Below are 57671 nucleotides of genomic sequence, written 5' to 3'. Positions count from 1 at the left end.
TGCCACACCACCCAAGCCCGAAAAGCCGCCGCAGCCTATCCGCCTGGACATCGACAGCCTGACCATCAACAACGCCCGCGTCGAATACAACGACGAGCAGACCGGCAAGCAGTTCAGCGCCGAAAGCATCCAGTTGAGTGCCGGCGCCGTGCATGAAGGCGCAAGCATTCCGGTGAAACTCACCGCATTCTTCGGCACCAACCAGCCGCTGATGCGCGTCAAGACCGAGGTCAACGGCAACCTGCGCATTCAGCGCGCCCTCAAGCGCTATCAGTTCGAAGACATGAAAGTCACTGGTGAAGCCACCGGCGAGCCGCTGCAAGGCAAGACCGTGACCTTTTCGACCCAAGGCCAATTGCTGCTGGACCAGTCTGCCAACATTGCCGAATGGACCAACATGAAGCTGTCGCTGAACCAGCTGCGCGCCCTGGGCGAGCTGAAGGTCAACGACCTGGACAAGACCCCGCAACTCAGCGGCGCCCTGTCGATTGCCCAGTTTGACCTGGCCAAGTTCCTCGACAGCGTCGGCAACCCGCTGCCACCGATGGCCGCAGGCAGCCTGAGCAAGGTCGAACTGGTCAGCCGCCTCAAGGGCACGCCCACCAGCCTGGCGTTTGAAGACATCAACCTGAAACTCGACGAGAGCACCTTCACCGGTCGCGTGGCCGTGGATGATTTCGCCAAGCAGTCGCTGCGGGTACAGCTCAAGGCCGACACGTTCAATGCCGACAACTACCTGCCAGCCAAATCCGACGCTGCCAAAGGTGCAACGGCCGCACGCCAGGCTGAAGTGCAAAGCAGCGAAGCCGGCGCCATGGCGGCCGGTGGCACCACACCACTGCCGGACGCCCCGACCAAGGGCGCGTGGAGCACCGACAAACTGCTGCCGTTGACCCGCCTGCGCACCCTGGACGTGAATGCCGACCTGTCCTTCGGCCAACTGACCCTGAGCAAGCTGCCGATCCAGAACGCCGCGCTGAAAGCCTCCGGCCTCGATGGCCAGCTCAAGCTCGACACCTTGAGCGGCGGTCTCTACAACGGCACCTTCCAGGCCAACGGCAACCTTGACGTGCGCCAGGACATCCCGGTGCTGGCGCTGCAAACCCGCATCAAGCAAGTACCGATCGAACGCATCCTGCAAGCCCAGGGGCAGAACCCGCCGGTGAAGGGCCAGCTCACCCTCGACAGCAACCTCAATGGCCGTGGCAATAGCCAGAAGGCCCTGATCGACAGCCTCAACGGCACTGCCAGCTTCGCGATCAACAACGGTGTGCTGCTCAACGCCAACCTTGAGCAACAGCTGTGCACCGGCATCGCCCTGCTCAACCGCAAGACCCTCAGCGGCGAACAGCGCGGCAAGGACACGCCGTTCCAGGAGCTCAAGGGCAACCTGACCTTCCGTAACGGCGTGGCCAGCAACCCGGACCTGAAAGTGCGCATCCCGGGCCTGACCGTCAACGGCAACGGTGACATCGACCTGCGTGTGCTGGGCATGGACTACCGCGTCGGCATCATCGTCGAAGGCGACCAGCGCGAGGTGCCGGACCCGGCCTGCGAGGTGGGTTCCAACTTCCAGAACATCGAAGTCCCGCTGCGCTGCCGTGGCCCGCTGGAACTGGGCGCCAAGGCTTGCCGCCTGGACAAGGACGGCCTGAGCCAGGTCGCTATCAAGGCGGCAGGCAACAAACTCAGCGAGAAGCTTGAACAGAAGCTCGACAAGGTAAATCCACAGTTGAAAGATGCTCTGAAAGGCCTGTTCAAACGATGAGAAGCGAGCAATTTTCAACGGCGGTGCTCGACTGGTACGACCGCCACGGTCGCCATGACCTGCCCTGGCAACAGGGCATCACGCCTTACCGGGTGTGGGTCTCGGAGATCATGTTGCAGCAGACCCAGGTCAGCACCGTGCTGAACTACTTCGACCGTTTCATGGCCTCACTGCCAACGGTCGAAGCCCTGGCCGCCGCACCGGAAGACGAAGTGCTGCACCTGTGGACCGGGCTGGGTTACTACACCCGGGCGCGCAACCTGCAAAAGACCGCGAAGATCGTCGTGGCCGAATACGACGGGGAGTTTCCCCGTGACGTCGAAAAGCTCACCGAGTTGCCGGGCATCGGCCTGTCCACCGCCGGCGCGATTGCCAGCCTGAGCATGGGCCTGCGGGCGCCGATCCTGGATGGCAACGTCAAGCGCGTGCTGGCGCGCTTTACCGCACAAGAGGGTTACCCGGGCGAACCGAAGGTCGCCAAACAGCTGTGGGCCACTGCAGAGCGCTTTACGCCCCACGATCGGGTCAACGCCTACACCCAGGCAATGATGGACATGGGCGCCACCCTCTGCACCCGCAGCAAACCCAGCTGCCTGCTGTGCCCGCTGGAAAAGGGCTGCGAAGCCCACATGCTCGGCCTGGAAACCCGCTACCCGATCCCCAAGCCGCGCAAGACCGTGCCCCAGAAGCGCACGCTGATGCCGCTGCTGGCCAATGGCGAAGGCGCGATTCTGCTTTACCGCCGGCCGTCCACGGGCCTGTGGGGCGGTTTGTGGAGCTTGCCGGAGCTGGATGACCTGAGCGACCTGGAACACCTGGCCAACCAGCACTCACTGGCGTTGGGCGAACACCAGGAACTGCCCGGCCTGATCCACACCTTCAGCCACTTCCAACTGGCTATCGAACCCTGGCTGGTCCAGGTCCAGGAGTCTGCCCACCACGTGGCCGAGGCTGACTGGCTCTGGTATAACCTCGCCACCCCGCCGCGCCTGGGCCTTGCTGCCCCGGTAAAAAAACTGCTGAAGCGCGCGGCTGAAGTATTGAACGCAGGAGTTCCGTCATGACCCGCACCATCATCTGCCGCAAGTACCACGAAGAACTGCCCGCCCTGGAGCGCGCCCCGTTCCCTGGCGCCAAGGGCCAGGACATCTTCGACAACGTCTCCGCCAAAGCCTGGGCCGACTGGCAAAAACACCAGACCCTGCTGATCAACGAAAAACGCCTGAACATGATGAACGCCGAAGACCGCAAATACCTGCAGGGCGAGATGGACAAGTTCTTTTCCGGCGAAGATTACGCCAAGGCCGACGGCTACGTGCCACCTGCTGAATAATTGATCAAATCTGGGGGTTGGCCCGTAAGCGACGGTAATAATTAAATATTTTTTGAAAACTTGCTTGACGACCCCCTGAAAAACCCGTTTAATGCGCCCCGTTGCCCAGATAGCTCAGTCGGTAGAGCAGGGGATTGAAAATCCCCGTGTCGGCGGTTCGATTCCGTCTCTGGGCACCACTATTCAGTTTCAGCTGGTGCAAACGTCATCTGAAACACACAAGAAACCCGCCTGGTGCGGGTTTTTTGTTGTCTGGAATTTGTGGACCCTCAGCGTCAACCCCGCATCAACGTCAACACCGCCATCCGCTCCTGATCGGAGATGTGAAAACCACTCGCCTCCACCCGATCAATCCAGCCCTGAGCCGAAAGCGACTCGCCAAAGCGCACCAGGCGTCCGTAGCGCCTGAACACAGCCTCCAGCACGCTGATCATCGAGGGGTAGCTGCAACCTCCGTCAAAACAAATGCTCAGGCCTCCAAGCCAGGAACGGCCGATCATATGACCACTGCCAGCGCTCTCTGCCCCTGCGGACTCAAAATCCATTTTTACTGCTTCCATGTCACACCCGAAATCATCACTGCGAAAGTATCAAAGCCTAGCAGGCGCCCGCGTTTCGGCAGGCTGCAAAGCGCGTTATCAGACCCGCCGGTCATTTAAGCCGCGACCCTACAGCAAGACGAACCAAACTGTCGGCGATCAACATCGCCTTATGACTCCCTTGATCTGCCCTTAATTCCCCATTGATCGCCACTCGACCTACTGCGGATCAGGGAAAAAGCCCTGACCCGCGCGCAAGGCGCACTCAACGCCGAGCCTCACGGGCTGCCCTGGCTGCTCCTGGGTAGTGAAGGCGATGCCGCATCCGGCGCACCTGAATGCAGCGCCACGATGAGTACGGCGACTGATTCACTTCACCAGGAACACCAGTAGCGGGTTGTCGTTCAACCGCCCGTTGAACACTGGCGCCATATGCTCCAGCGGCGTGCCATTGAGCAACGCGGTTTGCTTGCGCTCCACAATCACCCAGGCCGGACGCGGCAGCGTGTCCACCCGCAAGGGTTCGTTGCGCCCGATGAACAGCGGCTGCTCGTCGTGATCCAGGTTCATGATGTAGCGAATCGCCCAGGTGTCCCTGGCCAGGTCCACAAAGACCAGGGTCCCGGGATTATCGGCACGCAGCTTCTCCACCGCGCCAACGAAGTTCCGGGTGTCGAATTGCAGATCCTTCGCCGGCTCCACCACCTTCACCAGCACCAGCCACTGGGTCGCCAACGCAATCAGGCTGAGCACCACCAACCGCTGGCCGAGATTGCCCTGCAAACGCCGCCAGGCGATCACGGCGGCCAGTTGCAGCACGATCAGCACACCCACCAGCCCCGGCACTGAAACATCCGGCCAATAACCGTGCTTGTGCCACAGGTGTCGACAGACGAACACCACCACGACGCCCAGCACCGGCAAGGCCGCCACCAGCCACTCATAGCCACGCCGCACGCCAAGCAGCCAGCCATGCGCCTGGAGCAAGCCATAGGCGGCCACCGCGGCAAACATCGGGACCATGGGCACGATGTAATAGGCGCGCTTGAAGTGCGGAATGGACAAGCCCAGCAAAATCATCAGCCCGCAGGCGGCCAGGCGCAGCATCAACTGCACGTCGGCATCCTCGTCACGCACCGACCATTTGTGGCGCAGGGCGATCAACGTCGCCAGCGCCAGCGGCACCACCGGGAAATAGCGGTACAGGCTCAACTTGAAGTAGAAATAGAACGGCTCGCCGGTTTCGTCGAGGCGCCCGGCAAACTGCATCCGCAGTACATCATCGACGAAGCTGTCGCCACCGCTGATCCGCGCCAGCTTCAGCAGCACCCACCAACAGCCGGCCAGCAGGACCAGGCCGATCACGCCGTGGGCAATCACCTTTTTAAGCAGCGCAATGCGCTCTTCCCGCGTACGAGCCGTGCCGAGCGCCCAGTAGACACAGGCCACTCCACAGACCTCGATCAACCCCAGCGGCCCGCGAATGGCAAACGCCACCACGAACAACGGAAATATCGCGTATTGCCGCAGCCGCGATCCCAAGCGCTCGCCGGTATGCAACAGGTAGAAACACCCCAGGCACAGCAGCGAGATCATCTGGTCCAGGCACACCGAGCGCGACTTCTCCAGCAACTGCGCGGTCAATGCGGTGAGCAGCACCGTCAGCAGCGCCCACGCGCGGCCAGACGGCACCAGCAAGCGATAGATCAGCGCCATCACCCCGGCAGACGCCAGGGCGGTGGGCATCACGTTAGCCAGGTCGTTGGGCGCGCCGAACAGGCGGGCAAAGAGGTAGCTCAGGTAGGTCGCGGTGCCCGGGTAGTCCGGGTAAGGCTCGCCATAGGTGGTAGGAAAGAGGCTCGCCCCGTGGCGAAACATCTCTTGCATGAACACCGCCCAGCGGCCGTCGAAGCCTTGTGGCTGCTGGTCCCAGATACCCAGGGTAAACAGCAGCAGGGCGATAAAAAAGATACCCAGCGATTCCATTCGAAAGCGGTTGTGTTGATCCATTATTCAGCCTGTCAGGTGGGGTAAACCGGCTCATGTTGCCGACCATCACCCTGAATGCCCCCTGAACGGAATCAAACATTCATCAGCCTAACGACGAGCGGGCCAGATCAGCAGCGGCATCAGCCGGATGTAGAGTAGCTCCCCCACCAACTCCACCAGGGTTTGCGTGATCACGGCGGCGGCAGCGAGGCCTCGGATCTCATCAGGCAACGCCAGCGCCAGCGGCAACACCACCAGGGAGTTGCGCGTGGACGCGCTGAAGGTGACCGCCCGCGCGGTGGTCGATGGCAGCTTGAACAGCCACGACGCCAGTGCGCCCACCAGCGGCGCCAGCAACAGAAAGCCGATGTACACCGGGATCACCGGCGCCAGCAGGCCGATATCGCGGACCACGGCGGTGACTTGCGAGCCGATCACCACCATCAGCACCAGTGCCATGGCCGGCACGGGCAACCAGGCCCAGGCCTCGCTCCAGGCACTGATGACACTCGATCGCCGGGACAGGGAAGTCGTCAGCACCGCCAGAATCATGGGGGCAACGATCAGCAGCAGGAAGGCCTCGACAAACGGCCCCACCGAAACCACCACCTGCGACTGCGCCCCGAGGATCAACCCCAGGTACACCGGCAACAGCAGCAGTTGCAGCAACAACAGAATCGGGGTCGCCGCCAGCATCAATCGCGAGTCGCCCTTGCCGATATGGGTGAACACCACCACGTAGTCGATGCACGGCGTCAACAGCACCAGCAGCGCCCCCACCAGGATCGCCGGGTGCTCCACCAGGCCACGGGTCAGCGCCCACACCAGCAGTGGAATCAGGAGGAAATTGGCCAGCAGCAACGCGGACATGAAGCGCTTGTTGCCCAAGCCCTCGCGCAGGTCCAGAAAGGGTATTTGCAGGAACATCGCGTACATCAGCACAGCGATGGCGGGCGTGACCCACCCGCTCAGTTCCCGTGCCAGCGAGGGCGCCAACAGCCCGGCGACCACCGCCACGATCACTGCACAGAAGTAGATCGGTATCTGATTGTGCTCAAGTGCATCGCGGCTCATTGACGCTCCCATCCTGGCTAAAAGGTCGCAAGCCTAGCATCGGCGGGCATCCCATCGAAGTGGATGGAGTGATATAGGGGCATATGGGCAAATGAATCTCTGTGCCCGTATACGAAGGTGTACCATCAAGGCTGCATTCCACCACAATCAGTCAGCCATGCCCCCGGTAAGCGAAGAGAGTAGCCAGATAGTCGCCTCTCTGGCGCAGCGGATGGACGGTAACCCCGGCCCGTCACGGGCAGCTGATGCAATTATTGCCACCCTGCAGGACATCGACAGCGCCCTCACCCCGATTATCGGCCAGCACGGCGTTGCCGCCCTGTACCGGCGCAGCCTGCTGTTGTGCGCCGCCAGCCATCCGCGTCTGGCCGGCAGCTTTGACAACCTGCCCGCCCGCGACATGACGGCCCTCAAAACCCTACTGCTTGAGCAAAGCGAAGCCGACAGCCTGTTTTTCGGCGAAACGCTGCTCAAGACACTTTATGAGTTGCTGACCACACTGATCGGGCCCTCGCTCACCGCACGCTTGCTGCGCGCCGTGTGGGAAAACTCTTTGAGCGGCAACCCTGCGCAGGATACTTCGCCATGAGCACCAAAGTGACAATCAACCGCCTGGCCACCGGCGTGCCAGGACTGGACGAAGTGCTTGGCGGAGGTTTGCCGGAGTTTTCGTTCAACCTGATCGCCGGCCCTCCGGGTTGCGGCAAGACCACCCTGGCCCATCAGATGATGTTCGCCCTGGCCACGCCTGAACGCCCGGCGCTGTTTTTCACCGTGCTGGGCGAGCCTCCGCTGAAGATGCTGCGCTACCAGCAGCAGTTCGATTTTTTCGACAGCGAGGCCATCAACCATTCGATTCGCTATATCAACCTGGCCGACGACACCTTGGCCGGCGACCTTGACGAAGTGCTGCGGCGCATCGTCGTCGCCGTCGAAACCCATGCCCCCGCGCTGGTGTTTGTCGACTCGTTCCGCTCGGTGGTGCTGGCCAGCCAGACCCAGGACAACCCCAACAACAACCTGCCGCAGTTCGTCCAGCAACTGGGCATGTTGATGACCACCTGGCAGGCCACGACCTTCCTGATTGGCGAGTACTTCACCGAAACCGACACCAACCCGATTTTCACCGTGGCCGACGGCCTGATCTGGCTGCGCCAGAGCGTGCAGCGCAATTCCATGGTACGCAAAATGGAAATCATGAAGATGCGCGGCCAGCCGACCTTGCCGGGGCTGCACACCTTCCGCATTGCGACATCGGGCATCAAGGTTTTCCCGCCGGCTGCCGCCAATATTCCCGCACCACTGACGCCAGGCTCACAACGTTTGAAAATGGGCGTTCCGCGCCTGGATGAAATGCTCGGCGGTGGCCTGCCCCGGGGTTACTCGTTGCTGGTGGCCGGCCCTTCCGGTTCAGGTAAAAGCATCCTCGCGTCATCGTTCCTGGCCGAAGGTGCTCGCAACGGCGAAACCGGCGTGATCGCGGCGTTTGAACAGCGCCCTAACCACCTGCAGAACGCGGTGCTCGCACAACTGATTGAACGCGGCCAGGTGGGCCTGGTGGACAGCCGTGCGCCCGACCTGTCCATCGATGAAGTGGTGCATTTGCTGCTCAACGAAATCACACGCCTGAAGGCCACCCGCGTGGTCATCGATTCGTTGTCGGGCTTCGAGCTGGCCCTGGCGCCGACCTTTCGCGATGATTTCCGTGAATCACTGTCGCGCATGGTCACCGCCCTGACCGGCGCCGGCGTCAGCGTGCTGATGACCTCCGAGCTGGAAGACCGCTACACCGACCTGCGCTTCAGCCCCTACGGCACCGCGTTCCTCACCGACGCGATCATCGTGCAGCGCTACATCGAAGTGCAAAGCCGCCTGTTGCGCATCATGGCCGTGGTCAAGGTACGCGCCAGCGCGCATTCCGATGAACTGCGCCAGTACCACATCGATGACGACGGCCTGCAAATCGGCGAACGCCTGCCCGACCAGGAAGGGCTGCTCGGCGGCCGCCCTACCCGACAGCACCCCGGTGTTGTCAATGTGTGAGCCACTCCCATGAGCAAGGCCGATGACAAGAACAAGGACGCCGTGGCCAGTGCCGCGCGCGAACTGTTCCTGCTCGGCCAGAAAACCGTCGAGGCCCGCGCCGTGCTCGCGGCCCTGCAACAAGAGCTGACCGACGCGAAAAACCGCTTGGGCGACACCCAGCAGATCGAGCATCTGGTGGAGGCCAATCAACAACTGGTGCTCGCCATTCTGCTCGCCCAATCCGATGCCGCCCCGCCCCGGCAGAGCGAGCAACAGCAGTTGTCCCAGGAAATGCGCGAGGCCAACGCCCAACTGGTGATTGCCGCCCTCAGCGCCCAGGAGCTGCAAGCCGCCGCCGAGCGCGCGCTGATTCAACAAAAGAACATCCTGGCGCTCGTGGCCCACGAACTGCGCAACCCGCTGACGCCCATCAGCATGATCGCCGGCCGCCTCGCCCGCGTCCCCAGCGCCGAACTGCCGCGCATGCAATCGCTGATCGAAGGCCAGGTGCAGCACATGTCGCGCCTGGTGGAAGACCTGCTGGACGTGTCCCGCGCCAGCACCGGCAAACTGCGGCTGGACTGCGAGGTGCTGGACATCGTGCCGATCATTGAGCGGGCCATCGAAGTCTGCACACCGTCGATGATCACCCAGAAGCTGCACTTCACGTCCCAAGTGCCGCAAGAACCATTAATGGTCAACGGCGACGCGATTCGCCTCACGCAAATCCTCGGCAACATCCTGGGCAACGCCATCAAATACACGCCCGCCGGCGGCATTGTGCGACTCTCGGTGACACTGGAACGCAAAGTGCTGCTACTGAGCGTGATCGACACCGGCATCGGCATCTCGGCCCAGGCGTTGCCGTTTATCTTTGATCCGTTTGTCCAGGACGTGCATGCCGTCGGCTTCAACGGCGCCGGCCTGGGCATCGGCCTGACGGTGGTGCGCGAGCTGGTGGAAGCCCATGGTGGCACGGTGATCGCCATCAGCGACGGTGACGGGCTGGGCAGTGAGTTTGTGGTGACCCTGCCGTTGGTGCGGTAGGCCGGCAAACGCCAAAACCCCGGAGGAGAAATCCCTGGGGTTTTTTATTACGCGAAATTTGATAGCTTCGACGTCTTATAAAACTGCGCACGGGCCTTTGATGCCCCATCGAAAGCGCAAGCACCGAGCCCGCTCATGAACCTGCCAACCCGACCACCCGCCGAAGCATTCCGCGAGCCCGCCGCCGACGGTTACCCCATTGGCGGTTTTACCTGGCGCCACATCAGGACTGACATCGAACGCCCCGTGGTGATCATCAACGCCGCGACCTCGGTGCGCTGCCGGCATTACTCGCGTTTTGCCGACTACCTGTTTGCCAATGGCTTCGACGTCATCACCTACGACTACCGTGGCATCGGCGAGTCCCGCAGTGGCCCGCTGAAGGGGTTCAAGGCCTCGTGGTCGGATTGGGGCGTGCTGGATTTCGAAGCGATGCTGCAGCGGGCTCAGCGGGAGTTTCCGGGGCAGCCGATTGATGTGGTCGGGCACAGTTTCGGTGGCTGCGCGGCGGGACTCGGAGCGTCCGGGGCGGCGATTCGGCGACTGGTCACCGTGGGCGCACAGTTTGCCTACTGGCGCGACTATGAGGCGAGCACGCGTTGGCGGATGTTTGCCAAATGGCACGTGGTGATGCCGTTGGTGACCGCTGTGTTTGGCTACTTTCCGGGCAAGCGTATGGGCTGGCTGGAGGATACCCCGACGGGCGTGGTGCGCGACTGGAGTACGCCGACGCCGGGTTATGAAAAACGACCGAGCGGCAGGGCCTTGGGTGAGTTGCCGTTTTCCCGGGTGAAGGCACAGGTATTGGCGATCAGCATTACTGATGATCCGTTTGGCACGGTGGCGGCGATCGAGCGCCTTTTGGGTTATTTCGAAAGCAGCGAACGCACGCATCTGCGAATCGCCCCTGAAGATATCGGCGAAAAGGAGGTCGGACACTTCGCGTTCTTTCGCAGCCAGTATCAGGATCGGTTGTGGCCGATTGCGTTGGCGTGGTTGCAGCGAGGGGAGTTGGACCAAGCCGCTCCGGGACACCAAGTGACGGGTCGCACTTAGAAACCCTTGGGATTTCCCCCGACCTGCGCTTCAATACGCCATCCCCAGATCCTGACACCAAGGACGTGAGCCCATGGCCTCGCCGAACAAGCAGCAAAAACGCGCCCACCGGGCAAAAGCCAAGGCCAAGCAGAACCGCACTCAACGCGCCGTCGCCACCAAGCCGGACGCCTTTGCCGGCGATGACAGCCGCATTGACCTTGAGTCAGTGGATTTGACCGAGCTGTTCCTGGAGATGCGCACTGCGGGCGAAACCAGCCAACAGGCGCTGTGTGCGGTGTTCCTCGCGCACCCGCTGCTGGCGGTCGTGCTGGAGCAGGAAGGCGAAGAGGAAGCGACTGACTTTATCCTTGCGGCGCTGATCGAGTATCGCCAGTGGGCCACGGATACCGAGGATGAAGCAGCGGCCCTGGCGTGGATTGAATCGCCAGAGTTCCAGGCTGATTACGTCGCAGCGTCACAGGCGCTGGTCAGCTCAGAGAGCTGATCAAAAAAATGGGAGCCCGAAGGCTCCCATTTTTTTTGCCGCGCGCTACATCAATTCAGCACCGCAGCCCCTACCTTCAGGCTCTTGCGCCGACGCGACACAATCAGCCCCGCCGCAATCACCAGCAAGCTCAGGATTCCGGTGGCGATGATCTCCACCTGGTGCGCTTCCTGGAACAGCATGATGGTCAGCACGCCGACGATGAACACAATCACCGCGTACGTCAGGCCCGGGAACAGCCACATCTTGAAGGCAATCTTCTCGCCCGCTTCCGTGCGCTTCTGGCGCATGCGCAGTTGCGACACGGCGATCACCAGGTACACCAGCAACGCGATGGCGCCGGAGCTGGCCAGCAGGAATTCAAACACCGCCGCCGGGGCCACGTAGTTGGCGAATACCGCCAGGAACGCCGCGCCGGTAGACAGCAACACCGCCCAGTAAGGCGTGCCGCTCTTGTTGGTGATCTTGGACACCGCTGGCGCATCGCCGCGACGGCCCAGGGAGAACATCATGCGCGAAGCGGTGTACAGCGCCGAGTTCAGGCAACTGGTCACCGCCACCAACACCACCAGGTCAACGATCAGCTTGGCATTCGGGATGCCCATGCGCTCCAGCACGGTCTGGTAGGAACCGACCGCCGCCAGTGCAGGATCATTCCACGGCACCAGGGCCACCACGATGAAGATCGATACCAGGTAGAACAAGCCGATCCGCCAGATCACCGAGTTGGTGGCCTTGGAAATTTGCTGCCCAGGGTTCTTCGATTCAGCGGCCGCGATCGTCACGATCTCGGTGCCCATGAACGAGAACATGGTGGTCAGGATTGCCGCCAACACCGCGCCCATACCGTTGGGCAGGAAGCCCTGGGTGTCGAACAGGTGCGACACGCCGCTGACCTGGCTGCCCGGCAGGAAGCCAAAAATCGCCAGGATGCCGAGGATCACAAACCCGATGATCGCCACCACCTTGATCAGCGCAAACCAGAACTCGAACTCGCCGTAGTTCTTCACGCTGAACAGGTTGGTCGCCGTCAGCAGCAAAGTGATGATCAGGGTGAAGGCCCAGATCGCCACGTTGGGGAACCAGGCGTGAAGGATGGTCGCGGCGGCGTTGGCCTCCAGCGGGATCACCAACACCCAGAACCACCAGTACAACCAGCCGATGGTGAAACCGGCCCAGTGCCCGATCGCACGGTCGGCATAAGTAGAGAACGAACCCGTGTCCGGAGACGCTACGGCCATTTCGGCCAGCATGCGCATCACCAACACCACCAGGGTACCGGCGGCGGCGTACGCCAGCAGTACGGCAGGCCCTGCCGCCGCAATCGCGTGGCCGGAGCCGACAAACAACCCGGCACCAATAACGCCGGCAATCGACAGCATGGTGACGTGACGCGGTTTGAGCCCCTGTTCGAGGTCATTGGAGCTTTGCGTACTACTCATTGACACACCTTTGCGAGGAATTGCGAATACGGTCCACCCGGTCTGGCGTCTCTCTCGTGAAAAGAAACCAACGGGGCGTTCTTTATTTTTTACGCAAGATTTGCGCCAAAATGTTACAGAGCCGTGATTGACGCGGGCTGTAGGGAAACTCAATGGCTCTCGTAAGTCACTGACACTAATGGCATTCCGCTATAGCGTTACTGTGCGACCCACTTGAAAGACGAACGCGCGCACCAAAAACACACACAAATTGTGCGTGACGCCCTATTAAAGGGCTGATATGGACCGTTCACCCGTTTAACCCTTCCAACACCCGGCCAAAGCTGGCACCATCGCGCCCTTTTTTACGCAAAACCTGCAGGAATCCTGGTTCAAACGGCTGTTCGGTTGTTGATGGCGCGACACACTGCTGTGCCGATGCGACACCCTGCCGCACACCGTCTGTTTACCGTCCGCAGGGCTGTTGGCTGTCATCCAAACGCTATGCTAGCTTGGCGCCTCGCCAGGAAGGCGGCCCAACAGCAGGAGCGCAATGAACACAATGAGGACCCCACATGGCTGAGGCCACGCCCGCGCTTGAAATCCGCAACTTGCATAAACGCTATGGTGAGCTGGAGGTGCTTAAAGGCATCTCGCTGACCGCCCGCGACGGCGATGTGATCTCGATCCTGGGTTCCTCCGGTTCCGGCAAGTCCACGTTCCTGCGCTGCATCAACCTGCTGGAAAACCCGCACCAGGGGCAAATCCTGGTGGCCGGTGAAGAGCTCAAGCTCAAGGCCGCGAAAAACGGTGAACTGGTGGCCGCCGACGGCAAACAGATCAACCGCCTGCGCAGCGAGATCGGTTTTGTGTTTCAAAACTTTAACCTGTGGCCGCACATGAGCATCCTCGACAACATCATCGAGGCTCCGCGCCGGGTGCTGGGCCAAAGCAAAGCCGAGGCCATTGAAGTCGCCGAAGCCTTGCTGGCCAAGGTCGGCATCAGTGACAAGCGCCACGCCTACCCCGCCCAATTGTCCGGCGGCCAGCAGCAACGCGCGGCCATCGCCCGCACCCTCGCCATGCAGCCCAAGGTCATCCTGTTCGACGAGCCGACATCGGCCCTTGACCCGGAAATGGTTCAGGAAGTACTTAATGTGATCCGCGCACTGGCCGAAGAAGGCCGCACCATGCTGCTGGTCACCCATGAAATGGGCTTCGCCCGTCAGGTGTCCAGTGAAGTGGTTTTCCTGCACCAGGGCCTGGTCGAAGAGCAAGGATCGCCACAGCAGGTATTTGAAAACCCGCTTTCGGCGCGCTGCAAACAATTCATGTCCAGCAACCGCTAACGGAGCAACATGCATGCAGAACTATAAAAAATTCCTCCTGGCTGCCGCCGTTTCGATGGCATTCAGCGCCTCGGCGATGGCCGAGACCTTGACCATGGGGATCGAAGCGGCCTACCCGCCCTTCAACAATAAAGACGCCAGCGGCAACGTAGTGGGCTTTGACAAAGACATCGGCGACGCCCTGTGCGCCAAGATGAAAGTCGAGTGCAAGGTGTACGTCTCCGATTGGGACGGCATCATTCCGGCCCTGAACGCCAAGAAGTTCGACTTCCTGGTCTCCTCGCTGTCCATCACCGATGAACGCAAGCAGGCCGTCGACTTCACCGACCCGTACTATTCCAACAAGCTGCAGTTCATCGCGCCGAAAGCCACCAAGGACTTCAAGACCGACGCCGGTTACCTGAAGGGCAAGATCATCGGCGCACAACGCGCGACGCTGGCCGGTACCTACCTGGAAGACAAGCTGCCGGACACCACCGCCAAGCTCTATGACACCCAGGAAAACGCCTACCTCGACCTGACCTCCGGCCGACTGGACGGGATGCTGGCCGACAAGTACGTGCAGTACGAGTGGCTGAAAAGCAAAGACGGTTCCGCCTACGAATTCAAAGGCGACCCGGTGGTTGAGAGCGACAAGATCGGTATCGCCGTGCGTAAAGGCGATGCACTGCGCGAGCGCTTGAACACCGCACTGGCCGAAATCAAGGCCGACGGCACCTACAAGAAGATCAACGACAAGTACTTCCCTTTCAGCATCGAGTGATCCTGAATGGCCTGCCCGGCGCGCTCGCTTGAGTGCGCCGGTCCTGAGCTTTGCCTTGCGAAACGACTAAACCATGAATTTCGACCTCTACGGATTCGGCCCGGCGCTCGCCGCTGGCGCGCTGATGACCGTCAAGCTGGCGCTCACGGCCCTGTGCCTTGGGCTGGTGCTCGGCCTGGCCGGTGCCTTGGCCAAGACTTCCCCGTACAAGCCCCTGCAATGGCTTGGCGGCGCCTACTCCACCCTGGTTCGCGGCATCCCCGAACTGCTGTGGGTACTGCTGATTTACTTCGGCACGGTCAACCTGATGCGTTCCCTCGGGGAATTCTTCGGCAACCCCGACCTGTCCCTCAGCGCCTTCGCCGCCGGGGTTATCGCCCTGGGCCTGTGCTTTGGCGCCTACGCCACGGAAGTCTTCCGCGGCGCGATCCTGGCAATCCCCAAGGGCCACCGTGAAGCCGGTGTCGCACTGGGCTTGTCGAAGTTCCGGATCTTCACCCGGTTGATCATGCCGCAGATGTGGCGCATCGCCCTGCCGGGCCTGGGCAACCTGTTCATGATTCTGATGAAGGACACCGCGCTGGTCTCGGTGATCGGCCTGGAAGAAATCATGCGCCACGCGCAAATCGGCGTGACCGTCACCAAGCAACCCTTCACCTTCTTTATGGTCGCGGCCTTCATGTACCTGGGCCTCACCGTCCTGGCGATGACCGGCATGCACTTCCTGGAAAAACGTGCCGCGCGCGGCTTTGCGAGGAGCACGCAATGAGTGGCGACTACAGCTGGCTGGCGCATTTCGACCTCGGCCTGAACTGGGCCGTGATCATCAAGTGGCTGCCAAGACTGGCCCAGGGCGCGACCCTGACCCTGGAGCTGGTGGCCATCGCGGTGATCGCCGGCCTGCTGCTGGCAATCCCGCTGGGCATCGCACGTTCTTCGCGCCTGTGGTACGTGCGCACCCTGCCCTATTGCTACATTTTCTTCTTCCGGGGCACGCCACTGCTGGTGCAGTTGTTCCTGGTGTATTACGGCCTGGCGCAGTTCGACGCCGTGCGTGAAAGCGCCATGTGGCCCTACCTGCGGGACCCGTTCTGGTGCGCTACCGCCACCATGACCCTGCACACCGCCGCCTACATCGCCGAGATTTTGCGTGGCGCGATCCAGGCCATCCCGCCGGGCGAAATCGAAGCGGCGCGGGCGCTGGGCATGTCCAAACCCAAGGCGCTGTTCTACATCATCCTGCCGCGTGCCGCGCGCATCGGCCTGCCGGCCTACAGCAACGAAGTGATCCTGATGCTCAAGGCCAGCGCCCTGGCCAGCACCGTGACGTTGCTGGAACTGACCGGCATGGCCCGCACGATCATTGCCCGCACTTACCTGCCGGTGGAGATCTTCTTCGCCGCGGGCTTGTTCTACCTGCTGATGTCCTACGTGCTGGTGCGCTTCTTCAAGCTGCTGGAACGCTGGTTGCGGGTCGATGCCTGCCAGGGCCGCTGACGCCTCGTTGACGGGTGAGCAATTGCTCACCCGCTTCCAGGCGCTGGACGCGTTTCTCACCGAGCATCAAGGGCTGTGGCGACCACGGCCCTTTACCCATCTGCAATTGCCGTGGGAAACCCGGCACCCCGAGCTGGCCCACTGGCTGCGACAGCGCTCGCTGGCAGACGCGGAAAGCAGCCATAACCAACCTCACACCCTGCCGGCACCCGCGCCCTTTCCCGAGCTGGCCATGCAGTCGCTGAATCTCAGTGCTGTGGATAACTTACCGTCCAGTGCGCTACCAACCGCCCGTCACCGCCTGAATGTTGATGTGCCCGGCCGCAAATGGCAGCAGATCGAAGCCTTCGGCGCGGCCCTGCAATTTTCCAGGACACCCCGACACTGGCTCGACTGGTGCGCCGGCAAGGGCCACCTCGGCCGCCGCCTGCTGCAACCCGGGCAGCAACTGACGTGTCTGGAATACGACCCGGCCCTGATTGCCTCCGGGCAGTCGCTCAGCGAACACCATCAATTACCCGTCACCCATCGCCTGCAGGACGTGATGGCCGACGTACAGATCAGCCCCGAGCAAACCCCCGTCGCCCTGCATGCCTGCGGCGACCTGCATGTGCGTCTGCTCCAGCTGGCCAGCGCCGCCGGCTGCCGGCAACTGGCCGTGACACCGTGCTGCTATAACCGCATCCGCGCCGAGTATTACCTGCCACTGTCGATGACCGCCCAGGCTTCATCACTGCGTTTATCGGTGGAAGACCTCGGCCTGCCGCTGAGCGAAACCGTTACCGCTGGGGCGCGAGTGCGCCAGCAGCGCGACACGTCGATGGCCAGGCGCCTGGGCTTTGATGGGCTGCAACGGCAATTGCGCGGCAGTGACGAGTACCTGCCCACGCCATCGCTGCCCGCGAGTTGGCTGGCCAAGCCCTTCGCCGACTACTGCCGCGAACTGGCGGCGCTCAAGGGGTTATCCACCGGTGAACAGGATTGGCTGGCGCTGGAGGCCCAAGGCTGGCGGCGCCTGGCCGAGGTGAGAAACCTGGAATTGCTGCGTGGCCTGTTTCGGCGCCCGCTGGAAATGTGGCTGGTGCTGGATCGCGCGCTGTATCTCACGGAAAACGGCTACACGGTGCACGTCGGCAGCTTCTGCGAAACACCGCTGACCCCGCGCAACCTGATGCTGCTGGCCGAGCGCAATTAAGGGGCATTTTGTCGCAGCGTGCCCTGTGGATAACTCTGTTGATGGAATTCTTGCGGAGGCCGTAGCAGCAAGCTTTACAGGGCAAAATGCTGACTGGTCATTTTTTGTTCATAAAATAAAACGCACGCAAAACAGGCAGTTGCAGCCTGATGAGAACCGCTCCGCAAAATTGCGGTTTCATGACATGTCGAACCAACCGATTGTGCATAAGCATCTGGCGTTAGCGGCATAACCCGGACTTTTCAGCGGGCAATCAACAGGCGGCAAAGCTCGTTGATATCGTCACAGGCCATGCTCGTCGCTTCGTTATCCAGCGGGTCGCTGCCAAAAGCCAGGGCCTCGCTGATCGCCGGGTCCCGGTGCACCACCTCCAGCAGGTTGTCACCCAGGCGCTTCCTGAACACCTCGACCATGTCCAGGCTGAAGCCGGAAGTCTCGTCGAGCTGGTTGATCACGAAGTGGCAACGTAGCGCCGGCTGGCGATCAAGGTGCGGCACCAGCAACTGCTCCATCTGCTCCAGGGTGCCCAGGGAGGCGGCATCCGCCTGGGCGATGACCAGCACCACATCGGCCACGTTCAGCGCCTGGTGCAGGTAGACGTTATTGCCCGCCGGCGTGTCGATGATCACCGTGTCCTGCTCACTCAAATCCAGGGCCGACAGGTGCTGCGCCAGCCAATCCGGTTCCTGTTTCAGCCAGCGCTGGAGGTCTTCCTGCTGGCGGATATCGGTTTCACCAAAGGTGATCACCTGGCAACCGGCGAAGCCTGAATGAAGGATGTGGCTCCAGCGCTCGTTCTGCAGGCTGGTGCGCCCGATGCCGGGCAAGGCGTGGCTCAAGCCAAAGTGGTGATAGAGGGCATTTTGCGGGTCCAGGTCCAGCGCCACCACCGGCCGGCCCGCGCGCTGCAAACCGCTGCTCAGCGCCGTGGCCAGAGTGCTGCGTCCGACCCCGCCATTGACGGACACCAGCGCCACCACGTTCGCACGGATGGTCGCGGCATCGCGTGGCTGCTCGTTGGCACAAGGGGAATGTCGGGAAAACGACGCCCCGCTGCCCATGTTGAGGCTGGCGCTGTCATCGACGGGGATGTCTTCGAAGAATTGCAGCATCGAATCCATTCCCTGGACATCACTGGCAGTTGTCTTATCAAACAACTCAAAAAGATCATCGGTTCGGCTCATCGCCAACACTCCTCACGACGCATCGTAAAGACGTGAAAGGTCAGCTGTACTGATGCTTACCGCAGGTCTTTTTGTGGGCGCCTTTGTGTACGCATTCTGTGACAAAGGATCGAGAGTGTCATTATTTTGGTGTTTCTGAAGAAATCTTTAAGACGAGCGGTAAATGGTCAATTTACTGACTAATCTTTATCGGATCGTAAGGCGTCTGCAAATCACGCTCGGGGATCTCCCAGATCAGCAGCTTGGGCGGCGTCTGCTTGAACGCCGGGCTGTCGAAATAAGCCTTGGCGGCGCCAGAGAATTCGCCACCGTCCTTGCTGAAATTACCCACCGGTGCATTCAAGGCTTTTTGCAGGAAACCCACGAAGTTTGAATTGCGCGAGAACGAGGTGCCGATCAGCGCCACGTTCGGCAGCCCGGCGTCGCCGAACAAATCGTCAGGGTTGCTGGACGCCGCGGGCCCCTTCTCATGGGCCGTACTGGCCGCAACCTGCTCGCCCACTGGCTGCAACTTCGGCGGCAACCAGTCGAGACCGGCCAGCCGTACCAGGTCACCCGGACGCGGTGCGAGCGGCGCCTGGGTGATGTCGAAGGCTTGCTCCGGCGTGGCCTGGATACCGCGCTGCTGGATGCGCTGAGCCACGGCACGGGCACCGGCGTTCGAGCCGATTTCACTCCAGTGGGTGTCGGTGCGCAGGAACGCATCCGGGCCCAGCGGTTTCAGGGTGTCGGTCAGGTCCAGTGCTTCAACGCCCGCCGCTTGCAACAGCGTGGTCCATTGCTGGACCCGACCCTCCAGCACGACCGGGCGATACACGCCGCAGCGTTGTGCGGCTGCGATGCGGGTTTTGTCCGGCACTACCACCACTTGCAGATCAATGCCGCGTTGGCCGAGCTGTTTTTTCAGGTCGATCACCGCGTCCGCCTTGGTGCGCGCATTGTCTTCAGCGTGGCGGTTGAGCTTCAGTTCATCGCTGATAAACAGCCAGCCCGGGCAACCCTGGCGGACTCGCGGCCCGGTGTCACTGAACACCAGCCAGCTGGCGCCGCGCTCCAGGTTCGCCGCCTCGATGGCCATCGGCGCCTTGGACAGTTCCTTGGCAAACCGGTGAGTCACGTCGCCATGCAACAGCATGTCGCTGTCGACCTTGGGCGGCAGGAAACTCACCGGGCCCTTGACCATCAGCCAGACGCAAGACAACAGCCCCGCCGCCAGGAAAGGCACCAGCACCCAACCCGCCAGGGGGCTGGTGCGAATGGCCAATTCACTCGGTGGGGTCGGCGCGGTAGGGGCGGGCATCGTCAGGCTTCCTTAGAACTGAAAGTACAGAAACGGTACGGCATCGCGGCTGGCAATCAGCGCGAACGACAACACAAACCCGGCCACCGGCCAGAGGGACGCGGCCACCACAAACCAGGGCTGCGTACCAAAACGCTGCTCGCAGCGGGTCTGCCAGATCGGAGCGATGATGCACACCAGACCGAGCAACGCAGCCATGCCATGGGCCGGGCGCATGGCCACGGCCAACGCATCACCCAGTGCAATGCCATGCATGCCGAATTGCCCGGCGTACATGGCCAGTGCCGAATGGAAGTCCGGTGCGCGGAACAGTGTCCACGCCAGGCACACAAACAGCAGCGTCAAGATGTGCGACAGCATCGGCGGAATGCTCGGCAGGCTCGAACGCGACCACGCCCGGTCGATGCACAACGCGATACCGTGGGCCGACCCCCACAACAGGTAGTTCCAGCTGTCACCGCCGTGCCACAACCCGGCAATCGCCATGGTCAGGAACAGGTTGCGATAGGTGCGCCACACGCCGTCGCGATTACCGCCGAGGGCGATGTACAGGTAGTCCCGCAGCCAGCTGGACAACGACAAATGCCAACGCCGCCAGAAGTCCTGGATGCTGCTGGCCAGGTACGGCCGGTTGAAGTTTTCCGGGAAGTGAAAGCCCAGCATCAAGCCCAGGCCGATGGCCATGGCGCTGTAGCCGGCGAAGTCGAAAAACAGTTGCAGCGAGTACGCCAGGCAGCCGATCCAGGCATCCACCAGGCTCGGGTTTTCCAGGTGGAAGGCAATGTCCACCAGCGGCGACAAGGTGTCGGCCACCAGCACTTTCATGCCCATGCCGATCATGAAGCGCCGGGCGCCGAGGCTGAAATTCGGCCAGTTGAAATAGCGCTGGTTCAGCTCGCGCCGCACCCAGTCATAACGAATGATCGGACCGGCAATCGAGTGGCCGAACATCGAGATATAGGTGGCGTAATTGATGAAGCTGCGCTCCACCGGCACGGTATGCCGATGCACGTCCACCAGGTAAGAGATCGCCTGCAACACGATAAACGACAACCCCGCCGGCAACGCCACGCGCTGCCACTCCAGCGGCATGGCGCCGTACCAGGTGATCACCTCACTCACGGTGCCCGCGACGATGTTGGCGTACTTGTACCAACACAGCACGGCGGTGTTGAACACGATCAACGCGATCAACAACCGCACCCGGCCTTTGCCGTCTTCACGGGAACGGTCCACCAGCAAGCCGCCGACCCACGCCACCACGGTCAACACCATGTGCAGGAACAGGAACAGCGGGCTCAGCCAGCCGTAGAACAGCCAGCTGCCGATCAACAGGATGACGTTGCGCCAGCCCGGACGGGCCAGCGCATAAATCAACAGGAAGGCCGGCAGGAACAGCGTGAGGAATTCCAGTGAGGCAAAGACCATGGTGGTGTCGGGCCCGATCAGTTAGCGAGCGTGTCGGAGGTAAACAGCAACCTCGAACCGGCAGCCGATGGCAGGGCCAGCACGCTGTAGCGCTCGCCGGCCTTGAGGGTGAAGGTCAGCGGTTGGCCGACCGGTGCATTGGCGCACTTGAGCTGCACCGACAGTTCCACCGGGTTGATCATGCGGCGCGAAATCGAACCTTCGGCGACCTTCTTGAACAGCTCGGCTTTTTGCGCCACGGCTTCCAGGCTTGCGTCAGCGCAGGCAGCGTCGGCGTTGATAAAGGCCAGCGAGGCCTTCAAGGCGTTGAAGTCGTCCGGTTGTTCGTGGATCACCAACTGGCGCGTGCCGCCCTTGGCATCCGGTACGGCGACCACGGTGGCGAATTCGCCCGGTGCGACGGTCACGGCCAGCTCGGAATCCTTGCCGCCCTGGCTCAACACACCCTTGATCGGGGTCTTGCCGCCCGACACCGGCAGGTAGTCGGAAACGAGTTTGTCGTCGCCCAATACCAGGCTCGCCTTGGAACCCTGGGGCAGCAATTTCAGCTCGCCGTCGGTGCCGTTGGCCAGGCGCAGGAATGCCGAATCCTTCTCCGGGCCGGTGGGGTACAGCGGGATATCGGCGCTGTAGGCGCTGACGCTGGCGAGCAAGGTCACCAGGCCCAGGGTGGTCCGTTTCATTATTGCGCTCCCTTGGTCACAGCGGCCGGTGGCAACTTCGCCAGGGACTCGCCGATCGCCTTGGCCCACTTCTGGTAGCCGTCGATGGTGAAGTGCTGGCCGTCGGTGGTGATCCACTGGCCCGGCTTGGAGAAGGTCAGCGAGTCGACGTAGGTGCACGGCGCCACGTTGGTGGCGAGGAACTGCGACATCACCTTGGTGCGCGCGTCATCCTTCTTGTACTGCGAACCGACCTTGCCCCACGCCGGCCCGACCCACACGCACTTGGTGCCGGTTTCGGTGATGGCTTTGGTCAGGGAGGTCACGCTTTTCCAGGCCCAGACTTTCGGGAACTGCGGCTCCGGGTACGAGGCCATGGTGTCGGCGATGATGATCACCACCAGGTCCGGCTTGTCCTTGGCGATCAGGTCTTTGATCGGCGTGGTGCTCATGCCGTTCTTGCCGAAAATCTCGGCCTTGCCGCCGGGCAGTCGCTCGGCGCCGCACTCGACTTTCTTCGGCACGATCCAGTCGGCCGCGCCGGCGCCGCATGCGCCGATGGAGTGAACCTTGGCGCCCTGGGCGGTCAGGTTGTCCTGCAGCGGGTTGAGCAGCGAATCAGGAAAGCTCATGTGACTTTCGCCCAATACCAGCAGGGTCAGGCCGGCAATAGCAGAAGCGGAAACAGGCATGGATGACTCCTATCAATCAATTCGAATAAGGGGAACGGTACGGACTGACCGGCAAGGGCATAGGCCCGCTCAGGTCTTCAAACAGGTAGCGCAGGTAGGCGTTGCCGACGTACTGGCGATAGTCCTGGGCGTTGTCGAGACCGACTTCGCCACCCAGGTAAAAGCGCGAGCTGAGGCGGTATTCGGCGGCGGCGTTGAAGCTGTAGCCGATGCCGGTTTTTGTATCTTGGGCATAGTTCGGATTGCCACGGGCACGTTGGAGCTGGTCATGCCCCGGGAAATAATCGACTGCATCTTGCTCGATACGCTGGAGGCCCACCGAACTTTTTATCTGGTAGCTGAAGCGATCAAAGCTCTGCGCCCAACGCACTGGTACACCCAGGGAGTAGAAGCCCTGTGGGCTGAAGTAGCCGCCCTGGCCATAGGTGTAGTAACCCTGGTTCTCCTTGAAGCGCATGTACGAACCGCTGAGACCAAGGGTCAGGGTGTCGGTCGGGGTATTGCGCAGGTACCAGTAGATGCCACTGCCCAGCTCCAGGCGGGTGTTGTCTTCGACGTTATTGCCCAGCATCTCGTGCAACGACGCGTAGCCATACACACCAAGTTTCTGGTTGTCGTAGCTCAGGTCGCCACGCCCGCCGTTGGCGGTCACGCCGCCCCATTTTTCGCCGGTGCGCTTGTCTTCGGAACCGGCAAAGGACGTCACGCTGTCGGTGACCGGACGCCGCGAAACGTTGACGCCGTAACGGAAGTTGGAGCCCTGGGAAAACGGCCGCGAGACGCTGGCGCCGCCGATGATGGTGTCGTACAGGAAGCCCAGCGGGCTGACGCCGATATCGGCCTTGAGGCCTTCATCCGGGTTCTCCACGGCAACGGCGAAACCGACACCCGTGTCGCTCTGCGAGCCCGCCGGGTTGGTGGTGCCACCGCCAAACCGGGTGGCGGAGTCGCTTTTCACACTGCCGGAACTCAAGTGCACCGGGGTCACACGCGCGGCAACGTTGAGGTCACCCACTGGAATCCGCACCTCGAACGGCGCCTCAACGTCAGTGATTTTACTCAGCCCGCTCTCACCGTTATTGCTGCGAACGCTCAAACCCTGCACCACATAACCCGTGCGATCCCGCAGGATCGTATCCAGCGCACGACGTGCCGGGCTCAGGTTGGCGGTGTCGAGGGAGGCAATTTTCGACGGCGGCTCGAACGGCTCATTCCAGTTGTTCGACGCCGGACGCCCGGAGGCGGCCAAGGCGTTTTCCGGCACGACATTCGTCGGTGCATCAATCGGCGGCGGTACCGGACCGGCGACGGTCAGGTCAGTGACCTGGCGACGCTGGCCCGGCAAGCCGACGAAGGGGTTGTAAGGCACGCCCTGGGAACCGGCCTGGGCCAGTTGCGTCTGGCTCTTCTGACTGTTCTCAATCGCCAGCGCCTTGCGCAGCAACGCAGCGGCTTCGTTGTTTTTGCCCAGGCCTTGATAGATGCGCGCCGCCGAGGTGAGGATCTCGGGGTTACCCGGCTCCAGGGACAGCGCCTTTTCACTGGCGCTTTCCGCCAGGCCACGGTCACGGCCTTGCAGCGCGATGTCCGCCAGGCCCAATTGCAGGCGGGCGTTGTTCGGGTTCTGCTGGATCAGCGGCGCGTAAAGCTCCATGGCCTTTTTGCTGTTGCCACTGGCTGCGTACATCCGCGCCAATGCACCGACCGCCATCGCATCGTTGGGACGCTGGGCCAGGGCTGGCGACAGCATGTCGTAGGCCGCGACCAGGTCGTTTTTCTCGCGCAAGGCGTCGGCCTGTTTGACCCGGTACAGGTAGATCAAGTCGTCGTAACGCTGACGGCCGGTTTCACTCAATGGCTGGCCCTGCACTTCACGCAAGATGTCGCCGGCCTCGGTGTAGTGGTTGGCCTTGAGCAGCACGTTGGCGTACAGCAGCTTCTGGTCGATGGTCGGGTTCGGATTGTTATCCAGAACCTTCTGCATGATGTCCAGGCCCTGCTGCGTCGCGCCGACTTCCACATAAGCGGCAGCCAGAATCGCCAGGCGCTCGGGCTTCTGGCGGGTCATGGCTTCACTGCGGCCCAGCAGCGCCAAGGCTTCCGGGCGCTGGCCACGGCGGGCGGTCTCGATGGCAATGTCGGTCTGCTTGTGCAGGGCGATATCGATGCCCAGCTCGTTCATGTCCGCAGTGCGTTGCCCGGCCGGGATGCGCGCCAGGGTCTCTTCGGCTTTCTTCCATTCGCCCAACTCGGCCGACAACAACGTGCTGGTGTACAGCGCGTCCGGCTGGTTCGGTTGCTTGGCCAGCAAGCCGTCGATCAAGGCACGGGCGTTGCGAATCTGGCCGTCGCGCAGGTAGATGCGGGCCAGGGCGAAGCGCGTCCACGGGTTTTCCGGGTCGGCATCGAGGGCTTGTTTGTAGGCGGCTTGCGCGGCTTTCAAATCGCCCCGTTGCTCGGCCAGTTTGCCGACCTGGGTGGCGCGCAACGCGGTGATTTTCACGCTCGGCGCAAACTTGGCGCGCTCGGCGGGCGAGACCGAATCGATCAGCTTCAAGGCTTCTTCCGGCTGCCCCGATTGGGACAGCACGTTGATCAAACCGCTCAGCGCATCCGGGTCGCCAGGATGACGCGCCAGCACTTTGCGGTAGCCGGCTTCGGCGGCGTCGAACTGATTGTCCTGAGCCTGGAAACCCGCCAGCGCCACAGCAGCGCCGGGCTGGCCAGGGTTCAGGCGTTCGGCCTGGGCCACCAGGTCACGGGCCTGGCTGGTACGACCGCCACGCTGCGCGTCACGGGCCTGGTTGAGCAGGTTCCAGTAGCGCACATCATTGAGCGCCGACTGCCACGCCGCGCCACCCGGTAAACGGGTGGCCTGCACCAGGTAGCTTTCGGCCTCGGTGAAGCGCTGCTGCTGTTGACGCAGCACGCCCATGCCGCCAAGGGCATCGACGTCGTTGGATTTTTCGCTGAGGCGCGCAGCCAGCAGCGGTTCGGCGGTTTTCAGATCGCCGTCATCGAGCGCCTTGAACGCCTTGGTCATCTGCGGATCACGCTGCCAACCGGCACCGCTCTTGCCCTGGGCGATGCCCTTGTTCATCAGCGCGCGGATCTCGGTGTCGTCCGGGTGCGCCGCAAGGAACTGCTGGAACAACGGCACCTGGTCGCTCTTCGGCGGGCCGAGCCAGATCAGCGCAAAGCGCCAGGTTTCATCGGCGTTGCCACCCACGTCGTTGTTCGGCGCCAGCTTGGCCAGCGCGCGAATGCCCTCGGCACGGGTGGCCGGGTTACGCGCCAGGTGCTTGGCCAGAAACAGCGCCACAATCGGGTCATTCGGCCGCTCGCGGGACAAGCGCTGCAAGCCGGCGATGGCTTCATTCGTGCCTTTGGGGGTGAAACCCAGGGTGTTGTAATACTCGCGGGCGACCAGGCCCTGAGGCTGGCGCCCCTGGAAGATCTGGCGATACAACGCAACGGCTTGTTCGCGCTCTTCGTCAGGCTCGCCCAGTTCGCGCGCCTGCTCCAGCAACTTGGCGTTGGCCGGAATATTCAGGGTGATGTCCTGCTCCAGCAGCAGGGCCTGGCGCGGAACCGGGCTCAACGCCTGCAGGCGGGCCAGGTACTTTTGCGCTTCAGCCGGGCGCTGTTGCTGCACCGAAATCAGGCCGATGCCGTACAGCGCATCCGGTTGCTCGGGGCTCAGGCGCAACAGTTTCTGCCAGGTTTCGAGCGCGCGCTCCGGGTTCTTTTTCGACTGCCAGTAATAGCCCTGCTCGATCAGCAGGCTTTGCGGGTCAGTGGTTTCGGCAAAGCTGGCGGTAGAAGCCAGGGCGGCCAGAATCGCAACGGCTAGCGTGTGACGGCGCATGCTGACTCCCAGGATAATTTCACCGTGCCGTCTTGTTCGAAACGGTACTTTTGATCAGCGAAGCCCTGGCCGAACAGGCTGAGCATGTAGTCGTAATAAATCGGCTGCGCACTGTCCGCCGCCGATGGGGCAAGGGCCTTGGCGAGGGCATCGTCGACCTTCTGTTTTTGCAGTTGCGCCAGGGCGGTTTCGCCCCGGGCCTGGAAGAAGGCCAGGGTGGAGGCCGAGAAACCCGTCGGCGTATAGCCGTTGTTTTTCTCGACTTCACCGGTCAGCACGTGGACTTTCTCCGGCGGCAAACCGGTGACCGACGAAGCGGTCGCCCGGGAGATCCCGCCCAACGCCTTGAGCATCGGCGCGGCCAGCGGGTCGCTCTTGGCGGTCATGCCGGCCCAGAGGTACGTGCGGATTGCGTCGTAGCTGCCCAGGTCATCGGAAAACGGATCGACGATAAACAGCCCGGTGTTCGCGCTGGTGGCGCGATAGCCGACCCAGTTGGCCGCCAGGCCGTGGGGGTTGCTCGGCAGGTCGGCGAGCATCTTCGCGTTGCTCTCGGCCACTTCGTTCCAGCCGGCGTTCGGGCGTTCTTTTGCAAAGCGGCGCAGTTGCGGCAGCACTTGATAGCTCGGGTTGAAGCGCCACAGGCCACCGGGGTGCGCATAACCCACCGGCCCCGGCAACAGCATCTTGCCCAGGCCCGGCACGCGCACGATCAGGTTGCGCTCAACGTTGGCCAGCACCAGCTGGGCGTCGCTGCGGTACTGCGGTGCATTCCACACACGCGCCGCTTCGAGTAAGGCGTAAGCCATCCACAAGTCCGCATCGCTGGCGGAGTTGGTGTCGATCGCGCCCCACTTGCCGTCGTCGCGCTTGCCCCACAACCAGGCCGGCAGGTTCTGGCCGATGTCGGCGCCCGCCATGTTGGCCTTGGTCCAGGTCCAGAGCTTGTCGAAGGTCGCCCGGTCGTTGCCGACCAAGGCAAAGAACATCGCGTACGACTGCCCTTCCGAACTGCTTTCCGTCGGCTTCATGGACGAGTTCAACACCCGGCCGTCGTCCTGGATGAAACGCTTGGCGTAGTTCTGCCACAGCGGCCAGTCACAGGTCTGCGCCTGGGCGGCACCGGCAAACATTGCCGTACCGATCACCGTCAAAATCGCGCTACGCAACGGGCTCATGCCAACCGCCGTTTAGCACGGGCACGCAGTGCCAGGTAGATCAGGCAGGTCAGCACCAACAAGCCGAGGAAGGTAATCGCCAACATCCAGCCCAGGTTCTGGGACAGCTGCCACTGCATGAATTTGAAGTAGTTCAGGTTGCCGACGTAGTACTGCTGGTCAGCGACCAGCGAGCTGATCTGCGTGCCCTGCACCACCGCCAGGCTGCCCTGGATCGAGTCTTTGTAGTCGTCACCGCCAATCAGCGCCGAGGTCGCTTCAAGCAGGCCTTGAGGCTGGTTGCTGGCGATCAGCACCACACTGCGCCCGGCCTTGAGCGGCGATTGGAAACCGGCGAACCAGGTGCTGTTGCTCAAGCCGCTGAAGGTGATGCCGGCGTTGGCCGGATGCTGGTTGGCGGCGGCGTCCGGGCTGATCCAGCTGCGCACATAACGGGGCAGGTCAGACAGCAGGAAGTGATGCTGCGGGCCGTCACTGGTGGCCGGCAGGTACTGCTGCCATTGCTGCAACAGCGGCTGGTTGCCACCGGTGGCGAGCACCAGCAGGTCTTTGTCGGCAACGCTTTGCACGTCCTTGGCCTGCACCACTTTGACAGCGGTGGCCGGGTAGCCGGTGGACTCGCCGAAGCGGCCCATCACGGTCAGGTAGGCGCTCAGCTCGTCGGGGCCGACGTTGTCCGGCATCACCACCGCCGACTCCGAAAGGTCAGCCAGGCGGGTGAACGGGAAGCCCGAATCGTTGAACACGCCGAGGTTCGGCATGGCAATAAAGTGCTGGTAGCTGCTCAGGTCCAGGCTCGAGTCCGGATCAATCGCGCCGCGCATGTTGTCGACGATGATGTCCCGGCATTCGCCTTCCTTGATGTAGTCGTACATGAAGCGCAGTTGCAGCTTGGACTTGGGCGAAGCCGAGCTGATCGGCAACAGGGTCGTCACTTCACGGGGCAGGGTTTCGTCTTTCTTCAGCTGGTCCAGCAGGCTCTGGCCACCGCCCAGGTGGGTCACCGACGGCAGCGCGACAGACTTCATGAACTGGTCATTCAAGCCAATGAGCAAGGAGGAATTGGTGGACACCTGTTGTGGCGTGTAGCGGTATTTGACGTTGAGCGGCACGCCCTCTTCACGCCAGTTGAACAGGTCGGGCGGCAGGCGCAGGTCGACGCTGATCGGGCCCGGGTTGTAGCCGGAGACGTTGAGCTTTTTCAGCTCCACCAGCTCGCCAAGGCGTACCGGGCGATGGCTGGGCAACCAGTTCGGCGCGTCGTACGGCGTGCGTGGGGCCAGGGTGTCGAGCTTGGTGATGACCACGCTGTTGCCGGTCAACACCGGGTTGCCCAGCACCACGGCGGTGGCGGCGCGCTTGAGTTCGGCACCGTCACGGCCGGAGACGATCAGCAGCTTGCCATTCGGGTCGTTGGGGTTGGCGATCAGGGTCAGGGTCGGCCCTTTAGGTTCGGGAACCGCCACACCGTGCACGTCGACGGCCTGGGTGCTTTGCACCAGCACGATGGCGTTGCCCTTGGCCGGGATCTCTCCGAGGGTGGTCGGGAACGTCGCGCCACGGTAGCTGGCCATGCCGCCTACCCACGACGACAGTGCACCGGCGGCTTCCAGCGCGGCGTTGTCTGGCGCGGTGGCAAACACGAACGGCAGGCTGACCTGGCGGGCATCACGTTTGTCGAAGAACGGCAGCGGCAGCACCGACAGGTCGTCTTTCAAAACGATCGGCTGCACCTGCACTTTCAGCTCACTGCTGTTGCTGATCTTGGCCCACAGGCTGCTGTGCAGCGGGTCTTCACAGGACATGGTGTAGTGGCCGATGAACTGCAGGCTCAAGCGGTTGAATTCGGTGATCAGGTGCGCCGGAATCTGCACCAGCTTTTCCTGCTGGACGCCCGCGCCTTCTTTAGGCAGCGGCAGGCTGGCGGCGACTTCGTCGTTGACCAGCACGTTGATCTGCGACAGGTCCGCCAGCAGTGCCGGCGAGTAGCTGTACTTGAGCAGCAGTTGCGCGCCCTTCACCACTTCATCGGCACGGATGTCGAAGTTGACGCTGTCGGACGCTTCCACGCCTTGCAGGTTCATGGTGTCGCGGCGGCCCAATTGCTTGAGGGTCAGGCTGTAGCCGTCATCAGTGCTCTGCACCGCAACGGCGGGTGCAGCGGCCTGCGCCTGCGAGCCCAGGCCCAGCAGCGAAGCGATCATCAGCGCGAGCACACCGCGCGACTGCGGGCGGGCAAATAGTGTGGAAGTCATGGCTTGTCCATCAGCGTATCGAGCGGTTGTGAGGGAGTGCGGCGCAAGGCCAGACGCAATTCATGCAGCGTGGCGCGGCCCAGGGTAAACAGGCCGCCGATGCCGATGGCACCGACTTCACGCAGGGCAGACAACGGTGTATCGGGCTGGCCGGCGCCCCAACTGGCGGCCCAGGTGTCGGCGCGGGAAAACGTCAGGCGGACCAGTTCGCTTTGCTGGCGCAGGGACAGTGCATCGAATTGCGCGCCAATTTGCGCACCCTTGCTGAACACCACCCGCGCCTGGAACAGGCTGTCCTGGCCATTGCGCGACAGCACCAACTGCACCGCTTCGCCCTGGGCAATCTGGTGCCCGTCGGCGAGGATCAGGCCGAAGCCGTTCTGCGAGAAATCCTGGGTGGTGCCCTTGAGCACACGGCCGTCGGCGCAGATCACGCTGACCGGCAATTTCGCGCTGACCCGCGGCTCGGAACGCACTTGCCGCGCCTCCGAAGCCACCGCCACTGCCGCACTGGTGATGATCAGGTTGTAGAGGGTCCAGGTCAGGTTGATCGCCACGGTGACCGCGGTGGACTCATCGCCCCAGATCAATTGATAGAGCCCGAAGCACAGCCCGACCAGGTTCACCGCCAGCAGTACGAGGTACGGCCGGGCGAGTTTCCAGTCGAAGAACTGCTTGTCGATGATCCCGCCCTTGTCAGTGACGTTGAAGCCACCGGCCTTCGGGTTGACCAGCGCGACCAATACCGGCGGCAGGATGTACCAGGCCAGTACGGTCTCGTAGACCTCGTTCCAGAACGAGTGGCGGAAGCGCCCCTGGATCCGCGAGTTGGTCAGGCTCGAATGCACGAGGTGGGGCAACACGTAGGCAACGATCATCAGCGCCGAGGCGTGGAAAATCTGCGCGCCGAAAATCAGGTAGGCCAGCGGCGCGGTCAGGAACACCAGCCGCGGCAAGCCATAGAAGAAGTGCAGCATGGCGTTGGCGTAGCAGATGCGCTGGCCCCACTTCAGGCCCTTGCCCAGCAGCGGGTTGTCGGTGCGGAAAATCTGCGCCATGCCCCGCGCCCAGCGAATGCGCTGGTTGATGTGGCGCGACAGGCTTTCAGTGGCCAGGCCCGCTGCTTGCGGGATTGCCAGGTAAGCGGTGTTGTAGCCCAGGCGGTTGAGCTTGAGCGCGGTGTGGGCGTCTTCGGTCACGGTCTCGACGGCTACGCCGCCGATTTCCAGCAACGGCTTACGGCGGATCACCGCACATGAGCCGCAGAAGAACGTCGCGTTCCACAGGTCGTTGCCGTCCTGCACCAGGCCGTAGAACAGCTCGCCCTCGTTGGGCACGGCGCGGAAGGTGTCGAGGTTCTTTTCAAACGGGTCGGGCGAAAAGAAGAAGTGCGGCGTTTGCAGCATCGCCAGCTTGGGGTCCTTGAGGAACCAGCCGAGGCTGACCTGCAAAAACGAACGGGTCGGCACATGGTCCGCGTCGAACAGCGCGATGTATTCGCCGTCGGTGACCTTCAACGCTTCATTGAGGTTGCCGGCCTTGGCGTGGAAGTTGTTGTCGCGACGGATGTAGTTCACGCCGATCTTGCGGCAGAACTCGCGGAAGTCGTCGCGACGGCCATCGTCGAGTACGTGGACGCGCAGCTTGTCCTTGGGCCAGTCCATCGCCTGGGCGGCGAAGATGGTCAGTTTGACGATGCTCAACGCCTCGTTATAGGTCGGGATGAACACGTCGACGGTGGGCCACTCCGACGGTTCGGTCTTGAGCCACACCGGCTCGCGGCGCAGCGGCCAGGCGGTTTGCACGTAGCCGAAGATCAGCACCACCAGCGCGTACAGCTCGGCGAGCACCAGGCCGTAGCCGAAGAGCATGTCGAGCCCGGTTTCAAACCCGAGGGTGGAAGTCAGCCGCCAGTACATGTAGCGCAGCGACGCCACCAGCGACAACACCACCAGTGCGAGGATCGCCATGCGCCCGGGAATCTTGCGCAGCACCAGCACCGCGAGGAAGCACACGGCGGCAAACAGGCATTGGCTGTAGAGGTCCAGCGGGGCGCTGACGATGCTCACCAACAGCAAGGTGCCAACCACACAACTGATCACCACCAGCACTTTGCGCAGCGCGTCGGGCCAGCGGTTGAAGCGCGAAATCGCGGCGTCCAGGCGCTGTTCAGTGCGCCCCGGGGTGTGGGGCGTAGAGGACGTAGTGTCGGTCATGGAAGGTCCGAATCGATGCGTTCGAGCAGCGTGCGGCACAGGGCATGAATGTCCTGGCAGCCGAGACTGTTGACGGTAGGGTCGAGGGGATCGCGGCCGTAGGCCTGGGCTTCGCTGAACGCCGGGTCACGGTGGACCGTGCCGAGCAATGCATCGCCCAGGCGAGCCTTGAACACTTCGGCCATGTCCAGGCTGAAGCGGTGGGCGCCGTCGAGTTGGTTGATCACGTAGTAACGCTGTGGCGGTTTTTCGCGCTCAAGGTACGGCGCCAGCACACTGTCCATCTGGGCCAGGGTACTGAACGAAGAAACATCCGCCTGCACCGCCACCAACACCAGATCGGCCAAAGCCATGGCCTGATGCAGGTACACCGTGTTGCCGGCCGGCACGTCGATGACCAGCGTGTCCTGGCCGTTCAGGCGCAGGCCGGCCAGGTGCTTGGGCAGCCACCGGGCTTCCTCGCCCAGCCAGCGATTGAGGTTCTGCTGCTGCTCGTTGTTGGTCTCACCGAACGCCACCAGCCGGCAACCGGCAAAGCCGCGCTCAGCCAGGCCTTCCCAGGACTCATTGTTCAAGCTCGCCGCGCCGATGCCAGGCACATTCAGGCCCAGGCACAAGTGATGACGCAGGGCGTTTTGCGGGTCCAGGTCCAGCGCCAGGGCCGGCCGACCCTGACGCTGCAAGCCGCTGGCGATAGCGGCGGTCAGCGTGCTGCGACCGACACCACCTTTGAGCGAGACCACCACAATCACCTTGGGTGAGGACTGCTCCGAGTACACCTCACCGGTCGGCCCTTCCACCACTTCGGGCGGTTGCAGGTGATCGGCTTCGCCCTGGGTCAGCTCTTCGAGCAAACGCAGCAACGGCGCCGACGGTGGCTCATCCAGCACAACCGGGGACGCTGCCTTGACGGCGATGGGCAAGGCGTCGAAACGCTCTACTACCACGTCGTCCTCAAGATAATCGTGGACGGCCTGCAACTCCCGGTAGCCATTTGGATTAGCGCCCAGCTTATTGAATAGTTTGGAAATATCATCTGCACGACTCACCCACGGCCCTCCCCGATTAATACGCTTTAAAGGCGATAAAAAGGTCAGCGCATAAGGCTGACCTTGGTATTTCTAGTTATGTGTTGGCAGGCGGCATTCTGTGATATCAGATTGATGGTGTCAGTATTTTGATGCTTTTGGATTAATTCTTTCCGACGAGTGGCTTTGTGTCGATTTTTTGACTTATTTTTGGATTTTTTGTCATTGCCATTTAGATCAGGAGCTTGCAGTGCTTTACCTGCTTATTTTTGGCTACATGGTCAGGAAAAATGGTTTGGCTGAAGAATCAAATTACAACTAAGTAATTGACCGTCAGCGCTCCGTCAAAGGAGTTAAACGATTCCGCTATTAATCTGACGCTTAATATTTCGAAACAGAATACGGAAAGACTCGCCGTATTCAAGGGAAAAGCGATGGCCGTTATGCCGAAAACATCTAAGTAAAAGCCGCGACCGACTAATCCCTCTAATGGCTGGGTTTGTGTATCAAGTTGTATGCAATTCCCCCCTCAATACATGCGGAGGCAAAACGCCGGGGTGCACGACACAGGCCGGATACCTCCCGGGCGCTCAATAGGCTCCAACGAAACAACCTACCTATTGAACCCCAGAGGACACCCCCATGAACCGCACCACCTTCATCGCCAGCAGCCTGTTTGCCTTGCTCAACATTGCCGCCTTTTCCGCCCATGCCGAGGCCAGCCCCAAGCTGGATATTCAGCAAGTGCTGTCGACCGTGGACGATGGTGGCGCGGCGTGCGGCGTGGTGAATGCGCGGATGACCTACCTGGATTCCCATGGCCAGAAGCGCGTGTTTGAGTACATGAAATTTGCGGATTCGTGCAATGAAGGCAGCTGACACGGTGAACAGCAAAACCTGTGGCGAGGGAGCTTGCTACCGCTGGAGTGCGCAGCGCTCCCACTGTTTTGGGCCTGCTGCGCAGCGGGAGCAAGCTCCCTCGCCACAAAATTTCATCTGAAGCTAAATCGCGTTAACCACGAATACGGTGCTCGGTGAACTCATAATCTTCCTGGCAATCGCCAGTCGGGTCCGCCGCCACACTCACGTAATGCACCGTGTCGGTGTCGACCATCTTGTAGGTGTAGATATCCGGCGTACGCACGCCATCCGTTCGCAACTCATTCTTGCCGTTGGCCGCAGACCAGGTGCCGTTCTCGGTTTGAATCGGCTGGGTTTGCTGCGCATCACGGAAAAAGGTGATGGTGAAGCGGCCGTCGGGCTTGAGGTTGTTGTTCCAGGACAGGAACTGGCACTTGCCGCTTTCTGCACGCAGGCCTTTCCATTGGCCGACGAGGGCCGGGTCGTTGGCCGGCTTGTGGGCGGCGCAGCCACCGAGGGTAGCGGCCAGGACGATAAGAGCCAGCGAGAGATTCCGTTTCACGTGGTGCTTCCTTCTATAAGTACATTCGTCGCGCGAACGCGCTCAGGATTGATCCTGATAGATGCCGATGGTTCGTTTGGTTTTGTACACGTAGGCGGTGGAAATGGATGGCATACTGCCACTACTCGATAGCCTTTTCCAGTGATCCAACGCATGGGATTTGCAGGGTTTGGATGGTGGAAACGAGGTAGCGGAGAGAAAACCCGGGCGGTTGCAAAAATAGTCAGAATTCAGGGGTTTACAGAAGCTTGCCAATCGCTATAATCGTCGCCCTAACACGCCGGTATAGCTCAGTTGGTAGAGCAACTGACTTGTAATCAGTAGGTCCCGGGTTCGACTCCTGGTGCCGGCACCATATAGAACAACGACTTAGGCTCACCTCACGGTGGGCCTTTTTCGTTTTGGGCCTCTTCTAGTAGAAATTTTCCCCGTTCGTTCCCCGTTTCTACAAAAGGCTGGTGATTCCACCCTCGTCAGCCATCCACGCAGAAAGCCATCTCAATCATCTATACCTCTCAAGATCACCACCCCGGATCAGGGTAGTGGGCATTCATGGTGGGGGAGACTGCAATGGCGTCACTTCAAGTTGGTTAGCGTGCTTTGCCTCAGTCTGGGCGGGCGGCTTTCGTCGATGGCGATCAGCTAGTGTGGCTGCTACGCTCTGGGCTCTGAAATAAGTGCTCGGAGCTGCCTTTATGTCGACCGATATCTACACGCGTACTTTGGAAGATCGTTTTCCAGAGAGTTGCGCTGATCGTTGGTTGAGCTTGCTTGAGGCGATTCGAGGAGAGAAAAGTCCGTCAGAGCGTGAAAGGCAGTTTCTGTTCGCCCACGGGTTTGTTTGTGCGTTAGAGAATGCCCGGCTGCTCGGCGTTGGGGACAAAGCCGACGCAGTCGAACTTTTGATTTGGGCTCGTCATCGAAGTCATCCATCACCATGGCCCTGGGCCGATATTGAAAAGCCGAAGGAATGGCCTCCCGCCCAGTAGCAGATTGCTTTAACCCAGCCGGTTTTGCTTACTTTCGCTTACCCGGAATTCTGGGCCTGTACCTAGCCTCCCATTTCGGTATGACAGGTGCCGGAAAAGCTAACGAGATCCCGGCAGTTCTCTTTCCCGCCTACAAGCGCATTTCCCTAATTACACACCGTGGCTCAGCTCCCCGCGAAAGGGCGTGCCGGGCGTCCTTGGTGAGCTGGTCGAGCGCTTGCTCCTCGAATGCTGCCGCCATTGCGCTGGCCTTCCTGACGATCAGCAGCGCCAGCTCCGGCGGAAACACCACCTTGTCGGCGGGTAGATAATCACAGTCAATAACGGACACGGCTCTATCCTCGGTGCGCGGTTGATGCTGGCGCCGGAATGAAGCGGAGCCAGCAGATGACCTGCAGATGTTACCAGCGGAACGTGAGCAACTACCTGGAGACCGGGGGTTGGCAAAGCTGGCAAGTCGACCAGCTTCCGCTCCAGGGTGAACAACTCGTTCACCACCTGCTCCGACCTGCTGTCAGTTCGCTGGAAGCCACGGAAAATACTTGACGAGCATCAAGCACCAGCACGCCACCTTTAACGCTGGAAGCTGCGCATTGCTTGGGCTGCGGACAATTTCCCCGTGGTCTGTCGGCGAAAATCCGTCTAGAGCCTGTCTAGTATTGCCTGGCGCGCTAAGGATTTGTCTGGCCCGGTATTTCACCATCCCATCCGGCCGGCGTGGGTCTAGATATTGGTCGGGCAGTTACCTTGACGGGCACTTCTAGAATTCTTGACGAGGTTGGTGCTGGCCAACCTAAGCGAATGGCCACAAAGCATGGTCCTGCTTGGCTTTCAGCGTTCCTGCCGCCGGTGGCGCCAGATAAATCCGTCAAGACCTGTCTAAAATCTCGTCAAGGTTCCGTCAAGGCTGGTCAAGGATTTTGGCCACGTTTGATTAGTTCTGCGGCGGGCCACTTTTCCCGCCAGTGAATGTCGCGGGTCGCCTCTGTTTCTGGACGAGGTAGCTATCCGGCCGCACGCCCGATCTGCCCTCAGCCCTTGCTGGCTTTGGCCTGCGGGCCGGGCCGGAAGAACTGCGGCCTCTCCAGCCGTCCAGAGCCTGTCCAGAATCCTATCCCGCGTCAGGACTGCCCCAGGCTGCCGGCGACGGTCAGTTCAGCAATGCCCTGGCGAATGAATACCAGGTTCTCATCGAGCGTTTCGAGAGCGCCGCGCACGCTGTTGGCAACGTCTGCCGATCCGCGCTGTTCGACCCAATTGGAAAGCTCCTCCACTGCCGCGCCCAGTGCGAGCTGGTTTTGATTGAGGCGGTCGAACAGGCTGGCGATCAGTTTGGTATCCGTCATGGTGGCTCTCCGTGTTTCGAGAGAGCGTAGCACCGGCGCCGCGAGTGCCTGGATTCACCCTTACGTGGTTTGCGTCTGCCGGCGAAAAAGTGCGCTGGCGATGTGATACGGGATTTCCCCGCATGTAATGCGTGAGCCCCGCCCGTATTGGCCGATGCGCGTTCTCAGGCGGTCACGCTCGCAGAATCCGTCTCATGCCTGTCTCACATTCGCCAGCGATTCGGTAAAGGCCAGGTAAAAGTAGGAGGGCCGAAAGCACCGTATCCGTCTGGGGTCTGTCAGGGGTATCAGTAGCCGCGGTGTGCTTGTTTGACAGGCGGGCCACGCGATAAGCCTCAGACGCCCACGCGGCGTGGGGTTGGTCTGATGCCTGTATCACATTCCGTCAAAGTGTGGTCAAAGTGCGGTTGGCCTCATCCAGTCCGTGTATGGCGCAATTGGCTCGACCTTCTCCGAGAGCACGGGCTCACTGCCATCTAGTAGCGATTGGACTAGCTTGCTTTTGGATACACGCCTTACACAGAACAGTTTGTCTTCACCGTAATGGCACGCCGCCCACATTGTTTCGCCTCCAAAGTCGAATATGACCAGACGCTTTGCCCTCTTCCACACTTCGCGCGGTTTAAGCCAAACGCATAGGTGGTGGCCTACGTAGTTTTTCACCACAAGGTCGCCAAGACTTTGCCCTGAGTGAACCTGATACGTGGGTGTTCCGTCTGGCCAAATGTCGGACTTTCGGAAGAACATCAGGCTTTGGCCGTCCCCGCGAATCACCACGTTATTTCGCCTTGCATCGGAGATCGGCTGCGCGAATATTAGGTCAGCCACAAAGTTCGCGCGGGGGTCAGGAAGTGCTTCTTGAATGTAGATCTGGCTGCGAAATTTTTCGGCATTTACTATCCACACCATCCGGTCGCCATAGAATGCCTCTCTGCTCTGCATTTCTTCTATGCTCATCGGCGAGTTTTGGAGCTCGATCACTGTTCCGTCGGGGCGCTTCACATCAGCGATATGCTTCTCGCCAGAGTGGTCATAGGCCACAACCTCTTGCCAATCGAACGGAAAAAGTGCCTTCCAAGCGCGATGCCATGGGCCTTCGTTCTCCATCCATGGGTCGCAGTGCCGCCGGCCAGCGTGTGCCCAGTGCCAGCGAATAATTGGCCCGCATTTCGCCTGAGCAGGTTTACCGCATAACGGACACTCGCCTTTAAGGCCCGGCTCTGGCGTAGCGCGCTCTCCGCCCACAAGAGCTACTTCCATTGATGGCATACCCTTCTCCCTTCCTATGTTGCGAATGAATGTAGCTGAATAGGCGAGGCGTGTTCATTTACAGCCTGTTTTCCCAATGGTGGGAGCGCTTTCCGCTAGGGCCTCCAGATAATGTGCCGTTATTTATCGACGTTTCCAGTCAGAGCGCCTGCTTTTGGTGGAAACCAGCGCCTGGCAACCGTAACTTTTGATAACAGGTTGGCCGCCTGGTTCGCACCAGGTTCGCGTAAGAGGGTGCGAACCAGAAGTGCGAACCTGGCTCCGGTACGCACCCAGAATGCGTACCAACCGTGCGTGCTGAGCTGCTTGATTTCTGTGCGCAATTTGCGCAATTACTGCGTACCAGACGACGGGTAATAGACGGTTGTGTAGGGTCGAGCAGGTTCCGACAGATCCTCAGGTTAGTCGTCGGCCTGAGGTTTCGTGAAGCGCCGGCGGCCAAAGCGCTTAGCGTCATCCAAATGATGAGCAATAGGTTAGGATCACGAGGTTGAATAGGAATGTGGGGGGAGAATCAATGGAACGTGATGAGGACATCCTAACGGGTCTGCGAGAGAGGAATCTCCGCGACCCTCTGATGCACGCAGATGCTCTCTTCTCGATAGAAGAGGGGGTGAAAGGCATGGCGCTCGCGACTGAGCGTCTCGTCGACCAAGTGGATGAGTTGGAAGCAGGTCAAAAGCGGCGCTACGAGGATCTCTGCAGTTACTTGCGGAGTGGACCGCAAAACACACTACCGGAGGTCGCTCGTTCACTTCGCCATATCAAAGTGCTTCTCGTGGCCATACTAATTTTGTTCGTCGTCCACTTTTTCAGGTGAAGCGACAACTGAGCGTGGCCTCGCGCGCTTCAGGTGCGCAATGGGCGTGCGCGAAACACTGCGCGAAAACGTGTCGACGGTCACCTGACGAGAGCAGTCCATGTGATGGTTGTGACCGGCTCAAAGTGATCACTTATGGCGGTCACCGCGCCTGGTCACCGCCCGGGTATCCATCTTGATCAGCGTCAATCCGTGGATACCTTGGTGGATACTGGCAGATTCCGACCCATAGCTGCCCCCATCAGCGACAGCGATCTGCAAGAAGCGACTGGTCCTGTAGTATCTCGTGCGAACTAATGAGAACTGAATGGGCCGTCCATTAGGTCTTTTGCCGATGGAAACTGCATAGCTACGTCGAAAATCGGCTAAAGCTGGCAATTTTTACCCAGCGAACATATCAGCCCCTGCTTTGAGTGAGACTCAATGAAATGCGTGTGACTGAAGAACAAGTCCAACTTGCCTATCGGAAGCTGAAAAGCCTCGTCTATTTTGACAAGACTGACCTCAGGCTACGTGCCAGGCTTGCAGCCTTTGAATGCGGCAAAGACTTCGACAAAAAACTCGCTGCCGTGCATGAGGTAGTAAATGCGGCCCAACCATCAGCTTCCCCCAAGTTTCAAAGGTGGCTGAAAGAAGTCGGGTACCGATTAGTACCAAAAAAGCTCAAGCTGGGCCCACAAGACCTACCCGATGCACAAATTAACAAAGGGCGATTTATCACTAACGTGACGACCGCCCCGACCATCGACGTTGATAAAGTTAATTTTTTCTTTGATGGGCCAATTGAACTCCATCTCATCGCAGTCCTTTGGATCATGCTCGAAGGGCGGGTTCTGGATGAGGCGCTAGATGATGATTGCTGCGGATCACGGTTGTCGAGCCACCTTAGTAACGAGGAAGACGATTCTCTAGCGCTGTTCACCAAATACCACGAGCAATATTCGCGGTGGCGCGACACTGGTATTCGTAAAGCCAAAAAACTGCTAGTGGATGAGCGGCGTAACGTAGCGATCTTGGGCCTTGATGTGCAGGAGTATTACTACAGGGTTAATATCGACTTTGACGAGGTTAGCTCTTCCATTGAAACTGCGGGGAGTAAACTATCAAAAAATAAAAATAAAGCCAGTCCACTTCTTTCGTGCATTCAAGCTATTGGTGAATCCTATCGTGAATGCATTTCGCCTGTATTGAACCGAACGCATCCAGACATTGCTGGCAACGTAGTAGGACTTCCTATTGGGCTTTGTTCGTCCCTCATTCTTGCCAACTGGTATTTACAGAGTTTCGACTCTGCGGTAATGAGAGAGGTGCGCCCAGCTTATTATGGTCGATATGTTGATGATATTCTGCTCGTTATCCCTCTCCCCTCTGATCCATCTGATAACAACGAAAACCCGGTCGCCGCGTTCATTGAGGCGTTGCTTGTTGATAATAATATTCTTCGCGAGTCAGAAAAAGGCGCATATGAGATTTGCGTGCGTCCAGGCCTCCTATTGCAACAATCTAAATGTATCTTGCAATATTTTGACGCACGCCATTCGATTGCCGGCTTAGAAAAGTTTCAAAAAAAGCTTGAACAAAACGGAAGCGATTTTTTGCTACTTCCAGTCGACGAGGCGGATAACTCCATGGAGGATGTTGCTTACGAACTACTTTATGAAGGCTCAACTAATAAGTTCCGAAGTGTCAAGAGTGTATCTGAGAACCGTTATGAACTTGCTAAGCACTTGGCAAAACAGGCCATCCTTTATTTAATGACGGATGACCCACCCGACAGAAAGGTTAGCCTAGGCCTTCAGAAATTTTTTAAAGGTCGCAGCGCAATCGAGTTTTTTGATTTGTGGGAGCGTGTTCTCACACTGCTAGGCATCGCAAATGACAGAATCACTCTCAATGCTTTCAGCAAGCAACTGAAGACAGAAATTTCGCGAGTACGCGCCGACGACGTAATAGTTACTAAACAGCTGATAGCTGACCTCAAAATACATCTTGAGCTTTCAATAGCCATGGCCGACGCAGTCAGTGCAGAAGATGCCGGCCTTTCTGAATTTGTTGACGAAGTCCACTCAGAGTCGCTGCGTAGTGCAAACCTACTGCGGCACCATTTTGTTCGCAGGCCTCTATTAAACTTTACGACCTACAAAGGGCCACTGAGCGACCGAGCGACAAAATTATCAGTAAAAGTAGACCAACGTAAAATTAAGTACTCTCCTAGGTTCGTCAATTTCGACGAATGCATGCTGCTTGTTTACAGCGGTGTTCTCCCTCGCGGAACAGAGACAGTCTTTGAACAGGCATCTAGAATCTTTGAAGCCATTAATAGGCACCCTGTTGCTGGAGTGAGTTGGACCGCACCTATGAGCAATGAGGAATAAACAACATGGCAAATTTTGAAACGGTCGCCATTGGGGCAGAAACCACTGATTTACATAACACTATCCAAATTGCGCTAGCAAACATTCCAGTCCTCAATGTGAATATTGAGTCTAGTTTTTTAGGTCATCCAAACCTTAGCCGCGAAAGGCTAAAATCTTTTAATAAACTCCTTAATGACCTATCACGTTACCGAGGTAAAGGCGACCGTCAAATTGACCTCGTGGTTTTTCCAGAAGTAAGTGTTCCGTATGCTTGGGAATCCATGTTGGTGGCATGGGCTCGCAAGCACCGGATTGGAGTCGTATGCGGGCTTGAGCACCAAGTCGATAAAAGGGGGAAAGCGTTAAATCAAGTTCTGGCAGCGTTGCCTTATCAGACGGCGGCAGGACACTGGGCCTGTATACCTATCCGCAGGTTGAAACGATTTTACTCGCCGGAAGAAGAATTCATCCTACTCAACGAAGGACTAAAAATTCCTGTCAGTAAAGAGCCATATCATCTCTTCAGATGGCGAGGCGCCAGCTTTGCGATATATAACTGCTTTGAGCTAGCCTCAATTGAGGACAGGTCTTTATTCAAAGGTAAAGTTGACTTTATTGTTGCTTCAGAGTTCAATCGAGACGTCAACTACTTCTCAAACGTTATTGAGTCGGCGGCTCGAGATCTACATTGCTATGTAGTACAGGTTAACGATTCGAGCTTCGGTGATTCCAGAGTGGTTAGCCCCTCAAGTTCCGAAATGATGAACCCATTGAGGATCAAAGGAGGAGACAACTTGACTTTTCTTACAATGAGCTTGGACTTGACCGCATTGAGGACGCATCAGCGCAAAGGTTACGGTTTGCAGAAGGCGTCGAAGGGGTTCAAGCCCACGCCCCCTGGTTTTCCTATTAATGAGGTCCATGCACGCATTAACCTTGGGAAATAGGTGATAGCAGCCAGATACGCAGTCTGTGACTATCAATGTCTCAGGCGGAAAGCAGGAGTAGTTTTCAGATGGTGATGAGGAAAATCACTCGATGCATCCGCCTTGAGGCCAGATACACGTGTCCGCAAATGGTTGATAAATGCCATTTGGTCAGCGCCATCGACTTAACAAAACTTAACCTTTTTTCAGGTCGAGAACCTGTCATCGAGCGCGCAACAGAACCGGACAAAACCTGACATTGGATCGAGTGCGCAAGCCTGGCGCGATGTTGAAAAATCTTGAGGTCAGATCCGCCTGGAGCTGGTGGCAACGCTCGCGGCCTGTTAGCAAAAGTTAGTCCCTGGGGAGGTTGGCCGCTCTCAGGCGACGTAGTTCAGTGTGCTGATCATCCTCCTGCTGCCGTTCTTCTTGAGGTTTGCTGTAGCGCTTTATTTAGGCATAGAGGCTATGCGTCGATACGCCGAGGCGCAGGGCTGTTTCCGCAACGGAGTATCCGCGTTCAATGACTTGCCTGACTGCTTCGGCCTTAAATTCCGGCTTAAATCGTTGGGTGCTCATAGACTTCCTCCTATGCTCAAAGCATAGGCTGGAGATGTCTACGATGCTGGGGGCAGTCCAGAAACCATGACGCCGTTGAGCCTGGGCGGCTTTGGCGATAACTCCGTATTTACTGCCCAGCCGTCAACGTCCTCTTTGGTGTTTATCTCTTCATCTTGTCTTGTTCCGCTCGCGTGTCCTCTTCTGCTGCGCGTCGACGCCACCCATCGGCAATGCTTTCTAATGTTGAGAACGTCCTTGGATTCAAATGCGCTTCGTCCGCCCATTTCTGATATTGCTTTGCAAGGTTTCGCTCTTGGTCGCCTCCTTCATGGAGGCCTTTGCTGTAAACACCTCGCTTATTAAAACACTGAGTAATAAAACCGCGCTCTAAATCTACAGACGCTGTGAACTCGATGACTCTGCATACTGCTAAGGGGGGCCACAGATCATCGTGTGGATTAACAGGAGCATTAGCAAGAAGCTTACCTATGTAGTTATCACCGATCTCGGTCAAATCCTTTGACTTGGCAGCGCTGCGAGCTTCTGAGACCCAGTTCGAGAGAGTGTCAGGGTCAACCTCTGTGTCGTTGAGGCCAGGGATAGTTTTGAACATCATCAGTAGATCATGTGATGACCGCGCGCGCGCCCTAGCTTCATCGGTGACATCTTCCGTTGGCGTGGAGTTTTTACCCCTGAAAACATGGGACAACACCTCCACAAATAACTCAGGATCTCGACTCATTAATTGAATAATACTCAACGGTTCCTTTTCGAAGCGTAAAACGGGGAGGTATGCGTATTCGATGCTTGCGATTTCCCTTTCCGTAACGTCTGCCCTGATTCTCAGTTCAGTAAGCGTTTGAGCGATGTAATAAGGAAGCATAGTACCCATGCGTTTCGCAGCCCGATTGATCTGATCGACTCCCCGAGCCAGGAGCTCTTGAATCATATCGGTAGGTAGGTCTTTTAGCCGCAGATGTATTAACCCGAGCACATCGATATCTCGTTCATTCTGTTGAAACATTTCGATGGAAAATTTCAACTGCTCGAAAGTTCCCTGAAGAGGTAACACATTGGTCTGCGCCCAGTACTCATCACGAACCTGTCGACCTAAACTATCAACCAGCGACCAGGTTCTCTCATCCTGTGGCCAGCCAAGAAGCAGGCGAGCCTTTTCAGAGGCGTTTTGAACATGAGTCAGAACCCTGTCTGCGAAAGCGTCTTTCCATTGATTGCCAAATTTTTCCGCTCCGACTGCTGAGACGTAGAAGGCGAACTCTTGTTGCGTACCGTTCTCGAGTGCTCTTTCAAGAAGCTCGAACATCTGGTCCATTGACACTGATGTGTTTCGAAGTGCTGGGCCGACCAAACTGGGGATTTTAACCATCCCGACCAAGCGTGATACGCCTGAGATACCGTCCCGTTGAAGGACACGATCCAATACAGTTTTGCGAATTTCATCTGGGTCGTTAATCCCACTCTGGTCGGGGCGGTACTTTCCGATGTTAGGCAGCCAGTCGTCGAATGCTTGCCTGTCCATTACCAGCGGATCGGAAGGGCTATGCCGGTCAACAATTTCAACAATCGACTTCAACTCTTCAGGCTTCATTGCCCATTCGGAGGCGGAAAAGTAGTCATGACGGGAGGCTTCCTCCTTCAGCGTGTGCCAAACCTCGTTACCCTCAGGGGTTTGAAATTTCTCTAAGTATTTGTCAACGTGCGAAAGTACTGACTCGCAAGAGGTCGCCTGGAGGCTCCCGAGGGATCTGATTAGCACGCTAATTCGTTCATCGTTAAACCCGGCTGCTGCTACGGCACGGGTGACAATGGCAGATTCAAAATCCCATACCAGACCGAAAGTAATCTCTTCTGGAATCTTCGGCGCAAGGTCCCGAATTTTTGGGTGCTGCGTCGATGAAGTAGTATCGTGACTTCTGGGCAGTAACTTCACCAGCAATTGCCAGCCAACCGCTGGGCACTTGTTTAATATTGCGTCTACGCAAGAGATCCGTTGAGCCTGCAGCGCATAGGTGCTAGGGGACCAGCCGAGCAGTATTGCTCGCAGGCTGTTTATTGGGCGGTTGACAAAGTTAGAGTCGGGATCAGGGTCAAGCTCCGCAAGTTTTGCCAGAACAATTGCTGCACGGTGCAAGTACCTAGGCTCCCAAGCAATAGTTTCGAGGGCCCACAAGAGCCGAGTGTGTGAGCTAGATGGTCCAAAATGGTTGCTTTCCTCCCTCTCGAAAATATGTAAAAGCTCATCAGGAGAGCCCTCGAGGATAGACTCGAGGGCCTCCAAAAAAGGGTTGGGGGCAGCCTCCGCAAACAACGCCGCTTGGTCCCCCAGTCGAATTATAGACTTATGGGTTTTCCCCCAATCCGGCAAAGCTGCTACGACGTCGTCTACGTACTGCTGGGGTGTTTTACCGTTGACGTGTAGTCCAGCCATACCGTGCATAGCGGCAATAATTATCAGTGTGAGAGCCAATCCATCCCGCAACCAATTGCTGTAGTCGGCCGGCGCGGTATAAGCATGCGTGAACTTTTCGTTCCGAGAAGGCGGGGTTGCTACATGACCAAAAACTTTCACGATTGCGTCATGAAGACGATTGAGATCAGCGTCGGTGATTTGCTCACCATAGAAGTAGAAGGCGTCAACCGGAGCGCGGACTTGCCAAATCTCAGCGACCTTATCGATGGGACGGTCGGAAAGGGCAAGCGTTGGCATTAGCACGCTGTCCAAGTCGGTGTAGGACTGATAACCCCCCAACTCTTTAAGCAGGGCGCAATCCATTTGTACGTTTGCGGACCAACCTCCTGCAAGAAATGCAGGTTTGAGTGCCTGTGCATTATGCATCCACTCGGGATGCGCAGGAGCACCGTTAGAAATAAGTCTTTTCAGTATTGTCAAACTACGGCCGCACCGCTGTGCAAGCTCATATCCTGCGTCGCGATCTAGCCCCATTGATACAAAACCCTCGGCCATGCTACTGGCGGATGGCCGATGGAGCTGTTCGTATCTTCGGGCCGCTGCGCCAGTTGCTGCAGAAAGCGTCGGGCAGTTTATGCTCAGTGCACCGGCTAGTGGCTCGGCGCTCTTTGCTCCGATAATAAACGTCAGGCCGGATCTTCTACTTAATTCGCGGGCGGCAGGCTCAGTACGCACGATCAGAGTTCGCGATTCCAGCAAAGCACGGGTTTCAGCCTCGGCGCTACGAATAGCAGCTACTGCAAATGCAACTACCTCCTCTGTCGTTTCCGCACCGATCAAGATGGGGCCCGCTGGGCCCAGTAAACGGGCGATAAGATCATCTGCGGCTTTCTGTCGGTCGCTGATGACGACCTTTTCGCTAAGTTTGGGGGAGAACTGGCTGCTGAACTCTTCCCAATACTCGTCTGTGCTGAGCGCGCCTTCCTTTGGCGCATTCCCGATCACGTCTCTTGCATATTTCGCCGCTACAGCAGGGTTGCTATCGAGCCAGTGAACCAAGGTCACTGCGTCGATATATTTAACCTCACGCCACTTCCCTTCAGCGGTACGCTCGTCTTCCCACTTTGTCAGCATCTCACGAGGGGTATCCCAAGCTTCGAGATTGACCAAAACAAGTGCGTTTTCGGCCATGACATCTGGAGGGGTCTTCCCCGTACGTTTTTTGTAGTCACGTGACGCTTTTTTTTCGCCAGCACCCGCTCCAAACTCCCACTTGGATTTATTGGCGGGCACAAATCCAACTGCTGCCGTTGTTTCCAGGTCACCATCCCAGCCGCGGATTTGTCCGGCGTCGCCACCGGGAAACCGAAACCGAAAGCGATTGCCGTCAGGAATGGTCGCTCTTATAAGATCGGCGACCATGTCGATCAGCAATGCACGGGCATCGGTGCGGTTTGCCCAAGTAGCTAGATCCTTTTCATTGATCCATTGCATTTGCACTTCCTGTGTTTGTTGAGCTCAGCTGAAACAAAGTCTTGCGATCAAACGAATTCCCGAAGGTATGGTAGCCATACACGGATGGTCACTTTTACCGTTTTAGGGAGTGGCGCCCCGGCAAGTCACTTAGCGAGATTGGTAAGATGGTCTGCCTCGATACCTCGCCGAAGACATCAAAGGGTATTTGGCAAAATATCGATATCGGCTTCACTGCTGGTGAATACCCGGTAATTTTTGGTCTGTCCGGGGCTCAAGGATACTTCTCTCTCCCGCCGATCTGCAGCTGTACCGCAAAGGCCGCTGCCGATCACGCCTGCTCCCAGGACGATCTCACCGGCCGGGATTTTGAATATAGCCCTTTCCTTTGTTGCCAGCCTGGCCGCTAACTTGCCGTCGACATAGATGCCCATGTCGCAACCTGAACTGATAAACCCGGAGTCGCGCACCACTGTAAGCGTGCCATATGGAGTAGCGGGCGTGGCCTGATATGAGTACGTCTTGTCCGCGCCCACCTGTTTTGCTCTATCGGTAGGCACTGCTGATGTCGAGCAGCCCACCAGCAACGCGCTTAACAAGCACAGGGCAATTATCCTTTGCATAGAAATCTTCTCCGTAAAACGAGGAATGTATCATCCCTGTCTGAGTTGGGGACCGCCTGCTGGCGGCAGCCCCGTTGGTTCCATCAGGTCATTACATCTGGTCTTCGGCATAGATGGCGGCACTGATGATCGCGCCGCCCCAGCGCCGGTGACCAATGCAAAGCGGTACCGGGTTGCCGGAGGCAGTGGTGTTCTTGGCGCTGCCGAATGCGTAGCCGGGGGTGTTCTCTGGCGCGGCGCTGGTCTTGAGGCCGCCGGCCTGGGGACTGAGCATTTGAATCACACCGCCAATGGCCACCACAGCCCCCATTTTCATCATTGGAACCCCTACAGCTCCGCCACCGAGTGCGGTTACCACTGCGCCGACAATGACGAGCACGACTCCAACTACAGTTTGTAAAGATCCGGCGCGCTTGCTCCCGCAAATCACCGGGATAATCTTGATCTCGCGACATCCGCCCAGACCGAGCTCGGCCTCGCCAACATTCTTTCCATTTCGGAATACTGCGAACTCAAGGCCCTTGGCCTTGGCAATGGCTAGGTCCTGAGCGAACCCCTGGTGATTCACGTCTATCGCTCTCACCGCTTCGCGCACGTCTCCGTGATCGGAAAGCAGAAAAGTGTGTTTGCGTCCGTATTTTTTCGCGAGCGAACCTCCAAGGATGACAGTTGTGCGCGGGGTGTATTCGATTGCTAAAGCGGCCATGATTTTTGTCTCCTACTTGCCATTGGCGGTGTGGGTCGGTACTTCAACTCCTATCTGCATTGCCAGCAGCATTCGGGATGCCATGGCGTCATCACGGATAGCCTTTTCGCGGCGCGGGTCAGGGTTCCATGCTGAGCAGTGGGTAGATGCGTATTCCTTGGCAAATGGGTTTATGGCTTTCAGCAAGTCAGCGGCAATGCCGGCCTCTTGCTGGGTGTAATACGGACCGTCGATTCCGTCGCGCCCACCTTTGACGATGTGATTGACGCCCCAAACGACGTACCCGCCAATCATCTTTGGGTCACTGGCAAAGTCAGTCACCTTGCATGCCTCGGCGAAGCGCTCCCGGTGCGTGGGCGCCTGGCTCGTTGTGTTGCTGTCTTGGTCTGTCATGTTTTCCTCTGCGCGCCGCAGGCGCTGGTCACGGGCTGGCGCCCCGGTGGTGTTGCTCGGTATCGCGCCACGTTTTCGCGATGCGCAAAACGTGGCGCGGAAAATGGTCATTTGCCGACGATGCTCAGGGAGGGCAGCAGCTTCGGGCCGAACGGCGCACCAGGAGCAAACGGGTCAGGCAACTGGTCTTCTGGGCATTCCCTGATGAACCGGATCATGGCGGCATGGCAAGCGCGATACAGCGGGCCACCGGTGCCCCAATCCCCTCTCTTATGGCCGGCGCTGTCCTCCAGTTGGGATAGGTACGCCACTCCGCGAAGGCTGGTGTCGCCGTCTGCGCTGGCTTGTTGACGATGTACTGGGTTGACGCCCAGCAGGTCGCACATCAGGTCGAAGCCCAGCGCCTGCGCGAGCCCCTCGCGGTCGAACATCAGTGATTGGCCAAACCCGGCAAGCGCTCCCCACGCTCTGCTTCGGGTGGCCTTTTGGTGTTCGCTGGCCCGTTCCACCAGTTCTGCAATGGACTGCCGGGTGAATGGGAGAAACGCTTTCAGCTTTTCCGCCTGCCGGCGAAGGGCTCGCCGCTCAGAGCGGATAGCGTCAAGCTGGTCAGCAATGGCGCGACAGATTCGCCGGGTGGTGATGAGCTGAGTGGCGGGGCTGATGCCGGGCTTCATGCCGATGTTGCACAAGCGGGTGATAAGGCTGGGGGTCATTGATGCGCCTCCATAGGCGTGGTGTCGTAGCTGGCGCGCAGGTGGGCGCCAGCCGTGCAATGGCGGCCGGTGGGCGCGTAGCAGCACCGACAAACCATGATGTGGTTGAGGTATTGGTCACGGGCCTGTCGCCACTCAGGTGTGGCGGTGGCAGCGCTTGCGTGCGGGCTGGTGTTGAACTGATGTGCGCGCTCGACGGGGCTGGTCAGAACCAGGAGAGGGCGAGGTTCAGGCCGTCTCCGCAAATTTGTGGAGTCGGTACCGGCAATGGCTGGCGGCATGTGATCGAGCAGACCGGAAAGGAGACTCATGGCGTCACCTCGGCCTGATCGCCGGTGATCCATTGTTCCTGTGATTCTAAAAACACCGGCAACAGCGGCAACAATGGCAACAGCCCCGTAAACCGTGGCCTCCAGGCGTTGGTGGTGCTGCCAAACTGTTGCCAGCGATTTCTTATCGGCAACAGTGATAACCAAATGAAGGGAAAGTACGGGTCTCTTATGTTGAAAATGAGGTGTGCGTTGCCAGTTGTTGCCACTTTTTTTATAGGGTGGCAACGGTTGTAAGCCACGTCACACAAGGCCGTTGCCGGTGTTGCCACTGTTGCCAGTGATTCTAGGTTCCTGTGAACTTGGGCAATCTGGATTACTGGTCTTTGAATGACGTTCATACGCCACCGCCTTCACGATCGATGACGTCTGGGTCGATCACGTAGAGACGCGCCTGGCCACCACCAGGGAGTCGGTAGTTTTTGGTTTTACGTTCGTTGTCGCGGCGCGCGAGGACGTTAGCGCCCTCCAAGGCTTTGATGATGCGAGACAGGCCATAGCCGTGAGCCGCCTCGATGAGCGCCGGCTTGTTGAATAGGTACAGACGGTTGGTGCCCACCAGCTCCCAGTAACCGGCCCTGTTGAACACCTTGGTGTCAGGAGTTTGATCGTCGACATCTGAAAAGCGGCTGCTACCGTGGCGGTCGATAAAGTCCAGGATGCCCGCCAGGATCTGCCGATCCTCGGCGTTGCCGCTGCCAACCCGGCTGAGCCATTCGCCGTACAGCAAACGGCAGTCTGCTAGGGCGGTACCCGGCACCCATGGCAGCAGGCCGTAGGCGATGGCCATCTCGCCGGCAAGCGCGATCACGGCGAACCGATCAGCCACCCGGCCGGCCTGGGCGTTGTCTTCCACAAAGCTGGCGCGTACCCCGGCGAAGTCTTCCAGCAGGCCGGCCCGGTCGTCGCTCTCGAGCAGCTTCTCGACAAAGGCCGGTCCGAGGTGTCCATGGTGGGAGCCGACCGCCACGGTGAGCTGCCGGTGGAAGTCCGCTCCCTCAAGCCCGTGTAACTCGTCGAAGGCCCGGTGTGTGCGGGTGCCGGCGTTCACGTCGACCATGCGCAACTCGGCGCCAGCGTGGGCGGCATTGCCGGATATGGCCGCGTGTTCAGAGAGGGAGCGCTCGCCACTGGAGAGTGTCAGCAGGCGCCAGCTCAATTTGGCGCGGCCTTCGCGCTCACGGGTCATGGTGCCCTTGCCCTGGCCGTTGGCGAGGGAGTACGCCATTTCCTGTACGCGCTTGGGGTCGGCGCGCTTGATCTCATCCAAGGGCAGGATGGTGTCATTGCGGCTCGACGCCTCGATCTCCAGGCCGCCCTTGGTCATGTCCCAACTGGCGGCGAATATGCCTGGGTCGCCCCATACCGACGAGCCGATCAGTTGCGCCAGTGACTTGCCGCTTGAGCTGTCGCCCACTAGATGAACACCACCGCCCAGCACGCCCACCAAACTCAGCAAAGGGCCTGCCAGCGAGCAGCCGATCGCCAGCGTCAGTACCGGGTTGCCCGCGCACTTGGCGGCCACCTCCGACTGCCACAGCGCCAGCTCGCCGCGCCGGCTGAAAAGTACCTGGGCCTTGTTGCTGGCCTGGTACCGCACATTGGTGCTGCCGATGGTTCGCCCAGGCAGCACGAAAGCGCCCGACTCATGCCAGCCTGGCCGGCTGGTGGTGGCAAACACTTCTGCAGGATGCTGGTCGAGCAGGTACTCCATGAACGTGCCGCGTTTCTTGAGGGCGATAATGACGCCCATCCCGAACAAGGCGCGCCGGGCGTCCTCGCCGCTGCCGCCGAACACCTCCATGGCGATGATCCATTCCTTGATGCCGCCCTCGGTGACCAGGCGCAGCAACCGGCCTTCGCTGCCATCGTCGCTGTTGGTGGTGCGGGCGACGACTGTGACGGGGCTGGAGATCCACTCATCGGTGATAGGCCGGCCGCCGGTATCGCCCTCGGCGTCGTCCAGGTCAGCGGCGGCGCGCTTGAAGCTATGCCAGTAAACGCCCGGGCGCAGCTTGCGGCCCTTCTCATTGATCACCCAATGCTCATACACCGCCCAGCAGGGGCGATCTGGCGCAATGGTCGCGGCGTCCGGCCGAAGGTTGATCACGTTGGTGTCAGGCTTGGACATGGGCGAGTTTCCAGTTGGCGAGGTCGTTGAAGTCGGTGAGGTCATCGGGGGCGCCTTCCGGCCACTCAGGGAAAGCCACTTGGCCACCCACGGCCGCCGCCGCTGCGTTTGCCGCTGCGCGCCCCGGGTTGCCATTGGTGAGCCGGTCGTCGTCACCGGCGATGACGATTGGCTGGCCCGGGTAGCGAGCGCGAAGGGACATCGCCGCCGGGATCAAGTTGCCCGCGTTCATGGCAGCGGCAACGACATAGCCGCCGTGCTGGTGGAGGCTGGCGGCCGTCGCCCACCCTTCACAGATGCAAAGCACAGAACCTGGCTCGATGATGCCCAACGGCGAATAGGTGCCCTTGATCCGGCCGCCGAACAGGAAGCGCTTGTCGCCGTCCGGAGCAATTCGTTGCAGGTTGATCAAGCACCCATCCAGGTACAGCGGGATCAGCAGGTCAGTGCCGCGCTGGCGCAGGCCGTAGGAGCGAACTGCCTTGGCTACCAGATACGGGTGGTCGGGTGAGGCGCGGCGCGCGTTGCGCCACCAGTGGTTAGCCTTCTCGGCGGCCTGCTGCTGGCGCCGGTGTTGCTCGGCTGCGCGCTGGCGCCGGGCCTGGTCAACCCGCTCGCGGATCTGTGCCGCTTCGCGGGCGTCCACCGGTTCGCGGCTACACCAGGTGCTGGCGCCCCCGGCCTTCCAACTGCCGAACGCACCGGACGCGATACCGTCAGCGAACAACGTGTACCAGCCATTTGAGGAGCCGGCCTTGTCGCCTGGGACGTGAAACCGGTGAATGGTGCCGTCGGCCAAGGGGAGCCAGTCGAGAGGGCCATAGACGGCCTGGAGTGCATCACGGAATAGGATCGTTGCGTCCGTCATGCGGCCCCCTTCGGCGGGGTAAACCGCTTGGCCAATTTCTCCAGTTTCTGAGTCAGGCGCTCCAGCTCATCGCAGTGGCGGCCTTGGTCGCCTTCCGAGATGCGCAGCTCCAGTAAGCCGACCAGGGTTTCCACCAGCAGCACATAGCTGGCGCTGTCGATGTGGGCGCCCATAGTGGGCGGCACGCTGCTGCCCTTGCGCTTGATTGGGGTCACGTTACCCATGGCCGACCTCCCGGCGATCAGCGCCAGCGAAGGCCCGGCAAACTTGACCGTTGTTCACACCGTGCCAGTGGGTGGTGTCGTCGATTGAGTCAACCAGACAGGCCGTCACCTGAGCGCCAGCACTGCGCATAACAACGCGCCCGCACTCGGCGTCGGCCTCGGTCAAGAACGGTCCCAGCAGCGCCTTTGGCACCTTCGGGTGGGTTACGAACCAAAGCTCGACGGCTTTTTTTTGGCAAGCCGATCCCATCGACGCTGATGCGCCGTTTTGAATTTTCATGCTTAACCTCTTAGGTCAGGGCGTCGGCGCTTCGCGTGAGTACGCGGTGGCTTTGGACAAAATGTGGGGCTGATAAAAAGGATCGAATGTGAACGCATGTGCTGGCTCATAGGGCGACCTCGCGGTATTGCTGAGCGCCGCCCAGGTCGTCCGATCCGAATAGGGCTTGATTGACGGCCTTCCGGCTTTCCAGCATCAGATCGTGTTCATCATGCGTGCCGACGCCCGCCGCCACCCAGTCAGGCAGTTCCTCGCGGCGCCGCATCTCGTTCAAGTGCGTCCACCACCGGGTAGCGTGTGTGCGCTCGGCAGAAATCGCCTCGGCCACCTCGTTACTGCGCTGGTCCAGCAGGTAGTGCAGCAATGGCGCTGCCTTCTGCGCCTCGGCGTTCGCATCATCCAGCTCGTTTTCCATGCACTCACACCACTGGTAAACCTTGGCTGTCCAGTCGTTTATCTCGAGGGTGCCCAACTGCGCGAACGCGTGTGCCGTACTGTCTTCGGGGAAGCTATCGAGCATCAGCGTGAAGATTGCGCGCACGCTGTCGAATGCACTGTGCGTTTCGTATAGATCCTGGACGCCGGTCTCGGCTATTTCCTTGTAGGAGCGGCTCATAGGTCACCCCCGGCGCCCAGGCCAGCGCACCCGGACAGAGCGGCGGAAATTGCCTCGCGGTTGCAGTCGGCGGTGTTGGCACCGTCAGCGGCTAGGTTCCACGCGACATCTACCAGATTGCGGACGTGCTGACTCGTGCCCTTGTCTGCCAATGCGGCATAGAGAACGGCCTCAACCTTGCGCAGGGCGATCTGGGCGCTTTCGAGATCCTCAAGCGTGTCGTGGGCGATTTCTTGGATGGTGCGGGCGGGAGTATTCATTGCGCACCCTCGGCAGACTCCAGGGTACGAGCGATGGCCATGTGGGAGTTGTAACGGGCGAGGCGAACGGAGAGTAATGAGTTTGCGCGGAGGGCGCTCAGGGCCATGCGGCGGTGAGCAAATGCGCGAATCGCAGACGGATTTAGGGCGGGCATACGTGGAGCTCCTAACGTAAAGAGGGAGCTGCCACGTTCGTTACCAAGCGAATGGGTGGCAGCTGTGCGCAGGTTGGTAAACCGGGACGTTAGGAACCCGGCAGGCACGAATGCCTCCCACGCACAGCCGCCATAACACGTAACTGCGGGCACAAAAAAAGCGCCTGCAATCGTAATGGGGGCGCTGTTGCGCCTAACGTTCAGCGGGTTACCAAGCCCGATCGCTGAATTTGCAGCGACGGGCAAACCATACCGACGAGCTCGATTGCTTGCAACAAAAGTTATCGACCGTTTATCGCTGATCATGAGCATAGCTGTCATGGGCGGAAGTCCTCAGAATCGAGTGGCAGCTTCAGTTGTTCCCTCAGATGGGCGACGTGCGCGTACACGCCAGGCTTGTCGTAGCGCCAGTGAGCCAGGCGCCGACCACTGGTGCTGGCTTCCATTTTGCGGGCCTCCAGCGTCTGGGAGGCGTGCCCATAACGAGCCTCGCGGAACGCCATGATGAGGCTCGCTTTCAGCTCCACAACGCGATCGGTATTGCGGGACAGCGACAGCAGGAAGAACGCTTGATCCTCATTGAGCAAGGCGAAGCGCTCTGGCCTACCACCAGCAGTTCCGGCCAAGGGTTTCTCCGTTTGAAACGGAACAACCCCGAACTCTTCAAACTTCGCCAGGTAGCGCTCGATCAGCGCCATTGGGTTTTTGTGCTTGGTTCCCAGCTGCTTCGCGAGCTGGCGGCTATCCACGCGAGGTTCGCCCTGGTAATCAGTCACGGCAATGTGAGGATTTCCCGGATCACCCTCACCCATCGGCTCAATGATCTTGATCGTCATGAGGCCACCTTCTGCACTGGGCCAGTACTCAGGTAGTAGGTCGCAACCTTCTGGTGATCGCGGCCTTGATCATCCTTCAGCGTACCCAGGTGGGTAACGATGCCGTGCCCCTGCGCACGCAGCTCAGATATTCGCGCACCAGGGCGCAGGATGTTCAGAAACATGATGGCTTGGAAGGTGTTGATCGAACCATGCAGATGCAGGTAAGCCAAAAGGCGCATGCGCTGGGCACTACCACTGGTGTCGCTAATGCTTTGCGCCGAGCAACTCTTCTCGGAATGCAGGATCTTTTCCATGTCAGGCCACCCCACTATCAGAGTCAGCTTCGGGATGGACGAATTGATGGCGGCAAACTAAACGACGATTAAGCACCAAAGCGTTTAAGGGTACAGGAAGGGGTAAAGCCGCTTTTTCAAGACAAAGCGATCCTGTCCCCGCGTCAGCGCAGAGTTGATTGGTCATCATGGGTTAAGCCTCCTGACTGAGCAGGAAGGATTCCACAGACTCAGGCTCCCAGCGGACTGAACGACCAAAACGGATCGGTTCAGGGAAGCCTGGAGTTTTAGACCAGCGCCACCAAGTGGAACGGCTGACCTGATAGCGGGCACAGAGCTGAGCTGCGGTTGCGCGAGTGCCAGGGATCGGCAGGTTGGGTACATCAGTGATGCGGGCGACATTTGATGTCATTGGTGATTTCTCAATAAACCGAATTGAAAAACCGAGAGGATCGTCCTGTAGACCACCCGTACCTGTGAACAGGTCAAAAGGTGGCAAGTCATCGGAAAGAGCACCACTGCATAAAAAACCAGTAGCGCATTATTCCCTCCGGTACTACAGTCCGCCCGAGTTTACCTTTTACGGTAAATTCATCGAAGCCCGTCAAAATGCTTCTCCCTCGGCGTTGCGTGCTGGCCTAGCCGGTATGCAGAGGACGTTAGAGCGTCCTTTTCCGAGCAGCCCCTGGAGGTCGAAGACCAGGGGCTTTCTTTTGTCTGCAATTCCAACTGTCAGCGATTCTAACAGCAAACTCTAACCAACAATGTTCGATGGTGTTTCATTTGTTGGTAGAAAGCTCTAGACGTGGTCGCATGGTAACGGGGCACCAAAAAAACACCAAACAGTTTTTTGCCGACTATGTGTGGATTACTTGCACTGTTCCACATGGAACATTCTCCCAACTACTGCCCAACATGTACCAACACGTACCAACACGTCCGTTTACGTTCGACTATGTATTGGGGAAAGCGCAAAAAATATCCCCCTACCGTTTGTCTGACCGCTCGAAACGCCCTAAGCATGGGGGTCTCAGGGGGGGCGTATGAGGGCCTCAATAGGTTCCAGCAATGATCATGCATAGATTTGACGGTGATATTTTGACGATGATTGCACCAGTGTTTTGTCGTGCGCGCCACGAAACACAAACTAAGTAAAACGTGGCGCGGAAATCGCACCCGTGCTTCGTAATCGCCGTGTCGCGACACAAAACGTGAATTAAGAAATCGTGTCGCGACATATCTCGCCAGCTCAAAATTCCAAACTAACAACGTACCGTATTACTAAACGTAGTTTATTCCCGCTTATTCGCTGTTATTCCCGCTTATTCGCAGTTTCAGCGTGTTTTAAGCAGAGTTTGCGGAACTGAAAAGTGCTGTAGGCCGCGTACTACGGGGATTCAGCAGCGGACTGCGGTGGTGCCCTGCGTGCGACAAGATTGGGACATGGGGGCGGGGATTTTCTTTTTCAGATTCGGGTCAGCTGCACGACATTCACGACATTGCATCGGGGTTTTTCTTTTTCCGGCGCGAGATGGAAAGCACGTTGCCCGTATCAGTGACCTCCCCCAAAGCCTTAGCCAAAGCTCGGTCAAAGAGCTCGATAGCTTTACGTTTCTCTGGCAGCGCCGCTTCGGGATTGTTTCGGTAGTGCCGAGAAACGACACCTGTCTGGCCATGAGCCTGAAGGAGATCTGACAAACGATCATCAACACCGTGCTTCTGCATCAGCTGTGTGCAGGTCCGGCGCAGGTCTCTCGGGGAGAACGTCGGGATCTTCGCACCAGCGATTAACGCGTGCTTGGAATCCAGCCAATCTGCAACGGCATGGGTCGGACTACTGATCACAAAGGGCTGTTTACCGTGTGTAGTCCAGGGCCATGGATGATTACCATTGATTTCCCGCACTTGCCGCATTATGGCAATGGCTCGATCGGAGAGCGGTACCAAATGCGGCCGGCTCATGGTCTGACCACCTCGCCCCTTGCGGTGAATTAATAGCACCGTGCCCGCGTCTAGATCGTAGTCCCCCCAAGTGGTTTCGATCAGGTTCTTGATCCGCTGACCGCCAGTTGATATGACAAACTTGAATAGCAGCGCCATTACCGGACCAATTCCGTCTGTACTCTGAACCGTCTCCCAGAATTGCTTAAGCTCAGCATCAGACAGGGCTCGTTCGACAGGGGCCGAGACTTTATCGACCTTCACCATTGCTGCAGGGTTGATCTCAAGGCTATAGGTCTTCGCATTGGAGCGACCAACCACACTCTCAGCCGTGAGCCCATGGTTGAATGCCGCCACCAGAAACGAACG

The 57671-nt window shown here is 59.4% G+C and carries 51 protein-coding genes, 2 tRNA genes and 1 pseudogene (2 of these 54 only partly in view); 19 read left to right on the top strand and 35 right to left on the bottom strand.

The genetic code is table 11. The features are described 5' to 3' along the window. The 4 genes from P3C29_RS15480 to P3C29_RS15465 all read left to right on the top strand — a co-directional run. Nucleotides 1–1768, top strand: partial view of an AsmA family protein gene (locus P3C29_RS15480; protein WP_201125927.1) — the 3' portion only. It extends 449 nt beyond the left edge of the window; the window shows 1768 of its 2217 coding nt (coding positions 450–2217); its start codon lies beyond the left edge, outside the window; the stop codon is at nt 1766–1768. Then, nucleotides 1765–2832: an A/G-specific adenine glycosylase gene (mutY, locus tag P3C29_RS15475; protein ID WP_201125926.1), complete on the top strand. Its 1068-nt coding sequence runs from the start codon at nt 1765–1767 to the stop codon at nt 2830–2832. The genes P3C29_RS15480 and mutY overlap by 4 nt, the downstream gene beginning before the upstream one ends. After that, entirely contained in the window at nt 2829–3101 is a 273-nt protein-coding gene (locus P3C29_RS15470) for an oxidative damage protection protein (protein ID WP_010169058.1), read from the top strand. The genes mutY and P3C29_RS15470 overlap by 4 nt, the downstream gene beginning before the upstream one ends. Nucleotides 3102–3204: 103 nt before the next feature. Beyond that, a tRNA-Phe gene (locus tag P3C29_RS15465) sits at nt 3205–3280 on the top strand. Nucleotides 3281–3376: 96 nt separating this feature from the next. On the opposite strand, the gene P3C29_RS15460 is transcribed toward P3C29_RS15465, so the two are convergent. From P3C29_RS15460 to P3C29_RS15450, 3 genes are all read right to left on the bottom strand, one after another. Continuing rightward, a complete protein-coding gene (locus tag P3C29_RS15460; protein ID WP_201125925.1) occupies nt 3377–3646 on the bottom strand; it encodes a hypothetical protein in 270 nt (89 codons plus the stop codon). A 363-nt stretch (nt 3647–4009) separates the two neighbouring features. Next, nucleotides 4010–5650, bottom strand: coding sequence for a hypothetical protein (locus P3C29_RS15455; protein ID WP_275964865.1), 1641 nt, complete (start codon nt 5648–5650; stop codon nt 4010–4012). Nucleotides 5651–5737: 87 nt separating this feature from the next. After that, a complete protein-coding gene (locus P3C29_RS15450) occupies nt 5738–6703 on the bottom strand; it encodes an arsenic resistance protein (protein ID WP_275964864.1) in 966 nt (321 codons plus the stop codon). A 211-nt stretch (nt 6704–6914) separates the two neighbouring features. Here P3C29_RS15450 and P3C29_RS15445 point away from each other — a divergent pair, with 211 nt between their 5' ends. The 5 genes from P3C29_RS15445 to P3C29_RS15425 all read left to right on the top strand — a co-directional run bounded on the left by P3C29_RS15445 (nt 6915) and on the right by P3C29_RS15425 (nt 11318). Continuing rightward, nucleotides 6915–7292: a hypothetical protein gene (locus P3C29_RS15445; protein WP_010169054.1), complete on the top strand. Its 378-nt coding sequence runs from the start codon at nt 6915–6917 to the stop codon at nt 7290–7292. Continuing rightward, nucleotides 7289–8746, top strand: a complete 1458-nt coding sequence (locus tag P3C29_RS15440; RefSeq protein ID WP_275964863.1) for an ATPase domain-containing protein — start codon at nt 7289–7291, stop codon at nt 8744–8746. The genes P3C29_RS15445 and P3C29_RS15440 overlap by 4 nt, the downstream gene beginning before the upstream one ends. Before the next feature lie 9 nt (nt 8747–8755). Further along, nucleotides 8756–9775 carry a HAMP domain-containing sensor histidine kinase gene (locus P3C29_RS15435; protein WP_275964862.1) on the top strand — a complete coding sequence of 340 codons (1020 nt, stop codon included), beginning with the start codon at nt 8756–8758 and terminating at the stop codon, nt 9773–9775. Nucleotides 9776–9910: 135 nt separating this feature from the next. Then, nucleotides 9911–10831 (top strand): alpha/beta fold hydrolase, encoded by a 921-nt coding sequence (locus tag P3C29_RS15430; protein WP_201125920.1) that lies wholly within the window; start codon nt 9911–9913, stop codon nt 10829–10831. A gap of 73 nt (nt 10832–10904) precedes the next feature. Further along, entirely contained in the window at nt 10905–11318 is a 414-nt protein-coding gene (locus tag P3C29_RS15425; RefSeq protein ID WP_010169047.1) for a hypothetical protein, read from the top strand. A 50-nt stretch (nt 11319–11368) separates the two neighbouring features. On the opposite strand, the gene gabP is transcribed toward P3C29_RS15425, so the two are convergent. After that, entirely contained in the window at nt 11369–12760 is a 1392-nt protein-coding gene (gene gabP / locus P3C29_RS15420) for a GABA permease (protein ID WP_169386599.1), read from the bottom strand. Nucleotides 12761–13314: 554 nt separating this feature from the next. On the opposite strand from gabP, the gene P3C29_RS15415 reads away from it, so the two are divergent. The 5 genes from P3C29_RS15415 to P3C29_RS15395 all read left to right on the top strand — a co-directional run bounded on the left by P3C29_RS15415 (nt 13315) and on the right by P3C29_RS15395 (nt 17543). Continuing rightward, a complete protein-coding gene (locus P3C29_RS15415) occupies nt 13315–14088 on the top strand; it encodes an ABC transporter ATP-binding protein (protein ID WP_169386600.1) in 774 nt (257 codons plus the stop codon). Nucleotides 14089–14101: 13 nt separating this feature from the next. Next, on the top strand, nt 14102–14851 hold the full coding sequence (locus P3C29_RS15410) for an ABC transporter substrate-binding protein (RefSeq protein WP_010169040.1): 750 nt from the start codon (nt 14102–14104) through the stop codon (nt 14849–14851). A gap of 73 nt (nt 14852–14924) precedes the next feature. Next, nucleotides 14925–15620 (top strand): ABC transporter permease, encoded by a 696-nt coding sequence (locus tag P3C29_RS15405; RefSeq protein WP_010169038.1) that lies wholly within the window; start codon nt 14925–14927, stop codon nt 15618–15620. Between the two features lie 38 nt (nt 15621–15658). Beyond that, nucleotides 15659–16348, top strand: coding sequence for an ABC transporter permease (locus tag P3C29_RS15400; protein WP_029615812.1), 690 nt, complete (start codon nt 15659–15661; stop codon nt 16346–16348). Beyond that, a complete protein-coding gene (locus P3C29_RS15395) occupies nt 16329–17543 on the top strand; it encodes a methyltransferase (protein ID WP_275964861.1) in 1215 nt (404 codons plus the stop codon). The genes P3C29_RS15400 and P3C29_RS15395 overlap by 20 nt, the downstream gene beginning before the upstream one ends. Before the next feature lie 242 nt (nt 17544–17785). Here P3C29_RS15395 and bcsQ (P3C29_RS15390) read toward each other — a convergent pair whose 3' ends face one another. From bcsQ (P3C29_RS15390) to bcsQ (P3C29_RS15345), 10 genes are all read right to left on the bottom strand, one after another. Further along, on the bottom strand, nt 17786–18727 hold the full coding sequence (gene bcsQ, locus P3C29_RS15390; protein ID WP_201125918.1) for a cellulose biosynthesis protein BcsQ: 942 nt from the start codon (nt 18725–18727) through the stop codon (nt 17786–17788). Nucleotides 18728–18899: 172 nt separating this feature from the next. Further along, the gene (locus P3C29_RS15385) at nt 18900–20027 is read right to left on the bottom strand and encodes a cell division protein FtsQ (protein WP_275964860.1); all 1128 of its coding nucleotides are present in this window, start codon (nt 20025–20027) and stop codon (nt 18900–18902) included. 12 nt (nt 20028–20039) lie between these two features. Continuing rightward, nucleotides 20040–21455 (bottom strand): MBOAT family O-acyltransferase, encoded by a 1416-nt coding sequence (locus P3C29_RS15380; protein ID WP_275964859.1) that lies wholly within the window; start codon nt 21453–21455, stop codon nt 20040–20042. Nucleotides 21456–21472: 17 nt separating this feature from the next. Further along, nucleotides 21473–22138 (bottom strand): alginate O-acetyltransferase AlgF, encoded by a 666-nt coding sequence (locus tag P3C29_RS15375; protein ID WP_275964858.1) that lies wholly within the window; start codon nt 22136–22138, stop codon nt 21473–21475. Next, on the bottom strand, nt 22138–22809 hold the full coding sequence (locus P3C29_RS15370; RefSeq protein ID WP_010169025.1) for an SGNH/GDSL hydrolase family protein: 672 nt from the start codon (nt 22807–22809) through the stop codon (nt 22138–22140). The genes P3C29_RS15375 and P3C29_RS15370 overlap by 1 nt, the downstream gene beginning before the upstream one ends. A 16-nt stretch (nt 22810–22825) precedes the next feature. Further along, nucleotides 22826–26677, bottom strand: a complete 3852-nt coding sequence (locus P3C29_RS15365; RefSeq protein ID WP_275964857.1) for a cellulose biosynthesis protein BcsC — start codon at nt 26675–26677, stop codon at nt 22826–22828. Then, nucleotides 26659–27855: a cellulose synthase complex periplasmic endoglucanase BcsZ gene (gene bcsZ, locus P3C29_RS15360; RefSeq protein WP_201125915.1), complete on the bottom strand. Its 1197-nt coding sequence runs from the start codon at nt 27853–27855 to the stop codon at nt 26659–26661. The genes P3C29_RS15365 and bcsZ overlap by 19 nt, the downstream gene beginning before the upstream one ends. After that, nucleotides 27852–30110, bottom strand: coding sequence for a cellulose biosynthesis cyclic di-GMP-binding regulatory protein BcsB (gene bcsB, locus P3C29_RS15355; protein ID WP_275964856.1), 2259 nt, complete (start codon nt 30108–30110; stop codon nt 27852–27854). Before bcsB ends, bcsZ begins: the two co-directional genes overlap by 4 nt. Continuing rightward, nucleotides 30107–32326, bottom strand: coding sequence for a UDP-forming cellulose synthase catalytic subunit (bcsA, locus tag P3C29_RS15350; RefSeq protein WP_201125913.1), 2220 nt, complete (start codon nt 32324–32326; stop codon nt 30107–30109). Before bcsA ends, bcsB begins: the two co-directional genes overlap by 4 nt. Beyond that, nucleotides 32323–33306: a cellulose biosynthesis protein BcsQ gene (gene bcsQ / locus P3C29_RS15345; protein WP_275964892.1), complete on the bottom strand. Its 984-nt coding sequence runs from the start codon at nt 33304–33306 to the stop codon at nt 32323–32325. Before bcsQ (P3C29_RS15345) ends, bcsA begins: the two co-directional genes overlap by 4 nt. Nucleotides 33307–33996: 690 nt before the next feature. On the opposite strand from bcsQ (P3C29_RS15345), the gene P3C29_RS15340 reads away from it, so the two are divergent. Next, the gene (locus P3C29_RS15340; protein WP_275964855.1) at nt 33997–34233 is read left to right on the top strand and encodes a DUF2790 domain-containing protein; all 237 of its coding nucleotides are present in this window, start codon (nt 33997–33999) and stop codon (nt 34231–34233) included. Between the two features lie 133 nt (nt 34234–34366). On the opposite strand, the gene P3C29_RS15335 is transcribed toward P3C29_RS15340, so the two are convergent. After that, the gene (locus P3C29_RS15335; RefSeq protein WP_010169016.1) at nt 34367–34777 is read right to left on the bottom strand and encodes a hypothetical protein; all 411 of its coding nucleotides are present in this window, start codon (nt 34775–34777) and stop codon (nt 34367–34369) included. 279 nt (nt 34778–35056) lie between these two features. On the opposite strand from P3C29_RS15335, the gene P3C29_RS15330 reads away from it, so the two are divergent. Further along, nucleotides 35057–35132, top strand: a tRNA-Thr gene (locus P3C29_RS15330). Nucleotides 35133–35472: 340 nt separating this feature from the next. After that, nucleotides 35473–35766 carry a hypothetical protein gene (locus tag P3C29_RS15325; RefSeq protein ID WP_275964854.1) on the top strand — a complete coding sequence of 98 codons (294 nt, stop codon included), beginning with the start codon at nt 35473–35475 and terminating at the stop codon, nt 35764–35766. A 130-nt stretch (nt 35767–35896) separates the two neighbouring features. On the opposite strand, the gene P3C29_RS15320 is transcribed toward P3C29_RS15325, so the two are convergent. The 3 genes from P3C29_RS15320 to P3C29_RS15310 form a co-directional block, all read right to left on the bottom strand. Then, complete coding sequence (locus P3C29_RS15320) at nt 35897–36097, bottom strand: hypothetical protein (protein ID WP_275964853.1); 201 nt, start codon at nt 36095–36097, stop codon at nt 35897–35899. 790 nt (nt 36098–36887) lie between these two features. Further along, on the bottom strand, nt 36888–37112 hold the full coding sequence (locus P3C29_RS15315) for a hypothetical protein (protein ID WP_275964851.1): 225 nt from the start codon (nt 37110–37112) through the stop codon (nt 36888–36890). 396 nt (nt 37113–37508) lie between these two features. Next, a complete protein-coding gene (locus tag P3C29_RS15310; protein ID WP_275964850.1) occupies nt 37509–38381 on the bottom strand; it encodes a hypothetical protein in 873 nt (290 codons plus the stop codon). A 1254-nt stretch (nt 38382–39635) separates the two neighbouring features. Between P3C29_RS15310 and P3C29_RS15305 the strand changes: the two genes are divergently transcribed. After that, nucleotides 39636–41576, top strand: a complete 1941-nt coding sequence (locus P3C29_RS15305; RefSeq protein WP_275964849.1) for an RNA-directed DNA polymerase — start codon at nt 39636–39638, stop codon at nt 41574–41576. Nucleotides 41577–41581: 5 nt separating this feature from the next. Then, nucleotides 41582–42505 carry a hypothetical protein gene (locus P3C29_RS15300; RefSeq protein ID WP_275964848.1) on the top strand — a complete coding sequence of 308 codons (924 nt, stop codon included), beginning with the start codon at nt 41582–41584 and terminating at the stop codon, nt 42503–42505. Between the two features lie 435 nt (nt 42506–42940). Here the strand turns inward: P3C29_RS15300 and P3C29_RS15295 are convergent. The 17 genes and pseudogenes from P3C29_RS15295 to P3C29_RS15210 form a co-directional block, all read right to left on the bottom strand. Next, nucleotides 42941–43063, bottom strand: a pseudogene (locus P3C29_RS15295) (transposase); the annotation flags it as partial. A 142-nt stretch (nt 43064–43205) separates the two neighbouring features. After that, nucleotides 43206–46970 (bottom strand): hypothetical protein, encoded by a 3765-nt coding sequence (locus P3C29_RS15290; protein ID WP_275964847.1) that lies wholly within the window; start codon nt 46968–46970, stop codon nt 43206–43208. 176 nt (nt 46971–47146) lie between these two features. Continuing rightward, a complete protein-coding gene (locus P3C29_RS15285) occupies nt 47147–47572 on the bottom strand; it encodes a hypothetical protein (protein WP_275964846.1) in 426 nt (141 codons plus the stop codon). 91 nt (nt 47573–47663) lie between these two features. Continuing rightward, nucleotides 47664–48278, bottom strand: a complete 615-nt coding sequence (locus tag P3C29_RS15280) for a tail assembly protein (protein WP_275964845.1) — start codon at nt 48276–48278, stop codon at nt 47664–47666. A gap of 12 nt (nt 48279–48290) precedes the next feature. After that, nucleotides 48291–48671 carry a hypothetical protein gene (locus tag P3C29_RS15275; protein ID WP_275964844.1) on the bottom strand — a complete coding sequence of 127 codons (381 nt, stop codon included), beginning with the start codon at nt 48669–48671 and terminating at the stop codon, nt 48291–48293. 107 nt (nt 48672–48778) lie between these two features. Further along, nucleotides 48779–49387, bottom strand: a complete 609-nt coding sequence (locus P3C29_RS15270) for a hypothetical protein (RefSeq protein WP_275964843.1) — start codon at nt 49385–49387, stop codon at nt 48779–48781. 307 nt (nt 49388–49694) lie between these two features. Further along, on the bottom strand, nt 49695–50057 hold the full coding sequence (locus tag P3C29_RS15260; RefSeq protein WP_275964841.1) for a hypothetical protein: 363 nt from the start codon (nt 50055–50057) through the stop codon (nt 49695–49697). Beyond that, on the bottom strand, nt 50054–51847 hold the full coding sequence (locus tag P3C29_RS15255) for a DUF927 domain-containing protein (RefSeq protein ID WP_275964840.1): 1794 nt from the start codon (nt 51845–51847) through the stop codon (nt 50054–50056). The genes P3C29_RS15260 and P3C29_RS15255 overlap by 4 nt, the downstream gene beginning before the upstream one ends. Next, nucleotides 51834–52715 carry a toprim domain-containing protein gene (locus P3C29_RS15250; protein WP_275964839.1) on the bottom strand — a complete coding sequence of 294 codons (882 nt, stop codon included), beginning with the start codon at nt 52713–52715 and terminating at the stop codon, nt 51834–51836. Before P3C29_RS15250 ends, P3C29_RS15255 begins: the two co-directional genes overlap by 14 nt. Next, nucleotides 52712–52939: a hypothetical protein gene (locus P3C29_RS15245; protein ID WP_275964838.1), complete on the bottom strand. Its 228-nt coding sequence runs from the start codon at nt 52937–52939 to the stop codon at nt 52712–52714. Before P3C29_RS15245 ends, P3C29_RS15250 begins: the two co-directional genes overlap by 4 nt. Then, a complete protein-coding gene (locus tag P3C29_RS15240; protein WP_275964837.1) occupies nt 52932–53219 on the bottom strand; it encodes a hypothetical protein in 288 nt (95 codons plus the stop codon). The genes P3C29_RS15245 and P3C29_RS15240 overlap by 8 nt, the downstream gene beginning before the upstream one ends. A gap of 106 nt (nt 53220–53325) precedes the next feature. Continuing rightward, complete coding sequence (locus tag P3C29_RS15235; protein WP_275964836.1) at nt 53326–53835, bottom strand: hypothetical protein; 510 nt, start codon at nt 53833–53835, stop codon at nt 53326–53328. Continuing rightward, nucleotides 53832–54095 carry a hypothetical protein gene (locus P3C29_RS15230; protein ID WP_275964835.1) on the bottom strand — a complete coding sequence of 88 codons (264 nt, stop codon included), beginning with the start codon at nt 54093–54095 and terminating at the stop codon, nt 53832–53834. Before P3C29_RS15230 ends, P3C29_RS15235 begins: the two co-directional genes overlap by 4 nt. Nucleotides 54096–54567: 472 nt before the next feature. Continuing rightward, nucleotides 54568–55086, bottom strand: a complete 519-nt coding sequence (locus P3C29_RS15225; RefSeq protein WP_275964834.1) for a Rha family transcriptional regulator — start codon at nt 55084–55086, stop codon at nt 54568–54570. Next, a complete protein-coding gene (locus P3C29_RS15220) occupies nt 55083–55382 on the bottom strand; it encodes a helix-turn-helix domain-containing protein (protein ID WP_218819888.1) in 300 nt (99 codons plus the stop codon). Before P3C29_RS15220 ends, P3C29_RS15225 begins: the two co-directional genes overlap by 4 nt. A gap of 1 nt (nt 55383) precedes the next feature. Next, nucleotides 55384–55551 carry a hypothetical protein gene (locus P3C29_RS15215; protein ID WP_157695996.1) on the bottom strand — a complete coding sequence of 56 codons (168 nt, stop codon included), beginning with the start codon at nt 55549–55551 and terminating at the stop codon, nt 55384–55386. Nucleotides 55552–56852: 1301 nt separating this feature from the next. After that, nucleotides 56853–57671, bottom strand: partial view of a tyrosine-type recombinase/integrase gene (locus P3C29_RS15210; RefSeq protein WP_275964833.1) — the 3' portion only. The gene runs 609 nt beyond the window's last position; only the last 819 of its 1428 coding nucleotides appear in the window; its start codon lies off the right edge, out of view — the gene reads right to left on this strand; it ends in the stop codon at nt 56853–56855.

Origin of the sequence: Pseudomonas sp. 1912-s, from assembly GCF_029269205.1 — a bacterium.
Lineage (GTDB): Bacteria > Pseudomonadota > Gammaproteobacteria > Pseudomonadales > Pseudomonadaceae > Aquipseudomonas.
Note: the sequence above shows the minus strand (reverse complement) of the source record. Positions and strands in the feature narration are given on the sequence as shown.

What these genes read in the sequence shown, in the direction of transcription:
- mutY (WP_201125926.1), top strand. Translation starts at nt 1,765, where the DNA reads ATGAGAAGCGAGCAATTTTCAACGGCGGTGCTCGACTGGTACGACCGC.
- P3C29_RS15470 (WP_010169058.1), top strand. Translation starts at nt 2,829, where the DNA reads ATGACCCGCACCATCATCTGCCGCAAGTACCACGAAGAACTGCCCGCC.
- P3C29_RS15460 (WP_201125925.1), bottom strand. Translation starts at nt 3,646, where the DNA reads ATGGATTTTGAGTCCGCAGGGGCAGAGAGCGCTGGCAGTGGTCATATG.
- P3C29_RS15455 (WP_275964865.1), bottom strand. Translation starts at nt 5,650, where the DNA reads ATGGATCAACACAACCGCTTTCGAATGGAATCGCTGGGTATCTTTTTT.
- P3C29_RS15450 (WP_275964864.1), bottom strand. Translation starts at nt 6,703, where the DNA reads ATGAGCCGCGATGCACTTGAGCACAATCAGATACCGATCTACTTCTGT.
- P3C29_RS15445 (WP_010169054.1), top strand. Translation starts at nt 6,915, where the DNA reads ATGGACGGTAACCCCGGCCCGTCACGGGCAGCTGATGCAATTATTGCC.
- P3C29_RS15440 (WP_275964863.1), top strand. Translation starts at nt 7,289, where the DNA reads ATGAGCACCAAAGTGACAATCAACCGCCTGGCCACCGGCGTGCCAGGA.
- P3C29_RS15435 (WP_275964862.1), top strand. Translation starts at nt 8,756, where the DNA reads ATGAGCAAGGCCGATGACAAGAACAAGGACGCCGTGGCCAGTGCCGCG.
- P3C29_RS15430 (WP_201125920.1), top strand. Translation starts at nt 9,911, where the DNA reads ATGAACCTGCCAACCCGACCACCCGCCGAAGCATTCCGCGAGCCCGCC.
- P3C29_RS15425 (WP_010169047.1), top strand. Translation starts at nt 10,905, where the DNA reads ATGGCCTCGCCGAACAAGCAGCAAAAACGCGCCCACCGGGCAAAAGCC.
- gabP (WP_169386599.1), bottom strand. Translation starts at nt 12,760, where the DNA reads ATGAGTAGTACGCAAAGCTCCAATGACCTCGAACAGGGGCTCAAACCG.
- P3C29_RS15415 (WP_169386600.1), top strand. Translation starts at nt 13,315, where the DNA reads ATGGCTGAGGCCACGCCCGCGCTTGAAATCCGCAACTTGCATAAACGC.
- P3C29_RS15410 (WP_010169040.1), top strand. Translation starts at nt 14,102, where the DNA reads ATGCAGAACTATAAAAAATTCCTCCTGGCTGCCGCCGTTTCGATGGCA.
- P3C29_RS15405 (WP_010169038.1), top strand. Translation starts at nt 14,925, where the DNA reads ATGAATTTCGACCTCTACGGATTCGGCCCGGCGCTCGCCGCTGGCGCG.
- P3C29_RS15395 (WP_275964861.1), top strand. Translation starts at nt 16,329, where the DNA reads ATGCCTGCCAGGGCCGCTGACGCCTCGTTGACGGGTGAGCAATTGCTC.
- bcsQ (WP_201125918.1), bottom strand. Translation starts at nt 18,727, where the DNA reads ATGAGCCGAACCGATGATCTTTTTGAGTTGTTTGATAAGACAACTGCC.
- P3C29_RS15385 (WP_275964860.1), bottom strand. Translation starts at nt 20,027, where the DNA reads ATGCCCGCCCCTACCGCGCCGACCCCACCGAGTGAATTGGCCATTCGC.
- P3C29_RS15380 (WP_275964859.1), bottom strand. Translation starts at nt 21,455, where the DNA reads ATGGTCTTTGCCTCACTGGAATTCCTCACGCTGTTCCTGCCGGCCTTC.
- P3C29_RS15375 (WP_275964858.1), bottom strand. Translation starts at nt 22,138, where the DNA reads ATGAAACGGACCACCCTGGGCCTGGTGACCTTGCTCGCCAGCGTCAGC.
- P3C29_RS15370 (WP_010169025.1), bottom strand. Translation starts at nt 22,809, where the DNA reads ATGCCTGTTTCCGCTTCTGCTATTGCCGGCCTGACCCTGCTGGTATTG.
- P3C29_RS15365 (WP_275964857.1), bottom strand. Translation starts at nt 26,677, where the DNA reads ATGCGCCGTCACACGCTAGCCGTTGCGATTCTGGCCGCCCTGGCTTCT.
- bcsZ (WP_201125915.1), bottom strand. Translation starts at nt 27,855, where the DNA reads ATGAGCCCGTTGCGTAGCGCGATTTTGACGGTGATCGGTACGGCAATG.
- bcsB (WP_275964856.1), bottom strand. Translation starts at nt 30,110, where the DNA reads ATGACTTCCACACTATTTGCCCGCCCGCAGTCGCGCGGTGTGCTCGCG.
- bcsA (WP_201125913.1), bottom strand. Translation starts at nt 32,326, where the DNA reads ATGACCGACACTACGTCCTCTACGCCCCACACCCCGGGGCGCACTGAA.
- P3C29_RS15340 (WP_275964855.1), top strand. Translation starts at nt 33,997, where the DNA reads ATGAACCGCACCACCTTCATCGCCAGCAGCCTGTTTGCCTTGCTCAAC.
- P3C29_RS15325 (WP_275964854.1), top strand. Translation starts at nt 35,473, where the DNA reads ATGTCGACCGATATCTACACGCGTACTTTGGAAGATCGTTTTCCAGAG.
- P3C29_RS15315 (WP_275964851.1), bottom strand. Translation starts at nt 37,112, where the DNA reads ATGACGGATACCAAACTGATCGCCAGCCTGTTCGACCGCCTCAATCAA.
- P3C29_RS15310 (WP_275964850.1), bottom strand. Translation starts at nt 38,381, where the DNA reads ATGCCATCAATGGAAGTAGCTCTTGTGGGCGGAGAGCGCGCTACGCCA.
- P3C29_RS15300 (WP_275964848.1), top strand. Translation starts at nt 41,582, where the DNA reads ATGGCAAATTTTGAAACGGTCGCCATTGGGGCAGAAACCACTGATTTA.
- P3C29_RS15290 (WP_275964847.1), bottom strand. Translation starts at nt 46,970, where the DNA reads ATGCAATGGATCAATGAAAAGGATCTAGCTACTTGGGCAAACCGCACC.
- P3C29_RS15285 (WP_275964846.1), bottom strand. Translation starts at nt 47,572, where the DNA reads ATGCAAAGGATAATTGCCCTGTGCTTGTTAAGCGCGTTGCTGGTGGGC.
- P3C29_RS15280 (WP_275964845.1), bottom strand. Translation starts at nt 48,278, where the DNA reads ATGGCCGCTTTAGCAATCGAATACACCCCGCGCACAACTGTCATCCTT.
- P3C29_RS15275 (WP_275964844.1), bottom strand. Translation starts at nt 48,671, where the DNA reads ATGACAGACCAAGACAGCAACACAACGAGCCAGGCGCCCACGCACCGG.
- P3C29_RS15270 (WP_275964843.1), bottom strand. Translation starts at nt 49,387, where the DNA reads ATGACCCCCAGCCTTATCACCCGCTTGTGCAACATCGGCATGAAGCCC.
- P3C29_RS15260 (WP_275964841.1), bottom strand. Translation starts at nt 50,057, where the DNA reads ATGAACGTCATTCAAAGACCAGTAATCCAGATTGCCCAAGTTCACAGG.
- P3C29_RS15255 (WP_275964840.1), bottom strand. Translation starts at nt 51,847, where the DNA reads ATGTCCAAGCCTGACACCAACGTGATCAACCTTCGGCCGGACGCCGCG.
- P3C29_RS15250 (WP_275964839.1), bottom strand. Translation starts at nt 52,715, where the DNA reads ATGACGGACGCAACGATCCTATTCCGTGATGCACTCCAGGCCGTCTAT.
- P3C29_RS15245 (WP_275964838.1), bottom strand. Translation starts at nt 52,939, where the DNA reads ATGGGTAACGTGACCCCAATCAAGCGCAAGGGCAGCAGCGTGCCGCCC.
- P3C29_RS15240 (WP_275964837.1), bottom strand. Translation starts at nt 53,219, where the DNA reads ATGAAAATTCAAAACGGCGCATCAGCGTCGATGGGATCGGCTTGCCAA.
- P3C29_RS15235 (WP_275964836.1), bottom strand. Translation starts at nt 53,835, where the DNA reads ATGAGCCGCTCCTACAAGGAAATAGCCGAGACCGGCGTCCAGGATCTA.
- P3C29_RS15230 (WP_275964835.1), bottom strand. Translation starts at nt 54,095, where the DNA reads ATGAATACTCCCGCCCGCACCATCCAAGAAATCGCCCACGACACGCTT.
- P3C29_RS15225 (WP_275964834.1), bottom strand. Translation starts at nt 55,086, where the DNA reads ATGACGATCAAGATCATTGAGCCGATGGGTGAGGGTGATCCGGGAAAT.
- P3C29_RS15220 (WP_218819888.1), bottom strand. Translation starts at nt 55,382, where the DNA reads ATGGAAAAGATCCTGCATTCCGAGAAGAGTTGCTCGGCGCAAAGCATT.
- P3C29_RS15215 (WP_157695996.1), bottom strand. Translation starts at nt 55,551, where the DNA reads ATGATGACCAATCAACTCTGCGCTGACGCGGGGACAGGATCGCTTTGT.